Source organism: Thiothrix lacustris DSM 21227 (assembly GCF_000621325.1).
Lineage (GTDB): Bacteria > Pseudomonadota > Gammaproteobacteria > Thiotrichales > Thiotrichaceae > Thiothrix > Thiothrix lacustris.
On the sequence record NZ_JHYQ01000019.1, the window covers coordinates 55,312 to 97,604 of the forward strand.

At 46.4% G+C, this 42,293-nt stretch carries 39 protein-coding genes (1 of these 39 running past the window's edge); 26 read left to right on the top strand and 13 right to left on the bottom strand.

What is annotated here, in order from left to right:
• The 3 genes from ispA to Q394_RS0110345 all read left to right on the top strand — a co-directional run.
• Positions 1-741 carry the 3' portion of a (2E,6E)-farnesyl diphosphate synthase gene (ispA, locus tag Q394_RS0110335; RefSeq protein ID WP_028489231.1) on the top strand. 153 nt of this gene lie to the left of the window's left edge, so 741 of the gene's 894 nt are visible here — the last part of the coding sequence; its start codon lies off the left edge, out of view; its stop codon occupies positions 739-741.
• Positions 742-815: 74 nt separating this feature from the next.
• Complete coding sequence (gene dxs, locus Q394_RS19825) at positions 816-2,705, top strand: 1-deoxy-D-xylulose-5-phosphate synthase (RefSeq protein WP_038141147.1); 1,890 nt, start codon at positions 816-818, stop codon at positions 2,703-2,705.
• Positions 2,706-2,780: 75 nt separating this feature from the next.
• A complete protein-coding gene (locus Q394_RS0110345) occupies positions 2,781-3,404 on the top strand; it encodes a DoxX family protein (protein ID WP_028489232.1) in 624 nt (207 codons plus the stop codon).
• A 51-nt stretch (positions 3,405-3,455) separates the two neighbouring features.
• Here the strand turns inward: Q394_RS0110345 and Q394_RS0110350 are convergent, their stop codons facing one another.
• On the bottom strand, positions 3,456-3,713 hold the full coding sequence (locus Q394_RS0110350) for a hypothetical protein (protein WP_028489233.1): 258 nt from the start codon (positions 3,711-3,713) through the stop codon (positions 3,456-3,458).
• A 192-nt stretch (positions 3,714-3,905) separates the two neighbouring features.
• On the opposite strand from Q394_RS0110350, the gene Q394_RS0110355 reads away from it, so the two are divergent.
• Together Q394_RS0110355 and Q394_RS0110360 are read left to right on the top strand one after the other, a co-directional pair.
• Positions 3,906-4,385 (top strand): DUF302 domain-containing protein, encoded by a 480-nt coding sequence (locus Q394_RS0110355; RefSeq protein WP_084260422.1) that lies wholly within the window; start codon positions 3,906-3,908, stop codon positions 4,383-4,385.
• Complete coding sequence (locus Q394_RS0110360) at positions 4,382-4,867, top strand: hypothetical protein (protein WP_028489235.1); 486 nt, start codon at positions 4,382-4,384, stop codon at positions 4,865-4,867. Before Q394_RS0110355 ends, Q394_RS0110360 begins: the two co-directional genes overlap by 4 nt.
• Positions 4,868-4,883: 16 nt before the next feature.
• Here Q394_RS0110360 and Q394_RS0110365 read toward each other — a convergent pair whose 3' ends face one another.
• Entirely contained in the window at positions 4,884-6,908 is a 2,025-nt protein-coding gene (locus Q394_RS0110365; protein WP_028489236.1) for a coiled-coil domain-containing protein, read from the bottom strand.
• 171 nt (positions 6,909-7,079) lie between these two features.
• Between Q394_RS0110365 and rpoH the strand changes: the two genes are divergently transcribed.
• The 4 genes from rpoH to Q394_RS0110400 all read left to right on the top strand — a co-directional run bounded on the left by rpoH (position 7,080) and on the right by Q394_RS0110400 (position 10,357).
• Complete coding sequence (gene rpoH, locus Q394_RS0110370) at positions 7,080-7,946, top strand: RNA polymerase sigma factor RpoH (protein ID WP_028489237.1); 867 nt, start codon at positions 7,080-7,082, stop codon at positions 7,944-7,946.
• 497 nt (positions 7,947-8,443) lie between these two features.
• On the top strand, positions 8,444-9,046 hold the full coding sequence (locus Q394_RS0110385) for an HNH endonuclease (protein ID WP_245606777.1): 603 nt from the start codon (positions 8,444-8,446) through the stop codon (positions 9,044-9,046).
• A 58-nt stretch (positions 9,047-9,104) separates the two neighbouring features.
• On the top strand, positions 9,105-9,890 hold the full coding sequence (locus tag Q394_RS22400; RefSeq protein ID WP_038141152.1) for a T6SS effector amidase Tae4 family protein: 786 nt from the start codon (positions 9,105-9,107) through the stop codon (positions 9,888-9,890).
• Positions 9,891-9,919: 29 nt separating this feature from the next.
• Positions 9,920-10,357 carry a hypothetical protein gene (locus Q394_RS0110400; protein ID WP_156946821.1) on the top strand — a complete coding sequence of 146 codons (438 nt, stop codon included), beginning with the start codon at positions 9,920-9,922 and terminating at the stop codon, positions 10,355-10,357.
• 23 nt (positions 10,358-10,380) lie between these two features.
• Here Q394_RS0110400 and Q394_RS0110405 read toward each other — a convergent pair whose 3' ends face one another.
• The gene (locus Q394_RS0110405) at positions 10,381-10,923 is read right to left on the bottom strand and encodes an SPOR domain-containing protein (protein ID WP_169735893.1); all 543 of its coding nucleotides are present in this window, start codon (positions 10,921-10,923) and stop codon (positions 10,381-10,383) included.
• A gap of 127 nt (positions 10,924-11,050) precedes the next feature.
• Between Q394_RS0110405 and Q394_RS0110410 the strand changes: the two genes are divergently transcribed.
• Positions 11,051-11,872: a DUF3025 domain-containing protein gene (locus Q394_RS0110410; RefSeq protein ID WP_028489243.1), complete on the top strand. Its 822-nt coding sequence runs from the start codon at positions 11,051-11,053 to the stop codon at positions 11,870-11,872.
• Here Q394_RS0110410 and Q394_RS0110415 read toward each other — a convergent pair.
• Positions 11,856-13,007, bottom strand: coding sequence for a vWA domain-containing protein (locus tag Q394_RS0110415; RefSeq protein ID WP_028489244.1), 1,152 nt, complete (start codon positions 13,005-13,007; stop codon positions 11,856-11,858). The genes Q394_RS0110410 and Q394_RS0110415 overlap by 17 nt on opposite strands.
• A 95-nt stretch (positions 13,008-13,102) precedes the next feature.
• Here Q394_RS0110415 and Q394_RS0110420 point away from each other — a divergent pair, with 95 nt between their 5' ends.
• The 8 genes from Q394_RS0110420 (at position 13,103) to Q394_RS19840 (ending at position 19,427) form a co-directional block, all read left to right on the top strand.
• Positions 13,103-13,618, top strand: a complete 516-nt coding sequence (locus Q394_RS0110420; protein ID WP_028489245.1) for a DUF5362 family protein — start codon at positions 13,103-13,105, stop codon at positions 13,616-13,618.
• A gap of 98 nt (positions 13,619-13,716) precedes the next feature.
• Positions 13,717-15,447 (top strand): type II secretion system ATPase GspE, encoded by a 1,731-nt coding sequence (gene gspE, locus Q394_RS0110425; protein ID WP_028489246.1) that lies wholly within the window; start codon positions 13,717-13,719, stop codon positions 15,445-15,447.
• Entirely contained in the window at positions 15,434-16,669 is a 1,236-nt protein-coding gene (locus tag Q394_RS0110430) for a type II secretion system F family protein (protein WP_028489247.1), read from the top strand. The genes gspE and Q394_RS0110430 overlap by 14 nt, the downstream gene beginning before the upstream one ends.
• Before the next feature lie 23 nt (positions 16,670-16,692).
• A complete protein-coding gene (gspG, locus tag Q394_RS0110435; RefSeq protein ID WP_028489248.1) occupies positions 16,693-17,115 on the top strand; it encodes a type II secretion system major pseudopilin GspG in 423 nt (140 codons plus the stop codon).
• Positions 17,087-17,545 (top strand): GspH/FimT family protein, encoded by a 459-nt coding sequence (locus tag Q394_RS0110440; RefSeq protein WP_245606778.1) that lies wholly within the window; start codon positions 17,087-17,089, stop codon positions 17,543-17,545. The genes gspG and Q394_RS0110440 overlap by 29 nt, the downstream gene beginning before the upstream one ends.
• Positions 17,529-17,924, top strand: a complete 396-nt coding sequence (locus tag Q394_RS0110445; RefSeq protein ID WP_028489250.1) for a prepilin-type N-terminal cleavage/methylation domain-containing protein — start codon at positions 17,529-17,531, stop codon at positions 17,922-17,924. Before Q394_RS0110440 ends, Q394_RS0110445 begins: the two co-directional genes overlap by 17 nt.
• Positions 17,921-18,538: a prepilin-type N-terminal cleavage/methylation domain-containing protein gene (locus tag Q394_RS0110450; protein WP_028489251.1), complete on the top strand. Its 618-nt coding sequence runs from the start codon at positions 17,921-17,923 to the stop codon at positions 18,536-18,538. Before Q394_RS0110445 ends, Q394_RS0110450 begins: the two co-directional genes overlap by 4 nt.
• Positions 18,528-19,427 (top strand): type II secretion system minor pseudopilin, encoded by a 900-nt coding sequence (locus Q394_RS19840; protein ID WP_038141161.1) that lies wholly within the window; start codon positions 18,528-18,530, stop codon positions 19,425-19,427. Before Q394_RS0110450 ends, Q394_RS19840 begins: the two co-directional genes overlap by 11 nt.
• On the opposite strand, the gene wecA is transcribed toward Q394_RS19840, so the two are convergent.
• Positions 19,381-20,487, bottom strand: coding sequence for a UDP-N-acetylglucosamine--undecaprenyl-phosphate N-acetylglucosaminephosphotransferase (gene wecA, locus Q394_RS19845; RefSeq protein ID WP_084260423.1), 1,107 nt, complete (start codon positions 20,485-20,487; stop codon positions 19,381-19,383). The genes Q394_RS19840 and wecA overlap by 47 nt on opposite strands.
• 330 nt (positions 20,488-20,817) lie before the next feature.
• Positions 20,818-21,738 carry a hydrogen peroxide-inducible genes activator gene (locus Q394_RS0110465; RefSeq protein WP_028489252.1) on the bottom strand — a complete coding sequence of 307 codons (921 nt, stop codon included), beginning with the start codon at positions 21,736-21,738 and terminating at the stop codon, positions 20,818-20,820.
• 572 nt (positions 21,739-22,310) lie between these two features.
• On the opposite strand from Q394_RS0110465, the gene Q394_RS0110470 reads away from it, so the two are divergent.
• Both Q394_RS0110470 and Q394_RS0110475 read left to right on the top strand, forming a co-directional pair.
• A complete protein-coding gene (locus Q394_RS0110470; RefSeq protein ID WP_028489253.1) occupies positions 22,311-23,834 on the top strand; it encodes an oligosaccharide flippase family protein in 1,524 nt (507 codons plus the stop codon).
• 124 nt (positions 23,835-23,958) lie between these two features.
• On the top strand, positions 23,959-25,437 hold the full coding sequence (locus Q394_RS0110475; RefSeq protein ID WP_028489254.1) for a flippase: 1,479 nt from the start codon (positions 23,959-23,961) through the stop codon (positions 25,435-25,437).
• A gap of 12 nt (positions 25,438-25,449) precedes the next feature.
• Here Q394_RS0110475 and ettA read toward each other — a convergent pair whose 3' ends face one another.
• From ettA to Q394_RS0110495, 4 genes are read right to left on the bottom strand one after another with little or no spacing between them, the layout of a single operon-like run.
• The gene (gene ettA, locus Q394_RS0110480; protein ID WP_028489255.1) at positions 25,450-27,114 is read right to left on the bottom strand and encodes an energy-dependent translational throttle protein EttA; all 1,665 of its coding nucleotides are present in this window, start codon (positions 27,112-27,114) and stop codon (positions 25,450-25,452) included.
• 29 nt (positions 27,115-27,143) lie between these two features.
• Positions 27,144-27,335: a hypothetical protein gene (locus Q394_RS0110485; protein WP_028489256.1), complete on the bottom strand. Its 192-nt coding sequence runs from the start codon at positions 27,333-27,335 to the stop codon at positions 27,144-27,146.
• Positions 27,332-27,928, bottom strand: a complete 597-nt coding sequence (locus Q394_RS0110490) for an ATPase (RefSeq protein ID WP_211248800.1) — start codon at positions 27,926-27,928, stop codon at positions 27,332-27,334. Before Q394_RS0110490 ends, Q394_RS0110485 begins: the two co-directional genes overlap by 4 nt.
• Positions 27,909-30,182, bottom strand: a complete 2,274-nt coding sequence (locus tag Q394_RS0110495) for a DUF262 domain-containing protein (RefSeq protein WP_028489258.1) — start codon at positions 30,180-30,182, stop codon at positions 27,909-27,911. The genes Q394_RS0110490 and Q394_RS0110495 overlap by 20 nt, the downstream gene beginning before the upstream one ends.
• A 252-nt stretch (positions 30,183-30,434) precedes the next feature.
• On the opposite strand from Q394_RS0110495, the gene Q394_RS0110505 reads away from it, so the two are divergent.
• A complete protein-coding gene (locus Q394_RS0110505) occupies positions 30,435-31,010 on the top strand; it encodes a Uma2 family endonuclease (RefSeq protein ID WP_028489259.1) in 576 nt (191 codons plus the stop codon).
• Between the two features lie 45 nt (positions 31,011-31,055).
• Here Q394_RS0110505 and cpsG read toward each other — a convergent pair whose 3' ends face one another.
• Together cpsG and Q394_RS21460 are read right to left on the bottom strand one after the other, a co-directional pair.
• On the bottom strand, positions 31,056-32,420 hold the full coding sequence (gene cpsG / locus Q394_RS0110510) for a phosphomannomutase CpsG (protein WP_028489260.1): 1,365 nt from the start codon (positions 32,418-32,420) through the stop codon (positions 31,056-31,058).
• A gap of 30 nt (positions 32,421-32,450) precedes the next feature.
• The gene (locus tag Q394_RS21460) at positions 32,451-33,809 is read right to left on the bottom strand and encodes an exopolysaccharide biosynthesis polyprenyl glycosylphosphotransferase (protein ID WP_051543254.1); all 1,359 of its coding nucleotides are present in this window, start codon (positions 33,807-33,809) and stop codon (positions 32,451-32,453) included.
• Positions 33,810-33,835: 26 nt separating this feature from the next.
• Between Q394_RS21460 and Q394_RS0110520 the strand changes: the two genes are divergently transcribed.
• The 5 genes from Q394_RS0110520 to Q394_RS21930 all read left to right on the top strand — a co-directional run bounded on the left by Q394_RS0110520 (position 33,836) and on the right by Q394_RS21930 (position 41,293).
• Positions 33,836-34,780, top strand: a complete 945-nt coding sequence (locus Q394_RS0110520; RefSeq protein WP_051543256.1) for a glycosyltransferase family 2 protein — start codon at positions 33,836-33,838, stop codon at positions 34,778-34,780.
• An 87-nt stretch (positions 34,781-34,867) separates the two neighbouring features.
• Positions 34,868-35,617 (top strand): ABC transporter permease, encoded by a 750-nt coding sequence (locus tag Q394_RS0110525; RefSeq protein WP_245606779.1) that lies wholly within the window; start codon positions 34,868-34,870, stop codon positions 35,615-35,617.
• The gene (locus Q394_RS0110530; protein WP_028489263.1) at positions 35,607-36,947 is read left to right on the top strand and encodes an ABC transporter ATP-binding protein; all 1,341 of its coding nucleotides are present in this window, start codon (positions 35,607-35,609) and stop codon (positions 36,945-36,947) included. Before Q394_RS0110525 ends, Q394_RS0110530 begins: the two co-directional genes overlap by 11 nt.
• Entirely contained in the window at positions 36,931-40,368 is a 3,438-nt protein-coding gene (locus Q394_RS0110540) for a glycosyltransferase (RefSeq protein WP_084260424.1), read from the top strand. Before Q394_RS0110530 ends, Q394_RS0110540 begins: the two co-directional genes overlap by 17 nt.
• A 13-nt stretch (positions 40,369-40,381) precedes the next feature.
• Positions 40,382-41,293 carry an acyltransferase family protein gene (locus tag Q394_RS21930; RefSeq protein WP_084260425.1) on the top strand — a complete coding sequence of 304 codons (912 nt, stop codon included), beginning with the start codon at positions 40,382-40,384 and terminating at the stop codon, positions 41,291-41,293.
• Here the strand turns inward: Q394_RS21930 and Q394_RS0110545 are convergent.
• The gene (locus Q394_RS0110545; RefSeq protein ID WP_038141167.1) at positions 41,212-42,186 is read right to left on the bottom strand and encodes an IS481 family transposase; all 975 of its coding nucleotides are present in this window, start codon (positions 42,184-42,186) and stop codon (positions 41,212-41,214) included. The genes Q394_RS21930 and Q394_RS0110545 overlap by 82 nt on opposite strands.
• Positions 42,187-42,293 lie beyond the last annotated feature (107 nt).

The window sequence follows — 42,293 nt, forward strand, 5'->3', positions numbered from 1 at the left end:
TTGGTGTATGCGACAGGGGAGGCCTTGGGCATTGCGCCTGAGCATCTAGATGTACAGGCCGCCGCTGTTGAACTGATCCACGTGTACTCTCTGGTGCATGACGATTTGCCTGCGATGGATGATGATGATCTGCGCCGGGGCAAGCCGACCTGTCATAAGGCTTTCGATGAGCCAACCGCGATTTTAGTGGGTGATGCATTGCAAGCATTGGCATTCCAAATGTTGGCGACACATCCGCGCATGACGGCTTCACCAGCTCAGCGTTTACGCATGATTGAACAATTGGGGCAGGCGGCGGGTTCGCGTGGCATGGTGGGCGGTCAGGCGCTTGATCTGGCGGCGGTTGGACAGCAGTTGACAGAAATTGAGCTGGAAAACATGCACATTCACAAAACGGGAGCATTGATCCGCGCCAGTGTGCTGTTAGCGGCGTATAGTGTAGAGGCGATTGATGTGGAACGTTTGCGGCAACTGGATCATTTTGCCAAATGCATTGGTCTGGCATTTCAGGTTCAGGACGATATTCTGGATGTGGAAAGCGATACCCAAACATTGGGTAAAACCCGTGGAGCGGATATTGCAGCGGGAAAACCCACGTACCCTTCGATCATTGGCTTGTCGGCTTCCAAGATGAAATTACAGGATTTGTATGACGAAGCCTTGGATGCTTTGGTATCCTTGGGAGATTCTGCCCATTTGCTGCGTGAAATTGCCGAGTTTACGGTCAAGCGCATAAGATAAATAAAAACACAGGAAATACCGACGAATGCCGACCACAGTGCCACCTTTACGGTTGATGATTAGGGGTTAATTACGTGCTTGATACCATCCACTCTCCTGCCGATTTACGTCGTCTGGAACTTGATGCGCTACCTGCGTTATGCGCTGAGTTGCGTGAATTTTTACTGAATTCGGTATCTACCGGGGGAGGCCACTTTTCATCAAATCTGGGAACGGTCGAGCTGACGGTGGCGCTGCATTATGCCTTCGAGACGCCGCGTGACAAGTTGGTGTGGGATGTGGGGCATCAGGCTTATACGCATAAGATCCTCACCGGGCGGCGTGAGCAGATGGATAGTATTCGCCAGAAAGATGGCCTGGCAGGTTTTCCGAAGCGCTCTGAAAGTGAGTACGACACGTTTGGGGTGGGGCATTCCAGCACCTCGATCAGTGCAGCGTTGGGCATGGCGTTGGCAGCACAGCATAAGGGCGAAGATTACGAGTCCATCGCGATTATCGGGGATGGCGCGATGACGGCGGGGATGGCGTATGAAGCCTTGAACCACGCGGGTGATCTGGATGCCAACCTGATTGTTATCCTCAATGACAATGAAATGTCTATCTCGCCGAACGTGGGGGCATTACGTAAATACCTGACGCGCTTGCTGTCGGGGCGGATGTATTCGACCATGCGTGAAAGCGGTAAGAAGGCGCTATCGCACAGCAAATCCCTTTCCAAACTGGTCAAGTTGACCGAGGAGCACGTGAAAGGCATGGTATTGCCCGGCACGCTGTTCGAGGAAATGGGCTTCAAATATTACGGGCCGATTGACGGGCATGATGTGGAGGAGTTGGTGCATGTCCTGCACAACCTAAAAAACATCAAAGGGCCGCGCTTGTTGCACGTGCTGACCCAGAAAGGCAAGGGCTACGAGCCTGCGGAAGAAGATCCTTGTACGTATCATGGGGTAACACCATTCAACCTGAAAACGGGTTTGGTGGCGAGTGCTAAGAAATCCACACCAACGTATACGCAAGTGTTTGGGCAGTGGTTGTGTGACATGGCTGAACAAGATGAACGGTTGGTAGGTATTACGCCTGCCATGCGTGAAGGTTCGGGTTTGGTGGCATTTTCTGAGCGTTTTCCTAGCCGCTATTTTGATGTGGGCATTGCTGAACAGCACGCAGTGACACTGGCTGCTGGTTTGGCTTGTGATGGCGTCAAGCCGGTGGTGGCTATTTATTCCACGTTTTTGCAACGCGCGTATGATCAGTTACTGCATGATGTGGCGATTCAGAACCTGCCGATCGTGTTTGCGATTGACCGCGCCGGGTTGGTGGGTGCGGATGGGCCGACGCATTCTGGTAATTACGATTTGTCATTCCTGCGCTGTGTACCGAACATGGTGGTGATGGCACCAACCGAAGAAAATGAGTGCCGCCAGATGTTATATACGGCTTTCCAGATGAATTGCCCGACAGCGGTGCGTTACCCGCGTGGTAAGGGGATCGGGTTAGAGCCACAAGTGGAGATGCAGGCAATACCGCTGGGCAAAGCGTTGAAGCTGCGTACTGGTAGGTCGGTGGCTATTTTGTTATTTGGTTCGTTGTTGGCTGAGGCTCAAGCGGCTGCTGAAGAGTTGGATGCGACACTGGTGAATATGCGTTTTGTTAAGCCTCTCGATAAGTTGATGATTCGGGAGTTAGCACAGTCACACGAGTTACTGGTAACGTTGGAAGACAATGCTGTCATGGGCGGAGCAGGCAGTGGTGTTAATGAATACCTGCATGAGGCGGGTCTAGCGGTGGAAGTCATGAATTTGGGTTTGCCGGATAGTTACATTGATCATGCGCAACGCGAGGATCAGTTGGCTGCTTGTGGATTGGATGCGCAAGGGATCGTGCAACGGGTCAACGCGGGGTATGGTGGGCGTATTCGAATTGGCGTAACTTTGTATCCTGTGCCACAATACGTGACAAAGTGAAGTGTCAGAAATCGACTATAATCCTATGAAAAAGTTGATTCTGTCTGTATTTCCCCAATTCCTGAGGAGTGGTTCATGAAGTTTATTGTTGGCTTTTTCAGCCTTGAATGGATGCGTGTTTTTGATTTCATTGCACCGTTAGTTATCCGCCTGTTTCTTGCCCCGATGTTTTGGATATCGGGTGTTAAGCATTTGGGGTTGTTCTCCAGTTCTGATTTTGCCTTTTACAATCCGTTGACATGGGTGAATCCCGAAGCTTTCCAGCAAAGTGTTGCTGCACTTAACAACACAGTATTTCCGGGCATGGGCACTGAAACACTGTTGATTTTGTTGGGTACGATTGAGGTTGTGGCTGCGATCTTGTTGATCTTGGGTTTGGGGGTACGTTGGGTGGCGCTGGCACTGATGTTTGTGGTCGTCGTATTGGGTTTGATCGCGATGGGTGATGCTGGTTTCCTCAACACCATGGAACAATTGGTCATGAGCCACGGTTACACTGATATGGCTAATAACCTCACTGAAGTTTATTTAGTCTATTTCATTCTGCTACTGGCCTTGTTCTTTATGGGTGCTGGTCGTTGGTTTAGCCTAGATTGGTATGTTTACCGCAACTTTATGCAACGCATTGACAGTAATTCTGCGCATCATGATCCGTTTGAAATTGATGCAACAGATGAACCAGGCATAAGCAAGATGTAAGCGCTGATTGATGCTTCTTAAAAAGGCTGCCCAATGGCAGCCTTTTTCGTTTTAACGGAGTTCACCGCGTTCACGCATGGCTTTGACTTTCTGATCATTGCGCTTCATCAGTTGCAGGGTTAGGTAAATTTTGGCGGGAATCGAGAGAAACAAGCCACCCGCAATTAAGCCTGCTACCAATGCAATGCCTTGGACACCATGCCCAGTCACAATATCAGTAAAAATGACCAAACCAACGCCGATGGCGGCAATGCTTAGACCCATGATAATCAACCCGTACATGAACCGGGTGAGTTGTTGTTCTTTCATGGAGTAGCCGCCTTTGCGTTGAGGTATAAACTTCCTATTATCCAGTGGTAGATCTGTGAGTAACTGATTTTTATCAACAATACATTAGTTGCTACTAATATACTGACCTTGAATATCTGTTTTTACTTGCAGTTGCTTGGGCTAGCTACTATATTAGAAATATCTAATATTTATTGGCTACGGGCTTTTAAGATGAATTGGCTAAAAAAATTAATAGTAGGTATGACTTGTTGGGCGGTCATGCTGGTCGCTTCCGCTAGTAATGCGGATGGTTCTGAGCACCCTAAATTGACGTTGATCTATGATTCCCCTTATGGATTTGAAGAAACGTTGGAATCATTACGTAATACCATTCATGCCCACAATTTCCGCGTATTTCCCGATCGCTATTTAGAAGAAGGGCTGACGGACGAATTTTCCGTGAATACCCATCAAGTCAGTGTACGTTTCTGCAATTTTAGTGATTTGCATGAAGCACTTGAGATTGAGCCTCAAGTAGGTGTGGTGTTGCCTTGTACAATTACTGTCATTGAAAGAGAGGATGGCAAAGTTCAACTGTTGACGGGTAATGTTCAGGCTATGTTGACGCTGTTTGATAACCCTAAGCTGACCGCTGCATTTCAGGATCTAGAGGATAAGTATCAGGCCATTATTGATGAGGTAACGCTATGAAATTTTTAACTGTCGGTTTGTGGGGAGCCTTAGTGACAGGGTTACTGTTTGCCCCTGTTCATGCTGCTGAAAAGTTACTGACCGTGCATTCTCAGCAAGCGTTCGAACCAGCGTTGGAGCAGGTGCAGGAGGTGTTGAGTAAACACCATTTTACGGTGGCGCATATCCAGAAGTGTGACGGTGGCTTACATGATATGGGTTACAGCACCGATAGCTATCGTATTGTATTCTTTGGGCGTTTGGATGAGGTACGTGCATTAAGCAAGACGCATCCAGAATTGGTGCCATTGTTTCCCTTTAAGCTAGCGGTTTATGCTAAGGGTAAGGATACTGTTTTTTCTATCCTGAATCCTACGCAGCTGGCGCCATTGTTGGATGCAGATAAGGATTTACAGCAGCAGTTAAGCGCGTGGGAACAAGATTTTCGTGCCGTATTGGGTGAAATGCAGGATGTGCAGGTTCAGGTTGCACATGCTCACTAAGTTTGGTCGATAATATTTAAGCCGTTGCGCTGTAGGTGCGTAGCTGCTGTCCTAGCTTTTGTAATAGCACATCACGTTGTTGTAAGGCTTTTTCTTTGTGCAGTAATTGTTGGTTGAGTTGCGCAATGATGGTGTCTTTGAGGTTGATTACCTTGTCACGTTGTTCCAGCCGCTGCTCAATAGCTTGGCGGGCGGCATCATGCTGCTGCTGTTGCTGGGTGATGTCCGCAAGATTATCTAGATGTTTTAATAGGCTGGCTTCTCGAACCGTATAATCTTGTTCTAATTTTTCCAGATGATTTTCGCGTTGTTGCATTTTGAGTAATGCTGCTTCGCGTTCGGTTTCTTGTTGCTGGTGTTTGGCATTGAGGTCGCTCAGTATTTGGTGTTGTTGCAGCAAGGCAGTTTCACGTTCGGCGAATTGACGTTCTTTAGCGAGGAGATGTTGTTCACGTTCTGCTAGTTGTGCTTCACGTTGTTGCTGGGTCTGTTGGAAGGTTTCGCGTTCGGCTTCTTGTGACTGCTGCTTTTTGGTGAGTTCGCTGAGCGTGGCGATATGTTGCAGTAGCAAGGTTTCGTGATTGGTGTGTTGTTGTTCGCGTTCCGTCAGTTGGGTTTCACGCGTGTGAAGATCGCTTTCACGCTTGATCAGGTGTTGTTCGCGCTCACTGAGCAGTTGCCCTTGCTCTAGAATGTGCTGGTCTTTGGTTTGCAGGGTTTTGTCACGTTCACTGAGTTGTTGGGTAATTTCTTGCTGTTGTTGTTCCTGCTGCTGGATGAGTTGGTCTTTTTCGAGTAGCAAGGTGTCTTTGTTGCTGACCAGCGTGGTGTATTCGCTGAGATGTTTTTCCTTGTCGAGCAGGATGCCTTGCAGTTCAGTGACATGTAAGTGATGTGTGTCGATGTGTTGTTGCTGTGTTTGCAAGCGTTGGTCAAGAGTGTTGATATGTGCTTGCAGTTCGCTGATCGATTGGTCACGACTTTGGATTTCTTTGTCACGTTCCTGTAATTGCAGGAATTGCGCGGTGATCTGTTCATCACGGCGTTGTAGGTTGCGTTCGCGTTCGTTGATGGTTTGATCGCGCACGGCAAGGTGCTGGTCTTTGGCTAATGTCTGATTGCCTTGTTGGATGAGTAGTTGTTCGCGTTCTTGTGCAAGGCTGTCTTTTTCGTGCATCAACCGAGTTTGTTCGGCTAGTTGTTCATTGCGTAGGCTGATTTGTTCAACCTTGCGACGTACTAGGCTATCACGTTGGTGAATCTGTTGATCTTTTTGGAGGATTAGGTCATCACGGCGTTGTAATAATCGGTCAAAATCCCGCTGACGCAGATCGCGTTGCTGGATGTGTTGGTCGCGTTCTTTGATGTGACGGTCACGGTCGGAAAGTTGACGGTTACGCTCACTGATGACTTGTTCTTGGGTGTAAATGCGTTTTTGATGGTCACGTATCCAGCGGTTGAGTTCGTCGAGTTGTTGGCTGAGTTCCTGAATGTTTTCGTCGCGTTTGCCAATTTGTTTGTCACGATTGTCAAGTTCGCGGTCACGCTTGCCGATGTGATTGTCTTTTTCTTCTAAACGACGGTTGCGGATGTGAATTTGATCTTCACGCTCCAGAATGTATTTTTCTTTCTGGTTGGAGCGTTGTTCGATTTCCCGAGCACGATTTTCCAGTTCACGGATCAGTTGGTCACGTTCCTGAATGACAACTTCTTTTTGGTGAAGGGTAGCGTCACGTTGGGCAATCTGTTTGTCGCGCTCTAGTGAGTTGCTCTGGTTCTGTTGCAGCAGGTGTTCTTTATCATTAAGCAGATGCTCTTTGCGCTCCATGTGCTGGTCACGCTCTAACAATGATTGTTCCAGCGTTTCGATGAGCTTGTCTCTGCTTTGCAGGATGTTATCGAAGCCGTTTAAGCGTGCTTCGGTGACTTTGAGACGCTCAGCTGCATCCCGCCAACGGTCGATCAGTATTTGGCGGTCGGTCGCGGTGAGGAAGCGATTGCCCTCGATTTTTTCGATAAGCGCTTGTTCTTCTCTATTCATTGTTATTATTCAGCTTGTCCGTTTGTTCCCTGTTGATGATGATAATGTGCTAAAAATAACGTGGCATGAATCATTTGTAATGTCAGAATAAAAGCGAAACCAAACGGGGTATTAGCACTCTAACGCTGTGAGTGCTAGGATAGTAAGAGAACTATATTAAGGAGACGACGCATGACTAGTGCATTGATGCTTAGAGGACAAACACTTCCAGTTCCTGTTGGGAATTTGGAAAGTTATATCCATGCTATCCATGCCATTCCCGTGCTGACTGTAGAAGAAGAACGTGGTTTGGCTGACCGCCTGAAGTATGAAAGTGATTTGGAAGCAGCCCGTCAGTTGATCCTACATAACCTGCGTTTTGTAGTGAAAGTGGCGCGTGGCTACAGTGGTTATGGGCTGCCACTGGGTGATTTGGTACAAGAGGGTAACGTCGGTTTGATGAAAGCCGTTAAGCGTTTTGACCCTGAAATGAATGTACGGCTGATTTCTTTTGCTGTTCACTGGATTCGTGCGGAAATTCACGAATTTATCCTGCGCAATTGGAAAATTGTCAAAGTGGCAACCACCAAAGCGCAGCGCAAATTATTTTTCAACCTGCGTAGCAGCAAAAAGCGGCTAGGTTGGTTAAATCATGAAGAAGCTCAGTCGATGGCCAGTGATCTGGGTGTGAGTACGGCCGAAGTGCTGGAAATGGAAAAGCGCATGAGCGCCCACGATGTTGCCTTTGATTTGGGCGTGGATCAGGATGATGACGATGCCAGCAGTTTCTCACCAAGCCAGTATTTGGCAGCTGAGTCAGCGGATCCCTCCGAGAGGCTAGAAGCGGAAGAGTGGGATGCTTACACCCGCGAACGTTTTCAGGATGCGATGGAGGGTCTGGATGCACGTAGCCGCGATATTCTCGCCAGTCGTTGGTTAGTGGAAGAGAAAGCGACGCTGCATGAATTAGCAGACAAATACAGCGTATCTGCTGAGCGTATCCGTCAATTGGAAAATGCTGCCATCAACAAGCTGCGATTAGCGGTGGTGGAGGCATAAAAAAAGGCCGCATAAGCGGCCTTTTTTGTGCCTATATCAGTTGCTTAGCCAAAGAAAGCGACAGATAAAAAGCTAAACCAAGCAAATCCAATCAATGCCGTCACGATAAGCATCGGCAGGCCAAAATCCCAGCTAAACATATCCACATACCTCTAAAATACTTATGTGTATTAGAGGATAAAGGAATAGCGCCCCCCTGACAAGATCGGGAGGGGTGGATGAATTCACGCAGTCTTAGTTTGTTGGCTGGATTAAGCGAATACGACTGAGAAGAAGCTGAACCATGCAAACAGAATCAGTGCAATAACAATGGCAGCCGGTAAACCATAATCAAAACTAAACATGGGTATATCCTTTCAGGTGTCTCAATAATCAATGTAGCCAGTGTGCCTGAAGCCCGTTTGTTGAAACTTGATATGGCTCAATAATTTGGGTTGGTCATGACAACTCCATGAAAGATTTCATGAATACTTGATTTATGTCAGGAATCTGCAATCATGTTCGTCATGATCAGCTTGAACCAACTAATCCTGCGAACTGATGTCAGTGGGATGCCGTTGGAATGGATACATTTCCAGACGGCAGTCAAACTTTACTATTCTGATCAGGTGGCTTACACCTGCGGGTCTCCCATGCTCTCGATTCGTGGTGGTATCAATGCCGTCACGGGGCGAGTCAGTCGAATTGAGCTAAATTCCATCATTGCCACCCATGGCAGCAAGCAAAAATTGCATCAACACTATGTACCACCGTTGGGTAATTCCTTGTTATTTCGGCGTGATGATCATATTTGTTTGTATTGTGGTGAACATTTTCAGGAAAAGGATTTGTCACGTGACCATGTTCATCCGCAAGTGCTTGGCGGGCGTGATGTGTGGACTAATGTGGTGACAGCCTGTAAACATTGCAATAGTCGTAAGGGCGGGCGTACTCCCGAGCAGGCGCACATGCCGTTGCTTGCTATTCCGTTCCAGCCTACGTATGCAGAATACATTTTTCTACAAGGGCGTAATATTCTCGCCGATCAAATGGAATTCTTGAGTGCTCACTTTCCACGTAGCAGCAAATTACGTGATCGTGGACGTTCGCCGGTATCTTAATTCGGTTGAGACAGGGATTCTTGCCTATAGTTAAAGCATGTTCATTAAGGAGTTCCTTATGCCTGAGTCGAATTCGTTCTGGAGTTGGTTATTGTCGTTGTTTCGTGGAAGTAGTTCAGCGCCGACTCCCGCGCCAGTTCCTGCCCCGATCCCAGCACCAGCGCCAGTTCCGCGACCTGTGCCAGCCCCCGTACCTGTACCAGCTCCCGCTCCGCCTGTTTTACCGACTGCGCCTGAACGGGAAGCGGTGACTGATGAGTTAAGTGCCGCCCCACCATTACCCCCGCCGCCATCCGTTGTACCTACTCCGCCACACGAAAGTGGTACGTTGATACAAGCGTTGCCGACAGAGGGGATTAACTTAGGATTCCGTCGTATTTGGAATAATCACCCGACGGTGGCTACTGGGCAGACGTTCGTGTGCCTCGATGCGGACGGCAATCCTAATTTTGGTAATCAGTGTGCCATTTTGATGGGGACTTGCTTGTTACGTAGCAATTTATTGCAAGGCTATGACAAGACAACCTGTTGGTATAGTGGACATGCAGGGCATACGTTGCGAGCACGTGAAGTATCTGACTGGATGCGCCGCCACCCTGAACGCTTTGGGTCGGTTGAAGTACGTAGTAATGTGACATGGGGAGCCTTCAAAGGGCGTACTGGATTTATTTGTTTCCAAAACTTCTGGGGTGAAAATAATCAAGGCGATCATATTGATCTGTGGGATGGTACTGGAATCTTGATGCGTGAAAAGTACCCGAATTGGGAGGGGCCAGCTTTGGCAGATGGTTCATTAGATTATTTTGAGCGTTCTGAGGAGGTTTGGTTTTGGCCTGTCCATTAACACGGCTTGGCAGTGTCAGCTTATTGCTCATGGCACTGCTAGGATGTGACGCTAACAACAAGGAACCCGAACATCAGGCATTGGTTTTGCCCAAGCATTTGAATACGCCGCATGTTTCAGATCAGGTGACAGCGGCAGGTTTGGTTCTGGTCTTGTGGGATGATGGTGGCGGTTGCAAATTGCAGGTCGGCAAGGCTAAAGCGACCATTTGGATGAAACCCATGGCTTCTTGTTATTTCATGAAATCCCCCGGTTCGTCGCAAGTGCAGGTGTATCAGCATAACAAAACCACGTCGATTGTTGCGGTAGTGGGAACGCCTGTTAAAGGTCAGCGTTGTGGGCAAGAAGTGCAAGGTTTAGTCTTGAAGAACGGTACAGCAACTCCTTCGGCTTATGTGATGCAAGGAAGCGTCCATTGTGCTGATCAAGGTCTACAAAACTTCCAATATGATTTGTTTGCGAAGTAGAATAGCCGCTCGTTGATATTTATTTAATCGCCTTCCACAACAAAACTCTCACCAAAATTGGTAGGGTAGCGGTTGCGTAGTTTGTTCTGAAGGGTTTCAGCTTGTGAGCGGGAACGGTAAGCACCAACCCGTAATTTGAACATTAATCCCCGAGGCGTGTTCAAGCTGACCAAATAGGCATCGTAGCCATCCTGTGCTAACGCATCACGCCAACCATACAGTTGTCGGGAATCGTAGCCAGCGGCGACCTGTACGGCGTAACGGTTGTTTGTGTATTGCGTGTCTTCGCGTTCGCGCACCACCGGTACGGCTTTGCGTTGACGTGCTTGAATGTAATTATTGCTCGATGGGCTTGAATCCCATACATCGTCGTTGTAGGTAGGGTTATGTGTGCTACTGCTACTGCTGCCAATAGTCCAGTTGGTTAGGTTGGGGCTATAGTTGATGAAGGGAAGTTTGCCTGCTCGATAAAAAACCACCAATCCCACCACTATCACAACAATCAGTAGGGAATGAATGAATTTGAACACGAAACCGCGTTGTTTGACGAGAGAACTTGATGACACGCGATTTGAACTCTTCACTCCAACCTCTTTAGGCATATTGCTACCCTATGACTATAGCCAAAAAGACGGGGATGCGTGAGGTGCATTTACGCTAAAATCTGTAGTTTATTTTACTAGCGGATACAGAATGGCCTCTGAAATTTGGAATCCTCGCTTCGATACGTTGCATCCGTGTTTTGAGCAATTGCAGAATGTACGCTGTTGGGATGGCTTGGAGCATTGGCCTGCCTGTGAACAGTTGGCTGGATTCTTGCCTACTGGGTTACGCGCGCAATCTGGATTACCCATTACCTTTGTGCCACAGGATGACACGCTGCCTTTTCCTGAGCTGTATTATGAAGAACGGATTTTTCAGCATGGTATGGTGTCCACTCGCCCCAACTGGCACGATTTTTTTAATGCTCTGATGTGGAATGTGTTTCCGCGTAGTAAGGTGATGATCAATGCACTTCATGCAGCGGACATCACTCAGTATGGTAAGCCACGTACCCCGCAACGGGATGCTTTGACTGTACTCGATGAAAGTGGAGTGCTGATTGTGGCAAGTCGCCGCAGCCTATTGCAGAGGGTGTTAGATTTCGCTTGGGATGATTTGTTCTGGCAAGAACGGGCGGCATGGGGGCGTGAAGTTGGTTGTTACATGATCGGTCATGCTACTTTGGAGAAAATGCTAACACCTTATATCGGTGTCACTGCTCATGCACTACTGGTCGAGGTTGACCCCACTTTTTTTGCCCTACCATTGGCAAAACAGCACGTTTATTTGGATGGTGTGGTCGCTGATACCTTGGTACAGGGCGAGTTGGTTTCTACCGCCAGCCTAAATCCTTTCCCGTTATTGGGTGTGCCTGAGTGGTGGGATAATGCGCATCAAGTGTTTTACCAGAACAAGGCTTATTTCCGTGATAAAAACCGCGAACGGGCTGTGAATATTATTGCTCCTGTCTGAATTGAAAGGTGTGCACCGCTTCGCTGCTTGGATTTATGTCTAGTTGAGTTTCCTGTGATTCATTGCCAAGGTTAGCTTTGATGCGATAAGTGCCAATGGGTAACGTATCGCTGACCTGTGTTTTTAATAAGTGCTCGGTAAGGTAGTCCCCCTTGGGGGAATACAGGGTGTAACTGGCTTCCACTGGTTGTTGTTGTGCATCGACTGCTGCTAGGTACAGTTTACCCATTAAACCTAGGTCAAAGTGGTGAGACAGGTTTTGCCCCGGTGCGAGTTCAAGCGTTGTTTGTTGTTTGGTCGTACGCCACAGCACGTTGACTTGATATTTTCCTGGGACTAATACCTGATTGGCTTCGGTTCGTGCGGTGAGACTTGCGACGTGTTCACCTGTATCCGTGTAAATGAGGTAACTGGCGGTGAGGTTTTTATCGCTACCACTGGCTCCGGCACTGAGCGTCAAGGTAGCAGGGGTATTGTCAGTGACAGCAGTGTTTTGCCGTGTAGCTGGGGGCGGGGCAGCAGCCGGTAGTAGTTGTTGAGCAAGTTGGCTAACCTCGCTAATCAGGGCAAATTGTCCACCCGTATTGTCGGCTAAGCAATGTAGCGGGCTAGGCTCCAGCGCGTCTCCAAACGATAAAACGTGTATTTGCATCGCTGGGTATTCTGCTTTCAGGCGAGAGGCCGTCATGCAGGGGTCTCCTTGACAGCTTTCGGGGCCATCACTCACCAGTAAAATATTGCCTTCACCGCCCAAAAGGGCAGCGGCTTGTTCTAGCGATGCACTAATGGGGGAGCGTCCATAAGGGGCGATGCCGTTGATGTGCTGCAATAGGCTGGGAATATCTTGTTCGCCGGGTTTTGCTGCAATGCTAATGTCATGACAGTCCGATTTGTATCGATTGCCATAGGTGATTAAGCCAATAGCAGCCTGTGCAGGTTGTTGCGCCAGCAACGTTTCCAGACCTAGGCGTGCCTGCGTGATTTTATGCGAACCATGGGTTTGCCCCCACATGCTGTTGGAGGCATCTAGCACAATCACTAGCTTGCCATTATCCGCTGCGGTGAGTGGCATGGGTAAGGTTAGCAATGCCAGAAAATAACCGATGGTGGTTATTGGGATAAAGGGTATATTCATATTTTAAAAGGTTAGTACGCTTTATCCGTGAAATCGGGGTTTATCGGTACTTTGGTGCTAGATTGCGTATTTTTTACGATAAAAGGAGAAATGCTATGAGTGTTCAAGATGCTTTTGCCGCACCTCGTTCGGCTGTTCGTGATGTCGCTGGTGGTAGTGGTGTGCTGACTGATGCCATTATTAATGCGTTGAAAAAGACGCGTCCATGGGTACTGTTACTGGCCATTTTGGGGTTTATTGGTGCGGCGCTGATGGCCGTGATGGCTGTGCCGATGCTGCTGGGCAGCACTATGATGAGTGGTTTGGAAGGGGTTGAGGCTGAGCAACTAGGCGCGATAGCAGGTGCTGGCGTTATGATCGGCATGGGGGTAGTGTATTTGATATTCGCCGCTATCTATTTCATGGCTTCTTTGTATTTGTTGCGCTACGCAGGTTTTATCAAACAGGCTGTCAGTTCGCACAATGTGACGGATCTTGAAGCTGCTTTGAGCCAACAGGCTAGTTTCTGGAAGCTCGTGGGTATTATGGCACTGATTTTTACCATTTTTATGCTGCTTGCGATTGTGGTTGGTATTGGTAGCGCATTTTTTCTAATCGGATCTGGCATATAAACGGTAGTATTTTTCTGACCGTTTGGAGGGAAACTGCTTGCATGTTTCCCCTCTATCCCTAGAATGATGGCGCATTATAATAAGAAAGATACATCATCATGCAGGTTGTGACATCCCATGCTCCAGCCGCACTGTTTGGCGAAAGGCTGGTCAAACTAGGCAAACTAAAACCCGTTGATCTGGATCGTGCGTTACGTGCGCAGGCTGAAATACGCCAGCCGTTAGGCAGCGTTTTGGTTCGATTGGGGATGCTTACCGAACAAGAAGTGGCTTTTGTGCTATCACGTCATTTGAACGTGCGGATGGCTTTGAGTAAAGACTATCCCTCCCTTGCGTTAGAAAATCTTGGTATTGCCGTCAATTACATGCGTCATGCGGAAATTGTCCCGTTGCAGTCGAGTGATGAGAGCCTTGTTGTCGCAATGTCTAACCCACAGGATGCTTTTGCCCGTCAAGCGATTCGCATGGCAAGTGGTAAATTGGTTGAGCCGCTGCTAGGTTTGCCAAGCGAAATTCGCGCTAACATTGAACGCTTGTACGGTGCAGAGGCCAGCAAGAAAGACAGTGTAGGTAGCGACGACGACTTCGAGATTACTAGCCCCGACAACCATGCCGATGACGTAGAGCACCTTAAAGACATGGCGAGTGAAGCACCGGTTATTCGTCTGGTGAACCAGATCATGACCAATGCCATGACTCAACGCGCTTCCGATATTCACATCGAGCCTTTCGAGAGTCATCTCAAAGTTCGTTATCGGATTGACGGGGTGATCCATGAAGTCGAATCCCCACCACCACAATTGACTGCTGCGATCATTTCCCGCCTCAAGTTGATGGCGCGGCTGAACATTGCGGAACGCCGTTTGCCACAAGACGGGCGTATTCAGCTTCGCGCACAGGGCAAAGAAATCGACATGCGGGTATCCACCGTGCCCACGATGCACGGCGAAAGCGTGGTCATGCGTTTGCTGGATAAACACAGCATCAAACTCGATTTGAATACCCTCGGCTTTTCCGACGACAACTTACGTAAAGTGCAGCAACAACTGGATGCCCCGCACGGTGTTATTCTGGTCACAGGCCCCACGGGTTCAGGTAAAACCACCACGCTGTATTCTGCGCTGACCCAGTTGAATACCCCGGAAAACAAAGTACTGACCGTCGAAGACCCGGTGGAATACGAACTTGAAGGCATTAACCAGATTCAGGCCAACCCCAAAATCGGCCTCAATTTCGCCGATGCCTTACGTTCCATCGTGCGTCAGGACCCGGACGTAATCATGATCGGGGAAATGCGTGACGTGGAAACGGCGCGTATCGCCATCCAGTCCGCGCTGACCGGGCATTTGGTGTTATCCACCTTACACACTAATGATGCGGCCAGTGGCATTACTCGCCTGATGGATATGGGGATTGAAGATTACCTGCTGACCTCTACCGTCAACGGTATTCTGGCGCAACGTCTGGTGCGGCGTTTATGCCCGCAATGCCGTGAATCCCACCCAGTATTACCCGAAATCGAACAGGAATTGGGCTTACGCCAGTACCAGCCAGAAGGTGAGATGCGTTTGTGGCACGCCAAAGGGTGCAGTGCTTGCAACAATTCTGGCTACAAAGGGCGTAGTGCCATTCATGAAGTATTGATCATGGACGACCCCTTGCGCCGTTTGATTCTCAAGCACGAAGATGCAGGCGTCTTGCAGGAACAGGCACGTAAAGGCGGAATGCGAACCATGTACGAAGATGGTCTGATGAAAGCCCTCAAAGGCGTGACCACGTTGGAAGAAGTGCTGCGCGTCGCGGAGGAAACCCCCAATGCCTGTGTATAGTTATAAAGCTATCACCCCACAAGGCGTTGCCAAAGAAGGTGTCCTTGATGCTGCCAGTGAAGCCAAAGCTGCTGAAAACTTACATGCTCAAGGGCTGATGCCTATCAGCATTAGTGTAGGCAAAGCGGATGCTGGTACGGGGAAAGCCGCATCAGCGGGCAAAAAATCGGCCAAGCTATTTGCCAGTAAAGCGGTCAGTCAGCCTGATATCATGGCACTTACGCAACAAATGTCGACTATGTTGCGGGCAGGATTGCCACTCGACCGCGCGCTTGGCATTTTATTGGAAATCAGCGATAAGCAGCCAGTCATCGAATTGGTACAAGCGATTCAAAATAACGTGCGTAGTGGTAAACGCTTTGCCGATTCATTGGAAGAAAGCGGTAAATTCACTCGTTTCTACGTCAATATGGTACGTGCGGGTGAGGCAGGCGGGTCGATTGATGATGCACTGGCACGCTTAGTCGATTACATGACACGTGCTAAAGAATTGCGTGGCACGGTCATTTCAGCGCTGATTTACCCGGCTATCCTTGCCTTCGTAGCGGTCGTGTCGATTTTTGCGTTACTTACCTTTGTGGTGCCGCAATTTTCTTCTATGTTTGCGGATATGGGGGCGGAGTTACCGACGATTACTAAAGTGGTCATGGGGACATCCGCAACGTTACAACACTATTGGTGGGCAGTATTGCTGGGATTTTTACTGATACTGGTACTGGTGCAATACATTCTCAGCAATGAAAAAGCACGTAGTAGGCTGGATCGCAGCATGTTGAGCTGGCCTATCGTGGGAGATTTGATCGGCAAGATTGAAACTGCCCGCTTTTCGCGCAGTTTAGGTACGCTTTTGCATAATGGCGTGCCATTGCTCGGTGCGCTGAAAATGGCGAAAAATACCGTTAGTAATCGTGTCATGGCGGCAGCCGTCGAGGAATCTGCTGATAGCCTTAAGCAAGGGGAAAGCTTGACCCGTACATTATTGAGCAAAGGTGTGTTTCCGCCTTATGCCTTGCATATGCTGCGCGTCGGTGAAGAAACGGGGCGTATGGAGGATTTGCTGCGTGAGGTTGCAGATATTTACGACGATGAAGTGAAAACCTCTGTTAAGCAGATGTTGGCGCTTCTCGAGCCGTTGTTGATCATGATTATGGCAATAGCCATTCTGTTGATTATTGGGTCAGTCTTGTTGCCCATGATTAATATGGCAGATTTGGTGAATTAATGAATAATAACAAGGAGTTAGGAATGAAGTATAAATTGCGTCAGCCCAAAGGTTTTACTTTGATTGAGTTGATGATTGTGTTGGTCATCTTGGGTTTGATCATGGGTATTGTGGGGCCGCAAGCGATGAAATACTTGGGCAAAGGTAAAACCCAGTCCACCAAAATTCAAATTGAAAATTTGAGTGCGGCATTGGATATGTACCGTTTGGAAGTGGGAAGTTACCCTGAAGACTTGAAGGCGTTGGTAACAGCCCCTTCCGGTGCGCGTGGTTGGAATGGCCCTTATTTGAAGAAAGGTGATGTGCCTAAAGATGGCTGGAATAATGATTACCAATATAAGCGCAAGAGTGCGAACGGCCAGCCCTATGAGTTGATGTCATTGGGTGCGGATGGCGCAGCAGGTGGCGAAGGTGAAGATGCAGATATTTCCCTTTGGGATAAATAAAAGGTCTCAGGGCTTTACGCTGTTAGAGGTTTTGCTGGTACTGGTGATTGGTGGTTTGTTGATGGGGGTGGCGGCTACTTCGTTGAGTGAAGGCCCGGTCTTGCGTAAAAGCAGTCGAGAAGTCGCGGCGAGTTTACGTCATGCCCGCGCTCAGGCAGTGATACGCCAGCAGCCCACGCTGTGGAAAATGAATATTCAGGAAAGGCGTTTCTGGATTGACGGTGCCACGGCAGATGCAGGTCGTCAGCTTAGCCCATCGATTACTGCCAAAATCAATACAACCTCTGCTGAAGTCGATGCTGCCAATCAGGGCGGCATTCGCTTTTTCCCCGATGGTAGTTCTACGGGTGGTTCGGTGGAACTGACGCAGAATAAGCAGACCTTCAAGGTCAATGTGGAATGGGTGACGGGGCGTGTTTCAATCCAATAAAGGGTTTTCCCTGCTTGAGGTAATGGTTGCCTTTGTGGTGATGGGCTTGGTAGTGGGTGCTATTTTGCAACTGTTTGGTGCTTCGATGAATAGCGTGGCGCTGTCGGACGAGTACAGTTTTGCTATTCAGGTGGCTGAATCGCGCCTTGCCGCTGTCGGCAATGAAATCAAAGTCAAGGATGGCAACGAGAGTGGTGAAGAAAAAGGCTCTGGTTACCGTTGGGAGGTGAAAATGTCTCCCATAACGCTCAGTGATGAGATGGAAAAAATACCAGTTCCGCTACAGTTGTACCAAGTGGAGGTGCAGGTGACCTGGAAAAGTGGTGATAAGCCGCGAGAGTTCCACTTGTCTTCCCTGCGCTTCGGGGAAAAATCATGAGGCAGCGTGGTTTTACCTTGCTGGAAATGCTTATTTCTCTTGTGCTGCTTTCTTTCCTCTTTCTGGCGTTATTTGCCAGCTTCCATACCATCGGGCGTAGTTGGGATGCAGCGGATGCTCGCATGAATAAGACCGAGGATATGCGCTTAATGACCGATTTTTTGCGCCGTCAGTTGAGTCAGGCTATGGTGGTGCAGATCGTTGGTAAAAAAGAAGCAAAAGTCTATGCCTTGGAGGGGAGTGCTACGTCATTGCGTTACGTTGCGCCGTTGCAACCATTGCAGCATCAGGGCGGCATTTTTCTGATTGAGATCAATATTGTGGCGAGTAAGGGGGGCAAAAAGCTGGAAATGTTATTTGCGCCTTACCGCCCAGAATTGACGTGGGAAAATGCCTTCAAAGATGCTGAGCCGGTGTTGCTATTTGATGGTTTCAAGGATGCCTCTTTTGCGTATTTTGGATCGGAAGAAGAAGGGGCCGATGCTGATTGGACATCCGATTGGGAGGATAAACCGCGTTACCCAGATATGTTGAAGCTAAGTTTAGAAGACAATGAACGGGCTTGGCCGGATATGCTGGTGGATTTGCCACAGGTAACTGATTATGCGAAATAGTGCTTATTGGCGGCAATCTGGGGTGGCCATGATTGTTGTCTTGTGGATGATCATGGTGATGATGACACTGGCCGCTAGCTTGATCTACGCCACGCGTACCGAAACCAGTATGGTGGATTATGCCCGCCGTAGTGCACAAGCCCGTGCTATCGCAGATGCTGCGGCTCATTACACGGTCATGCAGCTTTTCCTGTCCAATAAAGATCGTGAGCTTAAGTTGGGTGGTGCACCACTGCTATGGGAATACGAAGGTGCAAAAGTCGAAATTCGGGTAGTAGGTGAGAATGGTTTAATCGATATTAACTACGCGAGTCCGCCATTATTGCAGGTGATTCTTAAGCAGGCAGGGTTAGATGAGCAAGCGGCCAAAAATATGCTGGATATCTTGGAAGATTTCCGCGATGTGGATGACCTGAAACGCCTCAACGGTGCAGAAGACCGTGATTACGAGAATGAGGGATTACCCTTCGGAGCGAAAGATGCGCCCTTTGAGCGCATCGAAGAGTTGCAACAAGTGATGGGTATGACACCTCAACTCTATCAAGCATTGACGCGTTTTTTGACAGTGAGTTCTGGTGCAGCGGGAATCAATCCTATGTTAGCGCCACGTCAGACGTTGTTGCTTTTAGCGGAAGGGGATGCTGCAAAAGTGGATGCCTATATTCAGCAGCGTGAGGATGCGGAGGGGCAGTATGTACAGCCTGATTTCGGTACGACGTTTTGGGATGCAACTCAACAACCATTATACCGAGTGCAGATTAGGGTGTTTACTGATGAAACCGCTCCCCCGTATTTTGAGGAGCGGTCTTTGCGTTTAAGGCCGGGGGAGACCCCACCCTTTACTAATTATTTCCGTATTTTGCAAGAATCTTCCGCGCAGTTTGGGTAAGTGACTTTTCTTCCATCCAGCGTTGCAGACTGCCTTTTTCTGCTTTAACCAGCGGTGCGATAGTCAGCAGGTAAGCTAGGAAAGTCAGTAGGAAGCCGTAGAACATGTAGCTTTCACTGGTTTGCAGTTGCTCAGTAATGATGCCGATACTAGAGAATACTAAGGCAATGGCTGCCATTGTCAGCATGGTGGCACTTTTGCTCATGCCCAGTTCCAGCAGTAGGTGATGCAAGTGGTCACGACCAGCTGCGAACGGTGAGCGACGACTCCGTAAGCGCACCAGAATAACGCGTACCATGTCCATCAATGGCAGGGCAATCAACCACAATGCGGTAACCGGGCGAAAGGCTGTGTGGATTGGATCCTGTGTTCCTTCGATTAACAACCAGCTGATGCTTAAACCAATCAGCATAGAGCCTGCATCACCCATGAAAATCTTTTGCTTGAACGGTGGCAGTACCAAATTATTGAGCAGGTAAGGAATCAGCGCTGCGATAAAAATGACGCTAACCCCCAATTCTGTTGGATGAGTGGATAGGCTGAACAAGATGACCAAGCTCAAGAATGTTACCATTGCTACCGATCCTAATAAGCCATCGATACCGTCGATCATGTTAAAGGCATTGATAACCCCCAATACGATCAGGATGGTGAAGGGATAGCTAAACACCCCTAGATCAATGTTCCCCAGCCCTAACAAGTTACCAAGGTTTTCCAGTGATAGGCCTGTGCCAATACAAAGTGCCAACGTCAACAGAATCTGCATAGAGATGCGCAGTTTGACGGAAAGGTCTTCAGCATCATCCGCAACACCTAACAGGACGATGCCAAGTGCGCACAATAGCCACGTGGTGACAGCCGCATCAGTTGGTAAGATCAGTACGACGGCTGTTGCAACCCCAATGAAGATGGACATACCGCCAATCAGAGGAACTGCCCCAACGTGTTGTTTGCGCCCCTGAGGAATATCTAAAAGATGTGCGCGGTGAGCCACTGGTTTGAGTAGGTGGAGTGCAATCCATGTCGCACACAAGCTTGTTATTAATGATAGTATAAGCATGTTGTCCTCGGGGTTTCTTACTGTCTTCTTGCTTATGTATCTTAGTCAAGGCTCATCTGTTTTAATTATCTGGCTGGAATCAGGTGAGTAATAACGCTGATTAGTGGGATATGTGGATTTAAAAGAATGATGGACGGTAATGGCTAAATAAATGGTAAGTTTTGGAGTAAAAGGAGATAAATGGCACTTCTTCTTGAAATTAATGCCGTTCGTCAGAATTGACTGAATTTTTGTTCTGATGTTCTATATTTAATATTAAATGATATGTTTTAAAAATGCTGTTTTCTGCCTTAAAGGCAATGCACATTTAATATGTATGTCCTGTTATTATTATTCAGGCAAAGCCTCGTTAAATAGTGTTAGCCACGTATTTTTAATGAACTCACCCAAATGTGTGAATTCTTGTTCGCGAGCACTTCCTCTTCGCCAGGCTAAACCTACCTCTCGGTAGCTTTCTTCTGGTAGTTCCCATATTTTGACGTGTGTACCACTGAGTAAGGTTGAGCCTTGTACCATTTCGGGTAGATAGGATATGCCTAAGTCAGCATCGACCATTTGGGTCAGGGTCAACAGGCTACTGGCGGTGAATCGACTGATTTTATCCATGTCTTGTAAATGACAGGCGGAAAGCGTGTGGTCACGTAGACAGTGCCCATCTTCCAAGAGCAAGATACTTTCTGGATTTAAATCATTAAATATATGACGTCTGGGGCGTGTGTGTTTAGTGTCTTCTCGGCAGGCAAGGAAAAATCTGTCTTTAAACAAGGGCATTACCTCAACATTACGTAGCGCATACGGTAGGGCAATAATCACTAGGTCAAGCTCGCCATTCATTAATTTTTCATAAATGCGTTGAGTGATGTCTTCTGTGAGATAAAGTCGTAGATGTGGAAATTTCTGACGTAGCGAGGGTAATACTCTGGGAAGTAGGAACGGGGCGATGGTTGGGATAATGCCAATGCGAAGTTCACCCGTGAGTGGCGCATGATTGCTTCGGGCTAGTTCTACTAAATTTTCGACATCCCGGATGCAGCGACGTGCTTCAATGGCAATTTGTCGGCCAATGTGGGTGACGGTCACGTTCTTATTGGTTCGATCTACCAGTTGCACTTCTAGTGTCGTTTCCAGTTCGCGAATAGCCGTGCTAAAGGCAGATTGTGAAACAAAACAAGCCTCAGCGGCTTTTCCAAAGTGCTCGTGACTTTCTAATGCTACAAAGTAGCGGAGCTGTTTTATGGTTGGCAGGTTCATGGCAACCTCTTGATAGATCGTTTTTGAAGTTTACTATAAAGATAATATTCTATTTTCTGTATGAATGTAAAAATCTTTTGAGGGATTAGGCTGTTTATCCACTTATGAGGTAGGTTTGTATGCATATGGCTGTATTATGGATTAGTTAAACTAATTAATTAAATTATTATTTTTAATGATTAATTGTTTTAAATTCTCAGGGTTGCGCTACGTTTTTTACCTTTTATACAAGCAAACTGGAGGCTAATGACTAAAATCTGCTGCGATCAATAGAAAAAGATGAATAAGTTTCTCTCTGGATAGTGTCTTATTTATACGACACTTTAATTTCTAAAGAGATTTATTTTTATTAATATCAAGTAATTGCTGGTGGCTTTCTTTGGTGAGATTATTGGGTTATTCAATAAATGTATTAGGTTAAAAATTAATAGAATTGATTTGATAAAGGTTAATGGTATATTGGTTTATCTTGGGTGCAGTCAACATGTTTTAGTGAAATAGAAAATGATGAAAACGCTGCATTATGTTCCGATGGCTTTAAGAACTAAATTCATTCAATCATAGGGTTTCTTGTGATTAAAACTACTGTCCCGCGTAAAAATATACGCAGTAATGTTATTTTTAGTGTACTAGGTTATGCATTGCCGTTACTGGCGGCTTTAGCCACTATTCCCATCATGGTTAGGGCGCTTGGCACAGATTTGTATGGTTTGTATATCATCTGCACATCATTGATTGGGTTTATGGCTCTGGTTGATTTGGGTATAGGCCAAACCGTCATCAAGTATGTCGCTGAATACGAGGCCACTAACCAACAGGCTAAAGTTCAACCGGTGTTGAATGTGGCATTGTTGGTTTATCTGGTTATTGGTTTGTGTAGTGCTATGGCATTGTTTGTTTTCTCATCCAATATAGCTAGTGCTTTGTATGATGATCCACAGAAGCAAGCACTTGCTCAAAAAGTATTGCAAATTACCGCTTTCCCTTTGTTCTTCAGCTACATGAACCAGTTTTTCCTGAACGTTTGCAAAGCTTATCATCGGTTTGATTTACCTGCCGTTGTACATAATGCTGGCAATCTAGGGGGGATCGTACTGGCAACGGTGTTGTTGTTGCTAGGGTATGGTTTGGAAGAGGTATTGTGGGGCTATGTTGTTGTGCAGGGGGGGGTATTAATGGCTGGTTACAGCATTGGCCGTCATGTCTTACCCGATGCTATACGTTTGTGGCCTGTGTTTGATAAGAAGATTTTTGATGAAATTGTTTCTTTCAGTTTTTATACATTCATTGGCAATTTTGTGAGTTCGGTGGCTGCGAGAGCAGATAAGTTGGTCATAGGTGTGATTTTGGGGACAGATGCTGTCACTTATTATCAAATACCGTTCACTATCGCGCAAATGGCGAATGGTATTATTCACGCTTTGGTGAATATTGCCTTCCCACGATTTAGTGAAATGTCGGTCACTGGTAATAAACAGGGCTTATTGTCACTATATCGAAAAGTCGGGCAGATCATGTCCTTGATCAGCACCGTTATCGCGGTCTTGTTAATCACGGTCGGTGGTAGTTTTCTTGCGTTGTGGATTTCACCGGAGTTTGCGCAACACGCCACGTTGACCTTGCAGATTATTGCTCTGTATTTCTTCCTGCATTCCAATACAGTGACGGGTTATTGGGTGCTTCAGGGCAGTGGTGAGGCAAAACTGACAGCGCTGATTGCGGTGATTGGTACGGTTGCCTATTTTGTAGGGATGTATTATTTGGGTGGGCATTATGCTCATAACGGGGTGGCGTTTGCTCTGTTCCTGTTGCTATTAGCTGTGCCACTGCAATACATATGGATTTCGCGCTACGTGGGGCATCGTGTCGTGGAATATGTTTTGCAATTGGTGAGCTTTGCTGTGTTGGGTTATTTCATGGTGTACGGGCTGGAAATAGTGAATACATGGTTGGACAGTCACCTGCTGGAGATTCTGGTGGATGGCTTAGTAGGTTTATTGGTTTTGTTGGCCGGAGTGTATGGTTTATGGAAGCACAGCAATGCTGATAGTGAACTTCTCAAGTCACCCCCTTCTTTGATGAAAGGAGGATGTTAGGGGGGGGGATAATTTTTGATTATTTAAAATCAGTAAATATTATTTGTCTAATTCTCATTAGCGACTATTGTCTTTTCTATTAATTATTTAGATTAAGTAATTGTCTTCTGGTGTCAAAGTTGAAATGAGAAATATACGTAAAAATATTGTTTTTTCGGGGCTTGGGTATGCTTTGCCACTATTGGCTTCATTAGCATCCATTCCAATTATTATTAGTCAATTGGGCGTTGACTTGTATGGCCTTTATATTATTTGCGTGTCGTTAATCGGCTTTATGACCTTGGTCGATTTAGGGATCGGGCAAACGGTTATCAAATATGTGGCGCAATATGAGGCAACTGGACAGCAGGATAAGGTTAAACCTGTATTAGGTGCAGCTTTTTTGATCTATCTGGTGATTGGTTTGTTGAGTGTCGCTTGTTTATATGTAAGCGCTCCGTGGCTGGCCGCTGGCTTATATGAGTTACCAGTTAAGCAGGTATTGGCAACGGATGTATTGCGGATTACGGCAGTTCCCTTGTTTTTCAGTTACATCAATCAGTTTTTCTTGAATGTTTGTAGAGCCTATCATCGGTTTGATTTGCCTGCCATTTTGCATAATGTAGGCAGTTTGGGAGGGATGACGGTGACAGCCGGGTTATTGATGGCGGGGTATGTGCTGCGTGATGTCATGTGGGGGTATGCTTTTATACAGTTTGTGGCCGTACTCGGTGGTTATGTAGCGAGTGTGAAAGTGTTGCCTATACATATCAAACCTCGTCCGGCTTTTGAGCGACATATTTTTTTGGAAATCATTTCATTTAGTGCTTATACCTTTGTGGGTAATTTTGTCGGGTCTTTGGTGTCGCGTGCCGACAAGTTGTTGATCGGCGTGGTGATTGGTACGGAAGCGGTGACGTATTACCAAATCCCGTTTACGATTGCGCAGATGGCCAATGGCATTATTCATAGCCTGACGCATATTGCATTTCCACGTTTTAGCGAAATGTTTAGTTTGCGTGATAGGGTGGGTCTACAGGCGTTGTATCGCTTGGCTAATGATGCTGTGTTTTTGATTAGCACGGTGATTGCTGTCATGTTGATTACGGTGGGGGGAGATTTTTTGGCATTATGGATTACGCCTGACTTTTCTCAAAAAGCCACGGTAGTCTTACAGGTTATGGCGGTGTACTTCTTCCTGCACTCCAATACAGTCGTAGGGTATTGGGTGCTACAGGGCGGTGGGCAAGCAAAGTTGACCGCGTTTATGTCAGTCATTGATGCGATTGCTTATTTTGTCGCGTTGTACTATCTGGGGGATGCCTATGGTTATATGGGAGCGGCGGTTGCCCTGTTCTTTACCTTGTTGACCGTGCCATTACAATATATTTGGATCGACCGTCATGTTGGGCATAGTTGGTTGGAATACCTGATTCAATTGCTGACTTTTTCGCTGGTTGGGTACAGTATCATTTACTGCATGGAAAGTCTGAATGTGTGGCTGAATGACAGTTTGTTGGAAATTGGCGTGAATGCTGCGTTGTTGTTTGGGCTGTTGTTGTTGGCATTATGGTCAGTGCGTGGGCGGAAAGTCCCCAACTCCTTTCAGGAAGGAAGGAGTTAGGGGGGGCGTTGTTTACGCTTTCAGGCGCTTGTACTTGATCCGGTGTGGATGCAGTTCATTGCCGTGGCGGCGCTTGTAGTCTTCCTCGTAGTCGCTGTAGTTGCCTTCAAACCACGTTACCTGCGAATCGCCTTCAAACGCGAGGATGTGAGTCGCAATCCGGTCAAGGAACCAGCGGTCATGCGAGATGACTACCGCGCAGCCGGGGAAGTTGAGAATCGCTTCTTCCAGCGCCCGCAAGGTTTCCACGTCGAGGTCATTGGTCGGTTCGTCTAACAGCAACAGGTTGCCGCCTTCTTTCAGCAACTTCGCCAGATGCACACGGTTGCGTTCCCCACCCGACAAATCGCACAGGCGTTTTTGCTGGGAATCGCCCTTGAAGTTGAAACGTCCGCAATAGGCGCGTGACTGAATCTGGTAGCCGCCGACGGTCATGATGTCGTGCCCGTCGGCAATTTCCTGCCACACGGTTTTATTCGGGTCGAGGTCGTCGCGGGACTGGTCAACGTAAGCAATCTTGACGGTTTCACCGACTTTGAACGTGCCGCTATCCGGTTTTTCCTGCCCGGTAATCATGCGGAACAGGGTGGTTTTACCCGCACCGTTGGGGCCGATGATGCCGACAATGCCGCCTTTGGGCAGGCTGAAACTGACGTTTTCATACAGCAAACGATCACCGAAAGACTTGCTGATGCCTTCCGCTTCGATCACTAAATCGCCGAGGCGTGGGCCGGGGGCGATGTAGATTTCGTTGGTTTCGGCACGTTTCTGGTAGTCGCTGGAAGAGAGTTCTTCAAAGCGTTGCATCCGCGCCTTGCTCTTGGCGTGGCGGCCTTTGGGGTTGGAACGTACCCATTCCAGCTCTTCCTTCATCGCCTTTTGGCGGCCTTGTTCGGATTTGCTTTCCTGCGCCAAGCGGTTTTGCTTTTGCTCCAGCCACGAGGAATAGTTGCCTTCCCACGGGATGCCTTGCCCACGGTCGAGTTCCAGAATCCAGCCCGCCACGTTGTCGAGGAAGTAGCGGTCATGGGTAACAGCGACCACAGTGCCGGGGAAGTCTTGCAGGAAGCGTTCCAGCCAAGCGACGGATTCGGCATCCAAATGGTTGGTCGGTTCGTCGAGAATCAGCATGTCGGGGGAAGACAGCAGCAGGCGGCACAGTGCGACGCGCCGTTTTTCACCACCGGAGAGGGTGCTGACATCCGCATCCCACGGTGGCAGGCGCAGTGCATCGGCAGCGACTTCGAGGGTGTGTTCGAGGTTGTGCGCGTCGGAGGCTTGCAGGATATTTTCCAGTTTGGCCTGTTCGGCGGCGAGTGCGTCGAAATCGGCGTCGGGTTCGGCGTAGGCGGCGTACACTTCATCCAGACGCGCTTGGGCATCCTTGATGACTTTCAAACCTTCTTCGACATTGCCACGCACGTCTTTGTCAGGGTTGAGTTGCGGCTCTTGCGACAGGTAGCCGATATTGATGCCGGGTTGTGGTCGGGCTTCGCCGAGGATGTCGGTGTCGAGGCCAGCCATGATGCGCAGTAAGGTGGATTTACCCGCGCCGTTATAACCGAGTACGCCGATTTTCGCGCCGGGGAAAAAGCTCAGGTAAATGTCTTTGAGAATGAAACGGTTCGGCGGGACGATCTTGCCGACACCGTTCATGGTGTAAATGTATTGTGCCATCCAGTGCTCCAGAGTGTGGAAAACACCAATTATGCGGGATGTGAGCGGGTCATGGTATGGTTGTCTTGCAGTTTTGGCGCATCTTCTCCGACTAGCATTGGTTTGCCATCTTGCCAAATGACGGCGTATTGACCGAGGCGTTTTTTGCGGTCTAGGGCTTTCTCGACGGCTTTACGCATCACATCCAGCATTTTCTGAGTGTCTGGGGATGGAGTGTTCATAATCCGGCTTCCTTCAGGAGTTTTTGATAGTAAATCTCGTGCAATATGACACGCTGATTGCCTTGTTGTTCAAACACGGGTTCGGAGAGATGGCTGTTCATGAAGCAGCGAGTACGGTTGGCTCGATAGCTGAAGTCGTTCAGCAAATTGCGCAGGCTACGGGCAAAACGCCGTTCTATATCTTTCGGCGGGACGTTATGCCCACCGTGCGCGACTCGTTCGGCAACCCGCAATTTAGACATTTCCATGCTGGGCAGGGCTAAATAAATCAGCTCAACTTGCCAGCCTGCTTGTTGTAGGCGATTGATGAGTTGTAGGTAACTGCGACCTGCTAAGGTAGTTTCAAAAGCGAAATCTTCTTGCTTGCGGATGTGTGTTTCGAGTTCTTGCAGGAAAATTCGGCTGGCTGCTACCAATTCACGTTCTGGTGCAAGCGGTGACAGTCCGGCAGCAATCAGGTCGGCGTTTATGAAATGCTGGCACGCTGCTTGGGGCAGGTATTCCAGCGCGAACGTGGTTTTGCCTGCCCCGTTGGGGCCAGCGATTATCCAGCAGGTTGGCATATTTAAACCGTTATTGTACGGAGTTTCCATGCTTGTCAGGCTCTTCTGAATTATTAAATAAGTGATCAATATCTAATTGATTCCACCATTCACTATATATTCTAATAAGTCTGTTGTGCGTGGTGCGAATAAAAATAGAAGCATCTTTGCTATTAGAAATAACAGATCTTCCAATGGAGAAATTATTTACTTCTAGTTTATCTAATAAAAAACTATTTTCGATGTCTTGTTCTGTAATAATTTTCGCGTTAGCCAACATTTCTTGGTCAGAACGATTTTCTTCAAAAGATACAACTCTTAAGTTGCCTAATGTGTTGCTGAATTGATGGCATATGTTCATCCATGTATTTTCACTTTTTTTGTTCCTTGTTATTGCATCTGCTTGAATATGATCATAATCCCATGGTCTATTATGATCTATCCAAAATGAGATGTTTGATGGGTCATAAGTGAACTCTACATTTACATATTTGCGCTGAGCATACGTCAATAAACTGGCAGTTTTTGTTGATTTCCCGTCTTTTATTTTTCTTAAAAAATCTTTTTTTACTCCATTCTTTTCGTCAATATTGTTTATCATATGATCCCAGTTCCACCATCTGTCTGTTATTTCTTCATTTTCTATGCTTTCTATAATTAAATTATCTGGTGGAAGAGAAACTGGTGATGTTGAGTTTTTTGAACTAAATATTCCGTTAAAAATAGAGGGGTTAATCGGCTTGTCTTTAATTTGGCTAAATATTTCATTGGTAAGTTGTTTGAGGTGTTTTGAGTTAATGCAAAACCAATGTGCGGATGTTGCTAGAGCTATCAAGGTTTTACTTGCACTTTTTGTTTCTGTTTTGGTTTTTTCAGTGTTGAAGTCAAAATATTCGAGTTCGCGTTTAGCTAGCCAGAAAATTAATAGATAAATTTCACTTGATTTGTATGCAATTTCACTGCGAATAAAAGGAGGGATTCCGAATTCTTGATCTGCTTCACGATAAAGAAGCCAAAAATCTACTAACTCGCAACAAGCTTCTACTTTGTTTATATCAGCGTTGAAAAATTTTTCTAATAAGTCTTTTTTTTCATTTTCTTCATCTTTATGGTTTTTGGCTATTTTTCTGATTCTATTTACACTAATGGAATCATGCAGCTTGTCCATGATGTTTGTCGTTAAAACCGCTCTTACAACTAAATTTGCAAACTTCGCGTCAGGTAAATGTTTAAAGGTGTTTTCTCTAATTGGTTCTTCAAACGAAGGCCAATATGCCTTTATCATTGAATAAATTCTATCATCTGGACTTAGCGGAGTGCCTTGTGAGTTTAGACGATGGAATAAATGCTCAATATTTGATATGTTTTGCTTTTTTTTGTTACCATATTCATCTTCATCATCTTTGTCATTCACCAAACGTTCTTGGATGGTTTCTTCTGATAAAACATCATCTGATAGCTCAAGCAGTACAATATTTAAAGCGAGTGCTCTTTTAATGGTATTGAATATGTAACTTCTTTGGTTTTCATTCTTAATGTTGTTTATAAATTCTTTGAATGTTTCTTTTTTCTGATTGAAAAAATTTGATGTGTGATTGGAGCGTGAAGTGAACTTGTTGTTTATTTCACCCCAGAATGAATCCATGTCATCTAATTGGCTGGCAGATTCAAAGAGCCAAGCAAGTGGAACAGGAATGTTTGCTTTAATTGGCCATGTATTATTTATAGTTGGACGTTGGCTCTTTCCAGAAATAGGATGTCCTTTCTCGTCACGCCATCCATATTTTTTTAGGGAATCGCGTATATCATTATGAGATAGTTTTCCAGCAGAATCGTTTGAGATATATCCCCAAGGATGAGATTCCGTTGTAACGCGCAATAAAAAACTGCGGCTAGTTTCAGCTAAGTTCCCATCTGGACTTAGGTCTATCCAAATGGCATCTTTTATATCTTCGCGCAAAAAAGGATCTACAAAACCTAAAGCAATAGCATTGCTGCGTTGTTGTCCATCAAGTAGGTGATGGGTCGGGTTTTTGCACTCGCCATGCTTCGCTTTTACATCTCGCTGTGTTTGTAAGTGTTTGCAGATAATTAATGAACCTACTGGGAAGCCCCGCAATAATGAATCCCATAATAGTTCAACTTGCCCCGGACTCCATACAGCACCGCGTTGCAGCGATGGAACGCAGGCTTTAACGACGGGTTGACCTTCGCTTTCTGGTATCAAGTGTGGCAGTTGCCAACTGGCTACTTGCTTTAGTGATAAGATTTTTACGTTGCCTAGATCAGTTTGCCCTGTTTGCATTGATTTACCCTTATATGATGCCCATAAAAAACTTAGCAAGTTCAGATAAGGATTATTACTGAACAAATATCAAACAACAAGAACTATATGTCGTGGAAGAAGGAGAGTCGAGTTCCCTCATCAAACATGTCTCATTAAGTTAGGTGTGTTGATTTTTGCACAGTTTATCCGGTGTTTCATGTTTGAAAGTGCCTGCCCCAAAACCAGCGGCTGTGCTATGTTTGTGGTGTGTTTGCTTTGTGGAGAACAGCAATGTCTACTGCCGAAAAATTGGAAGAACGTTACACCTACGCCGATTACGCCCGCTGGTCGGAAGATGAGAGCTGGGAGCTAATCGACGGTATCGCTTATGCGATGGCTGAGCCGTCCCGTATCCATCAGGAAATCGTGTTTGAGTTGGGCGGGCAGGTTCGTAATTACCTGCAAGGTAAATCCTGCCGTGGCTATGTCGCGCCGTTTGATGTGCGGTTGCCGCGTCAGAATGAAGCAGATGACAAGGTGGATACCGTGGTTCAACCCGATTTAACCGTGATTTGTGACCGCTCCAAGTTGGATGATAAAGGCTGTCGAGGTGCACCGGATTGGATTGTGGAAGTGCTGTCACCTGCCACCACGCTCAAGGACATGCACACCAAAACCCGTTTGTATGAACAACACGGCGTGCGTGAATATTGGATTGTGCATCCCACTGAACGCTGGGTCATGGTGTACACTTTGGATGAGGCGGGCAAGTACAGCCGCCCGTCGGTGTATGGCATGGATGAGCCGCTTGCCCTGCAAGTCTTGCCTGATCTCAGCATTGATTGGGCATTTGTGGAACAGATTTAGTGTGGGCGGTGGTGTAAGGGCGGTTCGCGAACCGCCCCTACGGGATTAGAAGAATCGGCTAATGTTGGTGACTTGTTCTTGCACCAACGCCATATCTTGGCGCGATTCGACGTTTAAGCGTAACACAGGCTCAGTGTTGGAGCCGCGCAGGTTAAAGCGCCACTCCGCAAATTCCATGCTCAAACCGTCGGTGGTGTCGATCACCAGCGGTTGCAGCGCGGTGAAATGTTCGCGCACGGCGGCGATGCAAGCTTTCACATCGTTAACGTGGAAATTGATTTCGCCGCTGCACGGGAATTTCGCAATGCGCTCATTCACCAGCGAGGACAGGCTTTGGCCTTTCACGCTCATCAATTGCGCCACCAACAACCACGGGATCATGCCGCTGTCGCAGTAGGCAAAGTCGCGGAAGTAATGGTGCGCACTCATCTCACCGCCGTAAATCGCATCTTCCAGCCGCATCCGTTCCTTGATGAAAGCGTGCCCGGTTTTGGATTGGATTGGCTTGCCACCCGCGCTTTCCACCACGTCCACCGTGTTCCACGTCAAGCGCGGGTCGTGGATGATGTTGGAACCGGGGTGCAATTGCAGGAAGGCTTCCGCCAGCAAGCCGACGATGTAATAGCCTTCGATGAATTCGCCGGTTTCGTCAAACAGGAAGCAGCGGTCGAAGTCACCATCCCACGCAATCCCCATATCGGCGTTATGGGCGAGCACCGCATCGCGGGTATCGGCGCGGTTTTCCGGCAGCAAGGGGTTAGGGATGCCGTGCGGGAAGGTGCCATCCGGTTCGTTGTGTACCTTGATGAAGCGGATGGGAACGTGCAGGCGGGTGAATTCGGCTTCGAGCGCATCCACGACGTGACCAGCAGCACCGTTACCCGCATTCACCACCAAGGTTAGTGGCTTGATGGCTTTTAGGTCGATGTAACCGAGCAAGTGTTGCACGTAATCCGCGAGGCAGGATTGCTGCGTCAAGCTGCCGCGCTGGGTAACGGCGGGGAAGTTGTTTTCCTCTGCCATGCGCTGGATGTCTTTCAAGCCAGTATCGCCGCTGATGGGGCGTGAGCCTTCGCGCACCAGCTTCATGCCGTTGTAATCCATCGGGTTATGGCTGGCGGTGACTTCAATACCGCCATCCACGCCGAGGTGGAAGGTGGCGAAATAGATTTCTTCGGTGCCGGTCATGCCGATGTCGATGACGTCCACCCCGGCATCTTGCAAGCCATTGGCCAGTGCCAACTTCAAGGTTTCGGAGGTGAGGCGCACGTCACCGCCGACCACGACGCGCTTGCCGCTGCCTACGAATTCCCCATATGCCCGTCCAATACGGTAGGCCACGTCATCGTTAAGCTCTTCGCCCAGCTTGCCACGAATATCGTAAGCCTTGAAACAGGTCAATTTTTGCATGTTAAACGTCTCTTTATTGCTGCTTTTGGGTTAATAGCTGCCCTTGCGTAACAAGACAGCTACAAAGGTTTTGGTAAGGATAATCAAATCCAGCTCCAGCGACCAGTTGCGCACGTACCAGACATCCAACTGGACACGTTCGGCATAGCTCAATTCATTGCGCCCACTGACTTGCCATAAGCCGGTGATGCCCGGTCTGACTTGTTGGTAATAGTCGATGTATTCGCTGTATGCTGGAATTTCTTCTGTAATGATCGGTCTTGGGCCGACCAGTGACATTTGCCCACGCAATACGTTGATGAGTTGCGGTAATTCATCCAGTGAGGTACGGCGCAGAAAATGCCCGACATGGGTAATGCGTGGATCATCTTTCAGTTTGCGATCACGTTCCCATTCTTCACGAGCAGCCGGGTCAGATGCTAGGATTTTTTCCAGTTCTTCGGCTGCATCGGCTCGCATGGTGCGAAATTTGTAAATCTTGAAGGGCTGGCCGTTTTGCCCAACACGCTCTTGTCTGAACACGGGTTTACCCTCGGTCACGACCCATACCCACAGGTACAGCCCTAAGAGGAAGGGGGATAAGAGCAGGGTTAGGGTCAGGGCGAGTGTGAAATCAGACACGTACTTTAAGGCGCGGTCACTACTGCTCAACAGGTTGTTGCGGACAAAAAAGATCAAGCCCTTCTGGTTGATGGAGTTGAAGACTTCCGCATTAAACATGGGCAGGGACGTCATACGTGGAACCAACAGGATACGCTTTACTTTGTGTTGGATTTTATCCATCAGGTGGAACATACGTTCCATGCCGGTGCTTTCCAGCATGATGATGGTGGCGAAGAAACGTTCTTTTTCAAGGATGCGATCAACCGTGGTCTGCAAGCCTTCGGGGGAGTGATGGTTGATATTGATGGTGTGTGCGACATCAAAGCCAAAGGGGTTGTCGATGGAAAGCCATTGCTGGGAATTGTCACAGGCTTCTTCATCACAAATAACGAGTACCCGTTCGCGTAGCAAAGGGTGTTGCAGGCTGCGCCGTTTCAGGTAGTAAATCCAGATGGGTAGCAGTAGATTAAGACTGAAGAACGTTAGAATAATCAGGCGTGAATAGTGGTCAGCCTGTTTGAGAATCGACATTAGTGCGAAGCTAATAATCAAGGCGATGACGCTACCTTTGATAATCAGCCACGTTTCGGAGGTGGTCACCATCCGCCGCGTGAATAAGCGCAGGTAAAAGAAGATCAGTAGGTAAACACTTATCAGCCACAGGTATTTCGTGGTGGGATGAATGTACACATCAGGTAGCCACAGCTCTGCTACACCGCGTGCGATCAGCAGGTTGAGAAGCAGTAACAGTGTATACAGAGTGAGCTTGAACAGGGTATATTTCATGGTTTAGTTATTGAAAAGTAATCATCTTGAATCGAAGTGTCATCCCAGAGGTTGCTATCCTGCTTTGTACGTATAATGGGCAACAGTACCTGAGCGCCCAGCTCGATTCTGTTGCTAGTCAGGCTTATCCGCACTGGTTTATGTGGGTGTCGGATGATGGTTCGCAAGATGATACCCTCTCAATTCTGGCTGAGTATAGGTCAAAATGGCCGAATGAGTGCCTATCTATTGTTCATGGCCCTAGGAAGGGGTTTGTGGCGAATTTTCTATCTTTAAGTTGCCGCCCCGATATTCAGGCTGATTATTATGCTTTTTGTGATCAAGATGATATCTGGGAGGCCAATAAACTGCAAAAGGCAGTGGACTGGTTGCAAACTGTGCCAGCAGATGTGCCCGCGCTGTATTGTTCCCGGACACGTTTGGTGGATGCGGATAATCATGGTATTGGGTTTTCGCCGTTGTTTGAGAAGCCACCTTGCTTTGCTCATGCTCTCACACAGAATATAGCCAGTGGCAATACTATGGTGTTTAATCATGCTGCTTGTTCCCTGTTGCGTGAGGCTGGGCAAGCGGTTGCGGTAGTGGCACATGACTGGTGGCTTTACTTACTGGTCACGGGCGTTGGTGGTAATGCATTTTATGATGTTGCCCCTATATTGCGTTACCGTCAGCACGGCGGCAATTTGGTGGGCATGAAAACTCACTGGCTAGCGCGTTTGCTGCGTTTGCGTACCTTACGCGAGGTGTGGCAGGGTGCTTTTCGGGCGGGGAATAACCGTCAACTACAGGCATTGCAACAAATGCGTGCTAAACTCACCCCCGAAAATCGGGTGATATTGGATGGATTTATGCAGGCGAGGAACCGTTGGGTATTGCCCCGATTGTTCGGTTTTTGGCAAACTGGGATTTACCGTGAGCCATTGTGGAGCCATCTTGGCCTGATTACTGCTGCTCTTTTCAAGAAGATTTAATATTACATGAAGTTATATCAGCCCCCATCACTGAGTCCGTTGGCAATTTTTCATTCTTTATGGTGTCATCGTCAGCTTATCTGGCAAATGAGCAAGCGTGATGTGTTGGGGCGTTACCGTGGCTCTATGATCGGAGTGGCATGGTCGTTCTTTAACCCGATTTTTATGCTAGCGGTGTACACTTTTGTGTTTAGCTTTGTGTTCAAATCACGTTGGGGGGTGGAGACTGAGGAGGGGCAAGGCAGCTTTGCGGTGATTTTGTTTGCGGGAATGGTTGTTCATGGCTTGTTTGCCGAGTGTGTAAACCGTGCCCCCAGCTTGTTGTTAAACAATATCAATTATGTGAAAAAGGTAGTGTTTCCACTGGAGATATTACCGTGGACAACTCTGATTTCAGCGCTGTTCCATACAATGATTAGTGTGTTGGTATTGTTGATGGCAGAGTTATTGTTGATGCATAGTTTGCCGTGGACAGTGATCTTGTTGCCATTGGTGTGGCTTCCATTTGTCATTGCTATTATGGGCGTTAGTTGGTTTTTGGCTTCACTTGGAGTGTATTTGCGAGATGTAGTGCAAATGACCAGCTTGTTGACGATGGTATTGATGTTCATGAGCCCTGTGTTTTATCCATTATCTGCGTTGCCAGAAAAATATCAGGCTTGGCTATTGCTAAATCCACTGACTTTCATGATTGAACAAACTCGTCAGATTGTAGTGTGGGGGAGTTTGCCAGATTGGGGTGGGCTATTGATTTATACGGTGTGTGCTTGTCTGATCGCATGGTTAGGGTTTGCCTGGTTCCAGAAAACGCGGGGAGGGTTTGCTGATGTCCTCTGACTCTGCGATTACAGTTACTAATGTTGGTAAAAATTACCATATCTACGAGAAACCGCATCACCGCTTATGGCAGATGTTTCCTAAGAATCAAAGAACTTGGTATCGAGATTTTTGGGCATTGCAGGATGTCTCTTTTCAGATCAAAAAAGGTGAGACAGTTGGTATTATCGGGCGTAATGGTTCGGGAAAATCAACTTTATTGCAAATGATTTGTGGAACGCTAACGCCTAGCACCGGTACTATTGATGTTAATGGACGTGTAGCCGCCTTGTTGGAGTTGGGGGCTGGTTTTAACCCAGAGTTTAGTGGTCGAGAAAATGTCTATATGGCAGCTTCTCTATATGGACTTAGCCATGAGGATGTCGACGGCAAAATGCAAGATATTATTGCATTTTCTGATATCGCCGATTTTATGGATCAGCCGGTAAAAACGTACTCCAGTGGAATGTATGTGCGCTTGGCATTTGCAGTAATTGCACATGTGGATGCGGATATTTTGGTGATTGATGAGGCATTGGCTGTCGGAGATATTTTCTTTACACAAAAATGTATGAGATTTCTGCGTGATTTTAAACGTAACGGTACTATTTTGTTTGTGACGCATGATACGAATAGCGTTATTAGTTTGTGTGACCGCGCAATTTGGCTGGATAAATCAAAAATGAAAAAATTTGATGCAGTTAAAATTGTTTGTGAGTCCTATTTAGAGGAGTTATATGCCTCTAATAGTTCGAAAATAACTACGGAGTCCTCAGCTAGTTCTCGTGCTTTTGTCGCAATGGAAAGCTTTCGAGATGTTAGGCAGGATATTATCAATCAATCTTTCTTCAGAAATGACTTAGAGGTTTTTCGTTTTTCTGATGCGGGAGAAGACTTTGGCACAGGTTTAGTGCAGTTAAAAGATGCCTACTTTACTTGCCTAAATCAGAAGGCTGTTTCTTGGTTTATTGGCGGAGAAGTGGTTGATTTACATATTGTTGCTCATTCAAAAATAAAGCTTTTTAGCCCTATTGTGGGCTTTCTTGTGAAAAATAAGTTAGGGCAGAATTTATTTGGTGATAATACATTCTTGAGTTATATCAATCAGCGATTAGTAGTGGAGGAGGGCGAATATTTTTCAGCAGCATTCCAGTTCAGAATGCCACTAATGCCATCTGGTGACTATACAGTAGGTATCGCTATTGCAGATGGTACCCAAGAGAGTCATGTAGTGCATCACTGGATACATGATGCGATCGTATTTAAGTCCCACAGTGATAGTGTTTCCACCGGTTTGGTGGGGATTCCGATGTTAAAAATTGAACTTGGCCCCTATGAGCAGCAATTATAAATTTGATTATGCCGATGTGAGCGTCTACGCTTGCGCGGTTAAGCTGATTACTCAATATAACTCTGCTGGTGGAGTCCATATAGACTTAGGTTGTGGTTATGCTGCAATTTCAAGTAAACTTGCTGGGTTTGATATTCGTTATATTGGCTTTGATTCTGATGCGGCAACTGTTATGGCATTACGTGAAAATGGAATTGATGCCCATCTTATTGATTTGTTAACACCCATTAAAGCTTTGGAGTCTATTCTCTCTGTATGTGATGGTGTTAATATATCAACAATTTCCATGTTAGATGTTATTGAACATCTTGATTTTGAATGCAGCTTCCTAGATTCATTGCGATCTTTGTTGCCAAGTCCTGAACGTGTTACTTTAGTTGCCAGTATTCCAAATTTTTCACATACGGATGTTTCAACTAAATTGTTCTCAGGTTTTTGGGAGTATACTTCCTCTGGTTTGCTTGATAAAACACATACGGTTATTTATACCGAAGAAAATTTAACGAAAACCATGAGGAAAAATGGATGGTATGAAGTTGATCAGTATGATTATCGACTAGAATATAGTGATCAATACTTTATTAGACCAACGTTAACGCTTAATCGTCACATGGGGATTGGTGCACATCTTCGCCACCTGAAAAAAATCTTAGATAAGAATGCAGATGTCTATCAGTTTGTAAGAGCTTATCGAATCATTCCTAATGTAGTAGAGATACAACCTCAGCCGCAGAAATTACTTTCAATTTTGGTTGGTCATGAAAATGTATTAGATACGTTGCATGATGCTTTATTAGCGCTGAAAAATCATGATTTATATGGATCTCTGGAAGTTGTCTATATGGGGGCTGATGAGTTAGATGTTTTTTCTGAGGTGGAGCAGAGATTGAAAATTATCTCCTCTGTAGTTCAGGTGAAGAGATGTCTTGATTTTCAAGGTGTGTATTGGGTATTTTTTTCTAAGGGAATGGTTTTAAATAAGCATTATTTTAATGAGATTTTACCTTGTCTGGATGATGTGAACGATATATCCACTTTGTATTTTTCTCATGTGAAAAAACCTCATTATGCTCCAGAATACCTTGATTACAATAATGTACTAAGTATTGTAACGGCTCCTTGTTCTCAAGTTTTATTACCAACAGATTATATCCGGCAATTCCGAGACTTTCCTGAAAATATACAAGAGCATTCGGTATGGGCAAAGTATGTGTTGCATATGTCATTGCGTACTGGAGTTCGTTGTTTTTATACGAAGATATCTATTGCTAGTGAGTGTGCTCTAGACTTTAGTAATGATGATGTATTGCCATATACTGACCTGCTCTATAATGAAGACTTCATGTTTTTAGGTAACTGGCATGTTACTGTTAAAGAGCAGAAAAATAAAATCACTGAACAGCAGAAATATCTTAATGATCTGCAAGAACACATAGCTGCAATGGAAAATTCTCTTTCTTGGCGTTTAACATTGCCTTTACGCAAAACTAAACATATTGTATTACTTAGTCGTAAATGGTTAAGAATGAATTGGTTGGAGTTTAATACGTGGCGTATGTTCTTTCGCACCTTAGTGGCTAAACTGCCAATATTACGAGTTTTTCGTCAAAAATATTTGCACTGGAAATTTAAATTATTGTCTAGTCCCAAAATGCTAGGGCATTCATCTGATAATATTCTTGCTTTACAGAGTTTATCTCAGCGACGTTTCAGTGAAAATTCCCTACCATTTTTGATGATTGATAAAGATAGGGAGAGATTCCCTGAGATTGATATATCAGTGGTGTCTTATAATAGCTCTTGTTGGGTTAAGCCTTTTGTTGAATCATTGATCTCTCAAAAATACCCATTAAATAAAATTCATTTGCGAGTGGTTGATCATGGCTCACAAGATGACACCTTAACTCAATTTGATGAAATTCTATTAAGAAAGAAATTAGGTTTTGCTAGTGTCGAGTTGATTTGCCAAGATAATTTGGGTTTTGGTGCAGGTCATGATCGTGCTATTCGAAGTGGTAGCTCTGAATATTGCTTGGTGACCAATTTGGATCTAGAATTTTTACCAGAGTCTCTGTGTGATATACTCGGTGCCGCATTGAGTGATCGTACTCATTCTGTGGCGAGTTGGGAGTTTCGACAGATTCCTTTTGAACATCCTAAATATTATGACCCTGTGACATTGGAAACTAATTGGTCTTCCCATGCTTGTATTTTGATGCGCCGCAGTGCTTATCTTAAAGTTGGAGGATACGATGCTGGCATATTTATGTATGCAGAGGATGTGGAACTATCTTATCGTTTCCGATCTTATGGTTATGTGTTGAAGTATGTGCCGAAAGCGATAGTGAAACACTTTACCTATGAAAGTGCCGGGCAGATAAAACCTTTGCAGTTTTCTGGTAGTGCTATTGGCAACCTTTATATTCGTTTGCGTTATGGAAAGGTTGCTGATCGCTTGTTTGGTATGTTGCTTTATATGGCTTTGTTGCTTAAACCCGCTCCCTTTAGTGGTGCTAAAATTTTACTCCTAAAGCAGGCATTGAGCTTGATGAGTAAATTGCCTCATTTCTTAAGTGGAAAAGGAATGGAGCAAGCATACTTTCCCCTAGTGGGATTTGACTATGAAATGATTCGTGATGGGGCTTTTCGAGAAGTATCTGTACCTTTAGCTATCGAGGTTGCGCCTTTGGTTTCTATTATTACTCGAACATATAAGGGAAGAAGTGAGTTTTTGAAGCAAGCGATACAGAGTGTGTTTAATCAAACATATTCAAATATTGAGTTGTTAGTTGTAGAGGATGGAGGTAATAGCCAAGAAGCTTTCGTTCAGTCTTTAGTAGCTAAAGTGCCACAAGGTTGCCATCTGCACTTTATGGCTTGCGAGAAACTAGGCAGATCAGGAGTGGGTAATGTGGCATTAGAAGCAGCAACAGGCCAGTTCGTGATGTTTCTTGATGATGATGATCTACTATTTGCTGATCATGTAGAAACATTAGCGACGGTTTTACATCAAGATGCTGATTTGTCGGCTGCTTATTCCTTGGCATTTGAGGTATTGACAATGATTGATGCTGATATGAAAAATTATAAAGAAACATCATTTTATACACCCGATATTTTCAGGCAGGAGTGGGATTATGATGTTTTAGTTGATCATAATTTCGTTCCTATTCAGGCTATTTTGTTTAAGCGGGAGTTATATGAAGAAAGAGGCGGCTTTGATATAGAACTTGATCAACTTGAGGATTGGAACTTATGGCTGCGTTATGGTTATGGTAATGTGTTTAAGTATATTCCGAAAACCACCTCATTGTTTCGTTCTCCAGCTGATTTCGATACACGTTCTGCGCGTCATGCTTCGTTGCATGATGCCTATGAAATTGCAAAAAATAAAGCGTTTGAGGATTTAAATCTATCATGAGCTGTTAATTATTATGAATAATTTTAATCATACAAACAACTTTACAGCGTTGCGTTGGTTAGCCGCAAGCTTGGTATTGTATGGACATGCTTTTGTATTTCTTGGTTTGCCAGAGCCTAGTTTTATGGGATGGTTGCCATTAGGTACTTTAGGTGTCTATATATTTTTTACTATTAGTGGTTATCTGGTTGCACAAAGCTGGGAAAGTGATCCTCATGCGCTTCGGTTTTTGCTGCGGCGTGCCTTAAGAATTTTTCCGGGATTATTTATTTGTACTATTTTATCAGTATTCATTTTAGGAGGATTGCTAACGAAGCTTTCCTGGTCTGAATACATAGGTAATCCGAGTAGCTGGGATTATTTTTATAATGTATTGTTGTATATTTCGTACTACTTACCCGGTGTCTTCGAGAAAAATCATTATCCTAATGCTGTGAATGGTTCATTATGGAGTTTGCCTGTTGAATTTTTTATGTATCTATTATTGGCATCCTTAGGTGCATTGCGGTTGCTACGTTTCAGTTGGTTGTTGATAGCTATTATGTTCATGGTGACATCAAAATTTTGGGCTATGTCATCTACTGATACACTAGTATTCTATCGTACTGATGTCAGGCAGGTTGTTATTTGCGGCGTATATTTTTGGATGGGCACCGTTTTCTTTCATTATAAGCTTAGTAAGTTTTTTTCTACTACCGCAATACTTGGTGCTGCCATGATTTGGCTGAGTTTATCGCGTTGGCCTGAATTGTTTGGGATGGCGGGCTGGATCATGTTACCATTTTTTACTTTAGCTTTTGGATTAGCAAAAAGCTCATTGCTTAGTTATATAGGAAAATATGACTATTTGTCAAGTCCCGATAGATCATATGCTTTCTTTTTGAATAAATCTGGCTTCTTTTTCTGCCATTCCTTGAGTGCTTGAATAGGGGTTTTGTATCCCAGTGCTTTCTGGGGAATGCAGTGGTTGTAGAGCCGTTCATAATGTTTGATCGCGTCAGCCAGTTCATTGGATGAGGCGAAACGGGTGGTTTGCAACCAGTCGCTGATACGTCCGTTGAAGCGTTCTACCATGCCGTTGGTTTGGGGGTGGCGTGGCTTGGTGAGGTGGTGTTCAGCCTTGATGCGCTCACAGGCTTTGTCGAATTTATGCTTGCCTGTGGGGTCACGTTCCCCTTTACGGGTAAAGCGGTCGGTGAATTCCTTCCCATTGTCGGTCAGCACGTATTGCACCTTGATGGGGAAGCGCTGCTCTACTTTACCCAAAAAATCCGCTGTACTGGCAGCCGCTTTGTCGGGGTAAATGGCAAGGCACACCATACGACTGGCACGGTCGATGGCGACATACAGGTATTGGTGTTCCTTTTCGTCGGGCATCTTCGGCAAGTATTTGATGTCAATATGGATATAGCCGGGTTCGTAGTCCTTGAACACCTTTTTCGGTGGCGGCTCCTCGCCATACAGTTCCCGCTTCATTACCGCCAGGTTGGCGATCCCATGGCGACGCAGGCAGCGGTCTATACCCGAACGGCTGGCGGCGGCATTGATATATTCTTTGGTGATGTGGGTCAGGTCATCCAGCGACAGCAGCAGGGTCTTGCGTAGCTCCACCACCAACCATTCCTGTACCTCAGTCAGCGTGGTGTGCAGCGTATCGGGACGGTGCGATTTGTCCGTCATCTCCTCACGGTTCTGCCATTTGCGGATCGTCAGGCGGCTGACATTGTATTGTTTCGCCAGTTCTGCTTGCGTGAGCGGCGATGCCTTGATTTCACTGCGTAATTTCGGGGTTGTCCGTGCTTCGGGATGCAGTTTCATGTACGCTTTGCCTTGTAGCCATGGGTGGATAAGATGCCTTCAAGGATAGCCCGTGCTTTGAATAATGGGTAGCTCCTTGAGGGAATATGATCCCATGGGACATGACA

Coding starts and splice junctions, on each gene's coding strand:
- Q394_RS0110505 (WP_028489259.1), top strand. CDS start 30,435: ATGTCTACTGCCGAAAAATTGGAAGAACGTTACACCTACGCCGATTAC.
- gspE (WP_028489246.1), top strand. CDS start 13,717: ATGCAGGTTGTGACATCCCATGCTCCAGCCGCACTGTTTGGCGAAAGG.
- gspG (WP_028489248.1), top strand. CDS start 16,693: ATGAAGTATAAATTGCGTCAGCCCAAAGGTTTTACTTTGATTGAGTTG.
- Q394_RS21460 (WP_051543254.1), bottom strand. CDS start 33,809: ATGAAATATACCCTGTTCAAGCTCACTCTGTATACACTGTTACTGCTT.
- cpsG (WP_028489260.1), bottom strand. CDS start 32,420: ATGCAAAAATTGACCTGTTTCAAGGCTTACGATATTCGTGGCAAGCTG.
- Q394_RS0110345 (WP_028489232.1), top strand. CDS start 2,781: ATGAAGTTTATTGTTGGCTTTTTCAGCCTTGAATGGATGCGTGTTTTT.
- Q394_RS0110365 (WP_028489236.1), bottom strand. CDS start 6,908: ATGAATAGAGAAGAACAAGCGCTTATCGAAAAAATCGAGGGCAATCGC.
- ettA (WP_028489255.1), bottom strand. CDS start 27,114: ATGGCACAATACATTTACACCATGAACGGTGTCGGCAAGATCGTCCCG.
- Q394_RS21930 (WP_084260425.1), top strand. CDS start 40,382: ATGAATAATTTTAATCATACAAACAACTTTACAGCGTTGCGTTGGTTA.
- rpoH (WP_028489237.1), top strand. CDS start 7,080: ATGACTAGTGCATTGATGCTTAGAGGACAAACACTTCCAGTTCCTGTT.
- Q394_RS0110495 (WP_028489258.1), bottom strand. CDS start 30,182: ATGCAAACAGGGCAAACTGATCTAGGCAACGTAAAAATCTTATCACTA.
- Q394_RS0110400 (WP_156946821.1), top strand. CDS start 9,920: ATGGCACTGCTAGGATGTGACGCTAACAACAAGGAACCCGAACATCAG.
- wecA (WP_084260423.1), bottom strand. CDS start 20,487: ATGCTTATACTATCATTAATAACAAGCTTGTGTGCGACATGGATTGCA.
- Q394_RS0110420 (WP_028489245.1), top strand. CDS start 13,103: ATGAGTGTTCAAGATGCTTTTGCCGCACCTCGTTCGGCTGTTCGTGAT.
- Q394_RS0110450 (WP_028489251.1), top strand. CDS start 17,921: ATGAGGCAGCGTGGTTTTACCTTGCTGGAAATGCTTATTTCTCTTGTG.
- Q394_RS0110545 (WP_038141167.1), bottom strand. CDS start 42,186: ATGAAACTGCATCCCGAAGCACGGACAACCCCGAAATTACGCAGTGAA.
- Q394_RS0110465 (WP_028489252.1), bottom strand. CDS start 21,738: ATGAACCTGCCAACCATAAAACAGCTCCGCTACTTTGTAGCATTAGAA.
- Q394_RS0110530 (WP_028489263.1), top strand. CDS start 35,607: ATGTCCTCTGACTCTGCGATTACAGTTACTAATGTTGGTAAAAATTAC.
- Q394_RS0110475 (WP_028489254.1), top strand. CDS start 23,959: ATGAGAAATATACGTAAAAATATTGTTTTTTCGGGGCTTGGGTATGCT.
- Q394_RS0110440 (WP_245606778.1), top strand. CDS start 17,087: ATGCAGATATTTCCCTTTGGGATAAATAAAAGGTCTCAGGGCTTTACG.
- Q394_RS19840 (WP_038141161.1), top strand. CDS start 18,528: ATGCGAAATAGTGCTTATTGGCGGCAATCTGGGGTGGCCATGATTGTT.
- Q394_RS0110430 (WP_028489247.1), top strand. CDS start 15,434: ATGCCTGTGTATAGTTATAAAGCTATCACCCCACAAGGCGTTGCCAAA.
- Q394_RS0110540 (WP_084260424.1), top strand. CDS start 36,931: ATGAGCAGCAATTATAAATTTGATTATGCCGATGTGAGCGTCTACGCT.
- Q394_RS0110385 (WP_245606777.1), top strand. CDS start 8,444: ATGTTCGTCATGATCAGCTTGAACCAACTAATCCTGCGAACTGATGTC.
- Q394_RS0110490 (WP_211248800.1), bottom strand. CDS start 27,928: ATGGAAACTCCGTACAATAACGGTTTAAATATGCCAACCTGCTGGATA.
- Q394_RS0110525 (WP_245606779.1), top strand. CDS start 34,868: ATGAGCAAGCGTGATGTGTTGGGGCGTTACCGTGGCTCTATGATCGGA.
- Q394_RS0110350 (WP_028489233.1), bottom strand. CDS start 3,713: ATGAAAGAACAACAACTCACCCGGTTCATGTACGGGTTGATTATCATG.
- Q394_RS0110485 (WP_028489256.1), bottom strand. CDS start 27,335: ATGAACACTCCATCCCCAGACACTCAGAAAATGCTGGATGTGATGCGT.
- Q394_RS0110410 (WP_028489243.1), top strand. CDS start 11,051: ATGGCCTCTGAAATTTGGAATCCTCGCTTCGATACGTTGCATCCGTGT.
- Q394_RS22400 (WP_038141152.1), top strand. CDS start 9,105: ATGCCTGAGTCGAATTCGTTCTGGAGTTGGTTATTGTCGTTGTTTCGT.
- Q394_RS0110360 (WP_028489235.1), top strand. CDS start 4,382: ATGAAATTTTTAACTGTCGGTTTGTGGGGAGCCTTAGTGACAGGGTTA.
- Q394_RS0110355 (WP_084260422.1), top strand. CDS start 3,906: ATGAATTGGCTAAAAAAATTAATAGTAGGTATGACTTGTTGGGCGGTC.
- Q394_RS0110415 (WP_028489244.1), bottom strand. CDS start 13,007: ATGAATATACCCTTTATCCCAATAACCACCATCGGTTATTTTCTGGCA.